The following is a 55633-nucleotide window of genomic DNA, read 5'->3' as shown; positions in this document are numbered from 1 at the left end:
CCGCAGCGTATTCTTCCTCGTCCAGGTAGGCGTCGGAACCTGCGAACTGGACACCCTGCGCCAGGAAGGCTTCGCGGCCCGCTCCGGATCCGTCCGGGGAGTACTGGATGGTGGCGTCAGGGTTGGCCTCTTCGAAGCCGGCCTTCCAGGCGGTCATCGCAGCCTGCTGCGACGAAGCGCCGGCGCCGGTCAGGGTACCGGAGACGGTGCTCTCGGGAGCGGAGCTGGAGCCGCCCTCGGAGCCCGAGTTGACGGCGTTGTCCGAACCACACGCCGTGAGGGCCAGAGCGGCCACCGAGATTACTGCCGCTGCGCGGCCGAAGCGAAGAGCCTTCACTTGGATATTGCCCCTTCCAGGGTTTGAACGGTCGGTGCTCAGAGGGCACCCGCGTTATATGTACGAGATTGGGTACGCGACTCACCGTAGGCACCGCAGGTAACGAGACTGACCGGGCAAAATGAACGGAAGATGAACGAAAGGAGGAATTTTGGGTCTTTTCGATAGTAAGCACTTGTACTTTCTCCGGAATCAGTTATTTAGGTCACTCCCCTTTCCGCGGATGACGGTTTGTTCGCTCTCCTCGAGAGCATGCGCGGTTTGCAGGGACTTGGCGGCGGTAGGGTCAGGCGTATGAACCGGCGTCCGCGACTCGACCGCGCGCGCACTTTCCTGCGCAACCGATCCCGGGTGGGCTTCCGGCGCAGCCGGACCTCCTTGTTGCCCTCCGTCCAGATCACCGTCGGCGCGGTGGGGGCCTATGCCTTCGCCGAACAGGTGCTGGGCCACGAGGGACCGCTCTTCGCGGCAACCTCTTCCCTCATCGCCCTGGGCTTCTCCCGTGATCCGAGACTGCGCCGAGTACTCGAGGTGGGCATCGGATGCACGCTGGGCATCGCCGTCGGGGACCTCCTGCTGGCACTGCTCGGAACCGGGCTGTGGCAAGCCACGGTGGTGCTGTTCGTATCGGTGATGTTGGCCCGCTTCCTGGACAGCGGCAACATCTTTACCACTCAATTCGCCCTGCAATCCCTCCTTGTGGTCCTGCTGCCCGCTCCCGAAGGAGGACCGTTCACCCGAAGCGTGGACGCCGTCGTCGGCGGTGCGTTCGCGCTCCTGGTGACGATGGCAATGCCGCGCGATCCGCGGCGGGAGCCCAAGGGCGATGTCCGGAAGCTGCTGGGTGAGTTGTCCGGGGTCCTGCGGGAGAATGCTCTTGCGCTGACCGCAAGCGACTCGACCCAGGCCTGGCACGCCCTTATTCGCGCGCGCAACTGCCAGCCGCTCATGGACAGCCTCAACAACTCCATGCGGGCGGCAGCTGAAGTTGCCAGGCTTTCACCGGCCTACCGGCGGCACCGCAGTGAACTGGGTGAGTTGCGCGGCGCCGCCCAGTATGTCGACCTGGCGATCCGAAACGGCCGGGTGTTCTCCCGCCGACTGACCTCGGTAATCAACCATGCAGCCCTCACCGACGAGGCCGTCGAGTCGCTCGCGCACGTCCTCGAAGACACCGCAGATGCCGTGGATGTCCTGGCCCTGGCCCTGTCAGCTCCCACAACGTCGGAGCGCGACCAGTACCTGCGCCGGGCCCGCGAAGACCTTGCCGCGGTCGCTACGGTGCTGCACCCGGCAGGCCTCAATGTGACCCGGCTCGAGGGTGAAAGCCTCGTGATCCTGTATCGACCCCTGGTTGTGGACCTCCTCGAAGCCACTGGACTCTCCCACGAGGAAGCGGCGGGTTACCTCCCAAAGCTCTGAGCCCCAACACCGACGACGGCGGCTACTTCTGTCAGAGGCGGCCGGTACCTTTGTTCCATGCCTACCAAGACCTCCCGCGCACGCGCCCAGACACCTGCCTACCGTTGCGGTGAGTGCGGCTGGACCACGGCAAAATGGGTCGGACGCTGCGGCGAGTGCCAGGCGTGGGGCACGGTTGAGGAGACAGCTGCCGCCGGCGTCGCCCGCACCACAGCGGCTGCCACGGTTGCCCGCCCGGCCCTGCGCATCGCCGAGGTGGACGCTACAACTGCGTCATACCAACCCACCGGGGTAGGTGAACTGGACCGGGTGCTGGGCGGCGGGCTGGTGCCGGGCGCAGTCATCCTGGTGGCAGGTGAACCCGGCGTCGGCAAGTCCACCCTGTTGCTGGACGTCGCCGCCAGGGTGGCCAGGAATGGCCGCGCCGTCCTGTACGTCACGGGTGAGGAGTCCTCCGCCCAGGTAAAGCTGAGGGCGGAGCGCATCGGCGCGCTGGCCGACGCTCTGTACCTCACGGCTGAGTCGGACCTCAGCCAGGCCCTCGGGCAGGTGGAGAAGGTGGACCCTGCGCTCCTCATCGTCGACTCGGTCCAGACGCTCAGCAGCCCGGCTGTGGACGGCAGCGCAGGCGGAGTCACGCAGGTCCGTGAGGTTGCGGCATCCTTGATCAATGCGGCGAAGACCCGCGGAATGACCACGCTGCTGGTGGGCCACGTGACCAAGGACGGCTCAATCGCCGGCCCTCGCCTTCTGGAGCATCTGGTGGACGTGGTCTGCCAGTTCGAGGGTGAGCGCCACTCCCGCCTGCGTCTCATGCGCGCGGTGAAGAACCGGTACGGGCCCACTGATGAGGTTGGTTGCTTCGACCTGACGGACACGGGAATCGAAGGGCTGGCCGACCCCAGCGGACTGTTTGTTTCGCGGACCAAGGAGCCGGTTGCGGGGACCTGCATCACGGTCACACTTGAGGGCCGCCGTCCCCTGCTGGCGGAGGTGCAGGCCCTGCTTGCGGAATCAGCGAATGCACAGCCTCGGCGGGCAACAAGCGGCCTGGACGGTCCCCGGGTGTCCATGCTTCTGGCTGTCCTACAGCGCCGTGCGTCCCTGCAGTTGCACAAGGACGACAGCTACGTGGCCACGGTTGGAGGGGTGAAGTTGAGTGAGCCTGCAACTGACCTGTCCGTAGCCCTCGCCATAGCGTCGGCCAAGACCAATCAGGCCCTTCCTCCGCGGATGATCGCATTCGGGGAAGTGGGTCTCGCAGGCGAGGTAAGGCCGGTTCCGGGGATTTCGCGCCGGATCCAGGAGGCGGAACGCCTGGGATTCACACACGCCGTCGTGCCTGAATCCCCCAACGGGCCCGGGCGGGTTCCACCGGGGTTCACTGTCAAGCAGGTGAGCACGCTCACCGAAGCACTACAGCTGCTTTTCTGACCGCAAACCCGCATCCGGGCCCGGAAAGTTACCGATTTGAGCAGAAAGTCGGACTCTGCCCAATACCTGCTCCTCTAGGATTAGGTACTGCTGGGCTGTGCATTCGCCTGCCCGGCGGGAAGAGGGAGTGAGATGGTACGCAGTCCGGAGGACGCGCTGAAGGCAACCCTTGCGCGTGTAGCGCCGGGTACCCAATTGCGCGACGGCCTTGAACGGATCCTGCGCGGACGGACCGGCGCCCTGATCGTCCTCGGATTTGACCGCACGGTGGATTCGATCTGCTCAGGCGGTTTCGATATCGGCATCGATTTCTCGCCCACCCGCCTGCGCGAGCTTGCCAAGATGGATGGGGCTATAGTCTGCGACCGGGACGCCAGCAACATCCTGCGGGCAGGTGTGCAGCTGGTACCGGACCACCGCATCGAAACCCAGGAATCGGGCACCAGGCACCGGACGGCAGAGCGTGTAGCGATCCAGACGGGCTTTCCGGTCATCTCGGTCAGCCAGTCCATGCAGATCATCGCGCTGTATGTCGATGGACTACGCCATGTGCTGGAGGGCTCCGAACCCGTACTCGCCCGCGCCAACCAGGCGCTGGCCACCCTTGAGCGGTACCGGGCAAGGCTCGATCAGGTAACGGGGTCGCTTTCCGCGCTGGAGATCGAAGCGATGGTGACCGTGCGCGACGTCGCCGTAACCCTGCAGCGGCAGGAGATGGTGCGTCGGATCTCGGAGGAGATCTCCCAGTACGTTCTTGAACTCGGTATCGACGGCCGGTTGCTCTCCCTCCAGGTGGAGGAGCTCACCACCGGGCTTGGACCCGGTAGCGAGATGGTCCTCCGTGACTACTCCGGCCTGAACGGAAGCGTACCTCCCGCCGACGAGCAGCTTGCCCGGCTGCAAGGCTTCAGCTCCACCGACCTCATTGACCTTGGAACCATTGCCAGCGTGCTCGGCTTCAATCCCTCCACCGACTCGCTGGACGCCGTGGTCCAGCCGAAGGGCTACCGCCTGCTGTCCGGGATCAAGGCCGTACCGCCCACCGTGGCCAACCGGCTGGTTGAACACTTCGACGGCCTGCAGAACCTGATGGCCGCCAACATCGATGACCTCATGGCAGTGGACGGCATTGGTGAGCAGCGTGCGCGCACCGTCCGGGAAGGGCTTTCAAGGATTGCGGAGACCAGCCTCCTCGACCGCTTCATGTAAGCGTTCGGCCGTCTGAACCGCTAGTAGCGTCCTCACTCGAGGGTGAACGGAACCTCATCGCTGATGCGCTCGCCGAGCCTGGTCTGGAAGACATACTGACCCGGCCCGGGAACGCCCTCGACTGCGGTGCATCCCGGTGCGCTGCGGACCCGTCCCCAGCTGAAGCGCGCATCCTCCGATTCCCCGGGCTTGATGGTGACCTCCAGGTCCTCCGCGTCCTTCTGGCAGTCCCGGGATGAGAAGACCCGGTCCTCGCCGCTGGTCACGAGGAAGTCCATCTCGGAGGTGCCCACGTTCACCGGGCAGGGGATGTCTCCGGTGTTGGTCACGGTGAGGATCAGGACGGGTGTTGCTTCCGGTGCGTAGGATTCGGCGTCCGTGGAACCCGAGACCTTGATATCCGCCGGGTTGCAGACCGGTTCCGTGGGACTGGGCGTTGGTGTGGGCGATGCCGACGGTGACGCCTCTGAAGCTGCCCCGCTTGCCTCCGGTGCGGCTGTGGTGGCTTCGGCGGCAGCGGGTGCGGGATCAGCGCGGAAGAGCCCGGCGACCGCAATGCCTGCCCAGATCAGGCCGCCCAGCACCAGCAGCAGGAGAACCGCGGCAACCTGCCGGCGTCGCCGGTACACCCGGGGGCTCGGTTTCCTTTGGGACCTGACCACGCGACTGCTTCCTGTCCCTGCCGAGCTCATGCGTTAAAGGCTACGGAGCGGCTGCCCGGTCCCCCGTACACCACGCCGGAGCGCGGCCATATGACGATGCTTGGGTAGTCTGGTTCCTGCCCATTTCCGTGACAACCAGGAGATCTGCGTGGACGCAGCTGTGCTGCACAGCCGACTCAGTGATTGGTTCGACGACGCCGCGCGCGACCTGCCCTGGCGGCGTCCGTCCCGGACGCCCTGGGGCGTCCTGGTGAGCGAGTTTATGCTTCAGCAGACTCCGGTGTCCCGTGTTCTGCCGGTCTGGACGGAGTGGATGGAGCGCTGGCCGTCGCCCGCCGACCTGGCGGCAGCGCCTTCAGGAGACGCACTCCGGTACTGGGGGCGCCTCGGCTACCCTCGTCGCGCGCTGCGGCTGCATGCGGCGGCAACCGCCGTCGTCGTCGAGCATGGCGGTGTTGTCCCTTCCTCCTACGACGAACTTCTCGCCCTTCCGGGTGTCGGTACGTACACAGCAGCCGCCGTGGCGGCCTTCGCTTTCGGGAGGCGCGAGACGGTGGTGGACACCAACATCCGCCGGGTGCATGCGCGGCTGGTGGGCGGTGCGGCTCTGCCTGCTCCCACGCTGACGGCGGCAGAGACCAGGCGCGCTGCCGCGCTGCTGCCCGATGACGATGCTGATTCCGTGCGCTGGAACGTGTCGGTTATGGAACTCGGTGCCCTCGTCTGCACCGCTCGCACACCGGACTGCGAGCGCTGTCCGGTCCTCGACCGATGCGCATGGGTGGCGGCCGGGAAGCCGGCGCCCACCTACGTACCGAAGGGCCAGGCGTGGGCCGGTACTGACCGGCAGGTGCGAGGTGCGATCATGCATATCCTGCGGCACACTGAGCATCCGGTACCGCGGCAGCTCATCCACCATCGCCCGGTCGACCTGCACCTGGGCGGCCCAGCACACGGCGCCTCCGTCGGATTCGAAAAACTGCATGCGTTGAATGCCCCGCCCGAGCAACTCGAGCGCGCCCTCAACGGACTCCTCACCGACGGGCTCGCCGAAGAGACAGCGCATGGAATACGCCTGCCGGTCTGAGTGAATCTAACGCCTGCTAGAGTTCGCCGAAGCCTGCACCAACCTCCCGGCCGATGTATTCGATGGCCTCCTGCGCCTGCGGCCCGGTGGCTTCTGCGCGTAGTTCAGCACCCTGGCCGAGCGCGAGGCTCATCAGGAGCATCACCGACTTTCCGTCGACGCCGTTGACACTGACTTCGGCGTCGAGGTCCGCGAGCGCGCGGGCGATGACGGCGGCCGGACGGGCGTGCAGACCCATCTTGTTCGGGAGCTTCCAGGAACCTGTCACCGGCGGCAGATCCTCCTCGACCGGTGTGTGCACTGCGCCGGGCACTGCCGCCCCATGGGACACGAAAGGCTCGAGGGCTTCCGGGTCGATGGAGACGACGGCGCTCTCCGCGGCGGAGGCCACGTCGTCGACCGTGCCGCCGCCGGCCGCCTGCACCGCGGCAGCGACCGCGCCCTCCACCAGGGCGGCCCGCGGCAGCCTGATCCGGGAGCGCAATTCGGGGGCGAGGAACTCGAGGGTCATCTCTGCCGTCATCACGGCCGAGCCGAGATCGGTCAGAACCACGACGCCGTCGCCCTGGTCTGCTTCCTCAAGGCCGGCCTGCACCTTCTCAAGGCTGGTGCCAATCCTCGGCGGGGAGTCGGTGGTTCCCCCGGCAGGGACGATGCGGATGTCCGGCGCCATCTGCTCCGCCAGCTCCACCACTCCCTCGGCGATCTTGCTGCTATGCGAGACGATGACGAGCCCTACTGTCACTGCTCTCGTCCCGCCGTCGTTGCTGCCGCCCGCAGGATGAGGGCTGTGGATTCGGCTCCCGGATCCCGGTGTCCGACGCTGCGCTCTCCGAGGTAGCTTGCCCTGCCCTTGCGCGCCACGAGCGGTTCCGTAGCCGCCGCACCGGCCTGCGCAGCGTTGGCCGCGGCCTCAAGCACCTCACGGGCGGATGCCCCGGCAGCCTGTGCTGTTTCGGCAGCCTCCACCGCCGGAGTCCAGGCGTCGATCATGGTCTTGTCTCCCTGTTCGGCTTTGCCCCGTGCCACCACCCCATCCCGCGCAGCACGGAGCAGTTCGACGACGGCGGCGGGATCAACCTCGGCAGCGTCGCCCAGCGCCGTGGCGGCACGAAGGAAGGCAGTTCCGTACAGCGGGCCGGCAGCGCCGCCCACTGTGGACATCAGGGTCATGGCCGTCAGCTTGAGGGCGGCAGCAGGGTTCTCCTGGGTGCCGCCGTCGAGCTTTGAAACCACCGCCGTGAAACCGCGGTGCATATTTTCGCCGTGGTCAGCGTCCCCGATCGCGCGGTCGAGCTCGATCAAGGCCGATCGGTGTTCGGTGAGGACAAGCGAGCATTCGCGGAGCCACGCCTGAACCCACTGCACAGTCAAGGCCATCTACACTCCCCACCGAAGGGCCGGCGTCCATACCGGCGAGTCCCATAGGCCAACCATGTCATCATCGAGCCGCAGTACCGAAATTGACGCACCTTCCATCTCCAGCGCGGTGATGTAGTTGCCCACCAGGGATCGTTCAACGGCGATACCCCGCTCGGCAAGCACTTGGCGTGCCCGGCGATAGACGATGTACAGCTCGCTTGCGGGGGTGCCACCCATGCCATTCACGAAGAGGAGCACCCGGTCGCCGTCGCTGGCAGACAGATCGGCGAGGATCGGCTCGAGAAGGCGGTCGGTGATGCCGTCGGCGTTCTCCATGGCAATCCGGTGGCGACCCGGTTCGCCGTGGATTCCGATTCCGATCTCAATTTCTTCCTCGGTCAACTCGAAGCTGGGTACGCCGGCATGGGGTACGGTGCATGCGGACAGCGCCACCCCCATGGAACGCACGTTGTCATTGACCCGCTGGGCGATCTCGGCCACCGCGTCGAGGGAATCACCGCGTTCAGCGGCTGCGCCGGCGATCCGTTCCACCAGCACCGTCCCGCCCACTCCACGGCGTCCCGCAGTGTACAGGGAGTCCTCCACCGCGACGTCATCGTTGACGATGACCGACCGGACGTCGATGCCCTCCGCCTGTGCCATTTCTGCAGCCGTCTCGAAGTTCAGAACGTCGCCGGTGTAGTTCTTGACGATATGGAGCACCCCTGCTCCACCGTCGACCGCCAGGGTGGCAGGAATGATCTGGTCCGGCGTGGGAGATGTGAAGACAGCTCCGGGAACCGCGGCGTCGAGCATTCCCCTACCGACGAAGCCGGCATGAAGTGGCTCATGCCCGCTCCCACCCCCTGAGACCAGGCCAACCTTGCCCTGGACCGGCGCGTCTTTGCGCGTGATGAACAGCGGGTCGGAATGAACTTCGACGAGGTCTGCATGAGCCGCCCCAAACCCCTCAACGGATTCGGACACTACAGACTGCGGATCGTTGATTAGCTTCTTCATGCGATGCTCCTGACGGTGATCGACGGATGAAACCGGTTCTGCATTGTTACGACCAGCTGAAGCAAACACGACGGCGGGCCGCAAGGCTATCTGAACAGTACTAGCTGGCCGCAACCGTTGCCCAGAGACAAACGTGGGAAGGACGCCGTCCGGCATCCTTCCCACGTACAGGGCGGGCAGCCTGCCCGCAAATCTCGACTAACGGCGGTCGTCGCCCTTGAAGATGTCCTTCACGTTCTCACCGGCGTCCTTCAGGTTGGCCTTGGCCTGGTCCTTCTGGCCCTCTGATTCCATGCGCTCGTTGCCGGTTACCTTGCCAAGACCTTCCTTGATCTTGCCGCCGAACTTGTCAGCCTTGTTCTCTGCCTTCTCGTCTGCACCCATGGCGTTCCGCCTTTCGTCGACGTTCCGTCCCCCGGATCGGAGGGACTCACCCGGTATACCAATACCAAGCACGCTTAGTTTATCGATGTGCGCCCCGCCTGGCTAGAAGCTCCAGCCGGCACCTGTGACTGCTGCTCACAGGTCCCGGATCATCCTGGTGTTGCCCAGGGTGTTCGGCTTTACCCGGGCGAGGTCCAGAAATTCAGCAACGCCCTCGTCGTGGGAGCGGAGCAGTTCCGAATACACCACCGGGTCCACGGCCGACTGGTCCTCCATCACCCGGAACCCGTGACGCCGGAAGAATGCTTCCTCGAAGGTGAGGCAGAACACCCGCCCAACTCCGAGCAGGAGGGCTTCCTCCAAAAGCGCCTCCACGAGCGCGCTGCCCACTCCCCTGCCCCTGGCCTCCTCGGCCGTTGCTAGCGTGCGGATTTCAGCCAAGTCCTCCCACATGACGTGCAGCGCCCCGCAACCCAGCATGGCGCCGTCGTCGCCCTCTGCGATCTTGAATTCCTGCAGGCCCTCGTAGTAGGCGACGGTTTCCTTCGCGATAAGGATGCGCTGCTCCGCAAGGGGAGCCACGAGCTGCTTGATGAGGGGAACATCCGCCGTGGTGGCCCGGCGGATCCGAAACGATTGCGTCATCGGTTCAGTCTAGGGAATTCGGAGCCCGACGGAATTTGGGCCGGACGCCTTGCACCACGGCGCCGAGCGATCCCCGGATCAGGTACCAGGTCAGGCATTAAACGGAACATCCCGCACGGACTGATCCGTACGGGATGTTCCAGGCCTATGCCACCTACCGAAGTCAGGTTATTCGGGAACCGTTGCCTCGATAGCGGCCGCGGCGTCCTCGATAGCCTTGGGCGCTCCGTGTCCCACGAAGGTGAAGCGAGCGTCGTCGCCCTCGCCCTCGACGTCCACCGAGACGGTCTCCCCGGCCTTGAGGTCGCCGAACAGGATCTTCTCGGACAGCTGGTCCTCGATCTCACGCTGGATGGTCCGGCGGAGCGGGCGAGCACCCATTGCGGGATCGTAGCCCCGAGTTGCCAGAAGCACCTTGGCGGCGGGGGTGAGCTCGATGCTCATCCCCTTGTCGGCCATGCGCTTGCTGAGCCGGTCGAGGAACAGATCCACGATCTGCACGATCTCGTCCTGCGTGAGCTGCGGGAACACCACGGTGTCATCAACACGGTTGAGGAATTCAGGACGGAAGTGCTGCTTGAGCTCTTCGGTGACCTTTGCCTTGATCCTGGTGTAGCTGGTGGTGGTGTCGGTGCCCGACTGGAAGCCGGTCATGACGCCCTTCGAGATATCCCGGGTACCGAGGTTGGTGGTCATGATGATCACGGTGTTCTTGAAGTCCACCACGCGGCCCTGGCTGTCGGTCAGGCGACCGTCTTCCAGGATCTGCAGGAGGGAGTTGAAGAGGTCAGCGTGTGCCTTCTCCACCTCGTCGAACAGCACCACCGAGAACGGACGACGGCGGACCTTCTCGGTCAGCTGGCCGCCTTCCTCGTATCCCACGTATCCGGGAGGTGCACCGAACAGGCGTGACACCGTGTGCTTCTCCGAGTACTCAGACATGTCGAGCGTAATCAGCGAGTCCTCGTCACCGAACAGGAACTCCGCCAGTGCCTTGGCCAGCTCGGTCTTTCCGACACCGGTGGGGCCGGCGAAGATGAACGAACCACCGGGGCGCTTGGGATCCTTCAGGCCTGCACGGGTGCGGCGGATCGCCTGCGAGATTGCCTTGATCGCGTCGTCCTGGCCGATGACCCGCTTGTGGAGTTCCTCTTCCATCTTGAGCAGCCTGGAAGACTCTTCCTCGGTCAGCTTGAAGACCGGGATACCGGTGGAGTTGGCCAGAACCTCGGCGATGAGTTCCTCATCCACCTCGGCGATGTCGTCAAGGCCACCGGACTTCCAGCGGCGCTCCTTGTCCAGGCGCTCATCATGCAGCTTCTGCTCGCGATCGCGAAGGCGGGCAGCACCCTCGAAGTCCTGGGCGTCGATAGCGGATTCCTTCTCCCGCTTGACTGCTGCAATGCGCTCGTCGATCTCCTTGAGCTCCGGCGGCGCGGTCATGCGGCGGATGCGCAACCGGGCACCGGCTTCGTCGATGAGGTCGATCGCCTTGTCAGGCAGGAAGCGGTCTGAGATGTACCGCTCGGCCAGGTTGGCAGCCGATGCGAGGGCCGCGTCCGTGATGGACACCCGGTGGTGTGCTTCGTAGCGGTCGCGCAGACCCTTCAGGATTTCAATGGCATGAGCGACCGACGGCTCCTGCACCTGGATGGGCTGGAAACGGCGCTCGAGCGCAGCGTCCTTCTCAATGTGCTTGCGGTATTCATCCAGCGTGGTTGCACCGATGGTCTGGAGTTCGCCGCGGGCAAGCATGGGCTTCAGGATGGAAGCCGCATCGATGGCACCTTCGGCAGCACCGGCACCGACCAGGGTGTGGATCTCGTCGATGAACAGGATGATGTCGCCGCGCGTGCGGATCTCCTTGAGGACCTTCTTGAGCCGTTCCTCGAAGTCGCCGCGGTACCGGGATCCTGCAACAAGCGATCCAAGGTCCAGAGTGTAAAGCTGCTTGTCACGGATGGTCTCGGGGACATCACCGCGAACGATTGCCTGGGCGAGGCCCTCGACGACGGCCGTCTTGCCGACGCCCGGTTCACCGATCAGGACAGGATTGTTCTTGGTGCGGCGCGACAGCACCTGCATGACGCGCTCCATCTCAAGCTCGCGCCCGATGACGGGGTCGAGCTTTCCTTCGCGCGCAGCCTGGGTAAGGTTCCGGCCGAACTGGTCAAGCACCACGGAACCGGCCGGGGTGCCTTCCTGCTGCTGCCCTCCGGACGCTACGGGTTCCTTGCCCTGGTAGCCGGACAGGAGCTGGATGACCTGCTGTCGGACGCGGTTGAGGTCCGCTCCCAGCTTGACGAGCACCTGAGCAGCTACGCCCTCACCCTCCCGGATGAGGCCGAGGAGGATGTGCTCGGTGCCGATGTAGTTGTGGCCGAGCTGCAGCGCCTCGCGCAACGACAGCTCAAGTACCTTCTTGGCGCGCGGCGTGAAGGGAATGTGACCGGATGGAGCCTGCTGCCCCTGTCCGATGATCTCCTGCACCTGCTCACGCACGGCACCGAGCGAAATGCTGAGAGATTCAAGCGCCTTTGCGGCGACACCCTCGCCCTCGTGGATAAGCCCAAGCAGAATGTGCTCGGTGCCGATGTAATTGTGGTTGAGCATGCGGGCCTCTTCCTGGGCCAGCACTACAACTCGACGGGCACGATCCGTAAATCTCTCAAACATGAGACACACTCCTAGCTAACGCGTAATTCGATGCTACGTGCCTGCCGATGGCTTGTGGAGCGTGTTCGCCACAGGCGAGATAGACCGGAGTCCACCCGCCTGCGGCTTGGCGGTCAGCGCTGGGCGGCGCGGTACGCCTCGATGACTTCCGAGTTCACTCGGCCCCGCGAGGATACGTTGTAACCGTTGGCTTTGGCCCACTCACGGATTTGGGCGGCCTCCTGGTTCCGGGGCGGAGCGGCCTGCCTGCCGGGCTTGGGCTGGTTCTCCCGCCGGCCGGCGGAAACGTAAGGCGCCAGCGCATCACGCAAATCCTGGGCGTGGGCGGAGGAAAGATCGATTTCGTACTGGGTTCCGTCGAGGCCGAACTTCACGGTCTCATCAGCTTCGCCGTTGTCGAGATCGTCAATCAAAATGATTTTGACTTTTTGCGCCACAATAATCTCCTCAATCCCCCGTCTCCACTATTTCCACGACAATTATCGTCCCTGGAAAAGCTACGGGTCAAAAGGGCAATGCGTGGCTAATCCGCGGCTTGCTGTTCGTCCCCGTTCACGTTCCGTGGTGGCTGGGAAGGATTCTCGCCGACATTCTCCCGGGTGCTCCGCTCCCGAGATTCTGCTTCACGCTCCGCCCGGTCCGCGTTGAAGATAGCCTTCATCACGAAGTAAAAGATCAAACCGACGGCGACCGACGGCAGAAGGACGGCCAAATACTCCACGGACTAACCCAATTCCGGCTTCAGGAGCGGGAAAAGGATGGTTTCCCGGATTCCGGCTGCGGTGAACAGCATGACGAGGCGGTCGATGCCCAAACCGATTCCTCCCATGGGAGGGGCGCCGTATTCGAGGGCGCGCAGGAAGTCCTCGTCCAGCTGCATCGCCTCCTCGTCCCCCGCTGCAGCCCTGCGTGACTGCTCCGTCAGCCGCTCACGCTGGATGACCGGGTCAATCAGTTCGGAGAACGCGGTGCCACGCTCCATGCCGCCGATGATCAGGTCCCAGGCTTCGATCAGCCGCGGATTCTCACGGTGCGGCCGCGCCAGGGGTTGCGCCGAGGGCGGGTAATCATAAACGAAGGTCGGCTGCAGAAGTGTCGGCTCGACTATTTCGCTGAACAGTTCCAGAACGAGCTTTTCCTCGCTCCACGACCTGTCTACGGAGATCTGCCGCTCATCGGCGATCTCCAGCAGCGTTTCCCTGTCCGTTTCAGGGGTGATTTCCCTGCCGACAGCTTCGGACAGGCCCGGATAAACACCGAGCCACCGCCATTCACCGTCCAGATCGATAGTGCCGGCAGCGGTTTCAATCTGGCGCGATCCAAGCAGATCGGCGCAATTGAGAATGATTTCCTTCATGCGGTCAGCCATCACAAACTGGTCCGCATATGCCTCGTAGCACTCCAGCATGGTGAATTCCGGGCTGTGGGTGGAATCCACGCCCTCATTCCGGAAAATTCGGCCGATTTCATAAACGCGATCGATTCCGCCCACAACTGCCCGCTTCAGGTACAACTCAAGGGCGATGCGAAGGGTCATTTTCTGGTCGAAAGCGTTGACGTGCGTTTCGAACGGGCGCGCGGCTGCCCCACCGTGCACTAACTGCAGGATCGGCGTCTCCACTTCGATGTACTCGTGCGAGTGAAGCGTTTCGCGGATGCTGCGCGTGATCGCAGCACGCTTCCGCACCATCTCCCGTGCTTCATCGCGGACAAGAAGGTCCACGTAGCGCTGACGCACCCGGGTCTCCTCGTTGACGCCTGCGTGCAGCGTCGGCAGGGGCCGCAGCGCCTTGGAGGCCATCTTCCAGCCGCTTGCCATCACTGAGAGCTCGCCCCGGCGGGAACTGATGACTTCTCCGGCCACCTGCACGTGGTCCCCGAGATCCACAGTCGCCTTCCAGTCAGCCAGCGACTCCTCACCGACCGCTGCAAGGCTGAGCATCGCCTGAAGCCGGGTGCCGTCGCCCTCCTGGAGAGTGGCGAAGCAGAGCTTGCCGGTGTTCCGCAGGAAGACCACGCGGCCAACCACGCTCACGTTTTCCCCGGTGGACTCGCCTGCTTCGAGATCGGCGAACCGTGTACGGATCTCGCCGAGGGACGCCGTCCGTTCCGGCTTGACCGGGTAGGGCTCATCCCCGCGTTCGATCAAACGCGCCCGCTTGTCCATGCGGATGCGCATCTGCTCATTGAATTCTTCGGTGGTGAGGCTTTGTTCCGTGGTCACGGTATCTAAGGTTACCGGCTCAGTTATGCAGGCCGGCCTCGAGCGGCTGGTTATCGATCAGCCGCACGCTTCCCACCCTCGCCGCGACGAGAGCCAGCGCCTCGCCCGTGAAGGGAGTCTCACGGCAATTGAACGCGAGCGGCTCAAGCGTGGCGGGATCGACCACCTCGAAGTACTCAAGGTTCACCAGCGGCTGGCTCCGGACAAGCGCGACGGCGGAGTCAACGTCGAGCGGCTCACGCCGTTCCGCCCGCTCCTGAAGAAGCCGCAGGGAGCGGGACAGGACGAGTGCCGCCTCGGCCTCTTCAGGGCTGAGGAAACGGTTCCGGCTGGAGAGCGCGAGTCCCTCAGCCGAGCGCACCGTGGGCACCGCACGTATGTCGACCGCGAAGTTGAGGTCTTGGACCATCCTGCGGATCAGGGCGAGCTGCTGTGCGTCCTTCTGGCCGAAGTACGCCCGGTAGCGCGCGTCGGCCGCCGGCCAGCCAAGGTGCAGGAGTTTCGCTACGACGGTAAGCATCCCGTCGAAATGGCCGGGCCGGAACTCACCCTCGTATTTCTCGCCGAGCCGTCCTGCCGAAAGCCGTACCAGCGGGTCACCGGCGGGGTAAATCTCCTCCCGCGAGGGCGCGAAGACCAGGTCGACGCCGTGTCGGCCCAACAGTTCGACGTCGTCATCCAGCGTCCGCGGGTAACGATCAAGATCGCTTGGGTCGCCGAACTGCAGCGGGTTCACAAAAATTGTGGCAACGACGACGTCGTTCTCTTCCCGGGCAGTGCGGGCCAACGCTGCGTGGCCGGCATGGAGCGCACCCATTGTGGGAACCAGCCCAAGGCTTGTTTCCCCCGGACCGGCTGCTGCCAGCAGATTGACGATCGCAGCACGAAGCTCCGTGGCGGTTGTGACGACGCGCGGACTCACTCGTTCTCCTCCCCGGGCACGGCAAGTGCCTCAATGATGGCCTGGCCCTGCGACGGGCTTAGCAGGCCACGCTGAACGGCGCGCCGGGCGGTGACCGCCGCGAGCCGGATGTAAGCCTCACGGACGTCTTCCGGCGCCGACGAGAGCGCAACGGAGTGCGAAGCCACCGTTCCGGCGTCCCCGCGCGCTACCGGGCCGGTCAGTGCTCCCTCGCCACCGGCGAGGGCATTTTCAAGCGAAGCCCGCATCAGCGGTCCGAGCAGCCGGTCGGGACGCTCGACGCCGATCCCCGAGAGCAACTGCGTGGACTGGGCAGCGAGGGTAACCAGATGATTCGAGGCGTGAGCCAGCGCCGCGTGATAAATCACGCGGTCCTGCTCGTCGATGACCACGGGTTCGGCGCCCATCTCGACGACCAGTGCCTGGGCAACGGGCAGCACGGCCGCCGGCGCCGTCACTCCAAATGTGCAGTCGGGCAGTCGGGTGAGGTCCAGGCTCAGTCCGGTGAAGGTCATGGCCGGATGCAATGCCAACGGAATCGCACCCTGCTTCCGGGCAGGGTCGAGTACCGCGGTACCGAACCGACCGGAGGTGTGAGCCACCAGTTGCCCCGGCTGCCACGCGCCGACGGCGGCGAGTCCGGCGACCAGGTCCGGCAGGGCGTCGTCGGGCACGGCAATCAGCACCAGCTCCGAGCGCTCGACGATCTGTGGGATCTCCAGCACCGGCACACCCGGCAGCAGGTTCTCGGCACGCTCGCGGCTGGCTTCGGAAACAGCGGAAACGCCGACGACGGCGTGTTCAGCCGCGCGCAGGGCTGCACCAAGGACTGCCCCCACCCTGCCGGCGCCGATTACGCCTACCCCGAGCCTTCCGGGCTTGCGGCGGGTGCCGCCGGGGCGGGGCGCCTGTTCAAAGCTCATGGCGTGCCTGTCCTTCCGTGTAGGAGGGCGGGTCCGGCATGACGGCCGTATCTAGCGGACCGCCCGTCTGTTCGTCACGATCATCGGCGGGCACCGGTCGCATCCACTGCTCCGGACCGCTCCGCCGCCGGGCTTCAGCCGCCCGTATGGACTGCTCATCGAAGAGCCGCCATGCCTCGTCCTCCGCTATCTGGTGCACCCGGGGAGAGACAGGCCCCGGGGTGGTGTGGAGAATGAGGTCGGCCACGCGGAACCTTCGGGCGAGGGGGCCCTGATGCAGCGCCAGGGACTGGGTGCGCTCATGCGGAACAACCGAGAGTTCGCGCCACCAGGCGCCGGTCCGGGCCAGCAGCGCCGTTCGCGTCACGGCGAATCCATTCCGCCGCCATGCGAAAGGGGCGATTATCCGCGCCCTTCGGGGCGTGGTGATGAAGCCGGCGTCGGAATCCCGTCCTGCCAGGCCGGCCGTGAACACCTCCACCGGCCGGTCCGTCCCCGGATCGGGCAGTACAAGCGCAATGACCTGGAGTACCTCCTCCAGCGTTCCCACTGGAAGGAGGGTTGCGCGCGCCTGCGCTTCGCCGCTGGGAGAGGCGCCGTACCCGGCAACATTGACCGTCACCTTGTACCAGCCCTTCAACCGCCACAGGGGGCTCTGGATCACGCCCACCGCCTGTACACGGCCGGGAGGCACCGTCTGTGTGCGGGTGTCGAGGAGGCCGTACCGGATCCGGATCCCGTCCGGCGAAATCGCCGCCCGGAAGTTGAAGCCCGTGCTCAACGTGCTCCAGTACCCGCCGGCCACAGCGATGAGAATGGGGACAAACGCGGCGAACAGGGCGCCGGTTTCCAGCACGACGGCGAACACGCCAATGCCGATGAGGGCCAGGACCGCGCCGATTGAGTTGCCTGACAGAACGGCGGCTCCGATCACCCGTGCCGGCGTGAGGGCAAGGACCTCCCGCTCGGGGGCTTCGGGTATCTCCTGCTCCCGACCGGGACCCAGGGATACGCCGGCGGCCCGGGCGAGGATGGTCGCGCGCAGCTTTTGCGCGTCGTCAAGCTTGAGGAAAGCGAGGCGCACGGCTGATTCGCCGGCGTCGGCGACGTCGAACTTCAGCTCGGCGAGACCGAAGACCCGCGCCAGGAACGGCTGCACCACGTCGATTGCCTGGACCCGGTCGAGGCGCGCCTGCCTGTGCTGCCGGAAGAGGACGCCGGAATTGACGCGTACGTGCTCCTCCGTCACCTGGAAGCGGGTGAACCACCAGGACAGGAAGAAGACCCCGGCTACTACCACCACGACCCCGACCACTATCGCGATCGCCAGCGGCAGGTTGCCTACCGGCCCTTCCCGGAACCGTTCGCCACCGCCGATCAGGAAGCTCTCGAACCAGTCCCGGCCGCCGAAAAAAATGACCGCCAGCAACGCGATCCAGCCGCGTACCAGGGGCGAGATGATGTGGACACGTTTCCACTCGTCCGCAGATCCGGACAGCATTGCCGGATCGGGTTCGGTACCGCTCACAGTCCGGCCAGCTTCGCCTCACCGCGGGCCGAGAGCTGCTCACGCAGGCGTGCTCCCTCACTGGAGGGAAGCCCGGGGATTTCAGCGTTGGTGCCCGGCGACGCAGTGTGCAGCTTCAGTGTGCACAGACCGAGGGCACGCTCGATCGGCCCCACTGCCACGTCGACATACTGCATCCGCCCGTAGGGAACCACCATGGTGCGCTGGAAGAAGATCCCCCGCCGGATCAGCAGGTCCTCATTGCGTTCCGCATAACCGATCGAACGCACCTGCCGCGGAAGCAGTATGCCCCGCCACCCCGCAAACAGGACGACGACGGCGGGCAGCAGCCAGGCGAGCACGACCGGAAACCGCGGCAGCACACCCGTCAGCAGCAGGACGAGCGGGACCGAGGATACGATCAGGAAGACCAGGCTCCCGATCGCCCATCCGGCCAGCCGGACTTTCAGGTACTTCGGCGAGACGCGGGTCCATTCGATTCCCACGGGGTCGATCGGTTCCCTACGCATACTCACCCTCACCGCTTTCACGGGACTGGCCCGCTCCGGCGTCGTCATCCGGCGGCAGCTTGCAGAAGCTTTCCACGATCAGTCCCGTCACAACCATGACTATGCCACCCACGATCAGGGCCAGGGATCCCCAGACCGGCCCCAGATTGCTGCGCACACCGACGAGGGTGAGCTGGTCGGCGAGGATGCCGACATGCCAACCGGTGGTCAGCGCGCCTGCATAGGCGGTGGCTTGAGCGAGTACAACTGTGCGCGCCGCAAGAATCGGGTCCAGCGCCTTCGTGCGCTTTTCGGACCGCCAGCGTCGCACCCGCAGCCCGAAGACGAGCGTGACGGCGATGACCACCGCCATGGTGAGCAGTGAACTGAGCGGGAGCGACGGCGTCGGGTAGCCGTTGCGGGTGGCCCACCAATTCAGCAGCCAGCCCGCCGCACCAAAAAGTACAGCGATCAGGGCCAGCCAGCCGAGCCTGATTGAACCCACGGGCGCTAGACCCCCTCGAACGGTGCGAGCCCGGACAGGTCCTCTGCCTCTGCGGCCAATTCCACCACCGGCCGGCCAGAGAGCGTTGCGGATGCATCCATCCAGGCCCAGGGCTGGAGTACGAAGGCGCGCTCGGCCGCTCGTGGATGCGGGAGCGTGAGCTTCTCGTCATCGGAAACCAGGTCCCCGTAGGTGATGATGTCCACGTCGAGGGTCCGCGGTCCCCACCGGACGGTGCGCACCCGCTGATGCTTGTTCTCGACCGCCTGGCAGTGCTCAAGCAACTCGTACGGGCCGAGGTCCGTCTCGATCTCAATGACCATGTTCAGGTAGTCGGGTTGTTCCGGGCCGCCGACGGGCTTGGTGCGGGCGATGGGCGAGATTCCCCGCAGGCGCACCCGGGGGGAGTTAACGAGGTCAGCGACCGCGAGGGACAGCGTGTCGCGGCTTTCGCCCAGGTTGCTGCCAAGGGCGAGGATGCAGCGCACGGTGCCGGTCACGCACGTTCCCGGAAGATCGAGACGGCGACGTCGCCGAAGGGAACTTCAATAGGTGCCTGCGGTTTGTGCACGGTTACCTCAACAGCGTCCACCGGGAAAGCGGAGAGCACCTGGCCGGCGATGCGTTCAGCCAGCGCTTCGATGAGGCTCAGCGGCTCCCCGGCAATGAGGTCCCGTACCTGCTCGGCGAGCTCTCCGTAGTCTGCGGTCCGGGTGAGGTCATCGGTGGTGCCGGCCGGCCGCAGGTCGAGGTGAAGCACCACATCCACCACGAAAGGCTGGCCGTCCCTTCGCTCGTGCTCAAAGACACCGTGATGCCCGACGGCGGTTATCCCGCTCAGCGAGATCCTGTCACGCGGCGGAGTGAGACTGTTGGTCATCGGGCCGCTACCCGGCCCACGCAGCGGCAACCTTGACCGCGTCCAGGTTGGGGCCGACGTCGTGCACGCGGACGCACCACGCGCCGTGGGCTGCGGCAAGGGTGGATACCGCGAGGCTTGCATCGGCACGCTCCTGCGGCGGCGCAGCCTTACCCGCAGTGGTCAAAAGGGTTCCGAGGAACCTCTTGCGGGAGGCGCCGACGAGCACCCGGTGTCCCAGGTCCGCGAAGCGCCCAAGTGACCGAAGAAGCTCCCAGTTGTGCTCTTCCTTCTTGGCGAAACCGATCCCGGGGTCGATGATGATCTGCTCGGGGGCTACACCGGAGGCAAGGAACTTGTCCCGGACACCGGTGAGTTCAGCGAGGACTTCCTCCACCACGTCGCCATACTCAGCCAGCGAGTCCATGGTCTGCGGATTGCCGCGCTGATGCATGAGGATGTAGTGGACTTTGTGCTGGGCAACGAGGTCCGGCATGGCAGGGTCGAAATCCAGCCCGGAAACATCATTGATGATCGCCGCCCCGGCCTCTATAGCCTTCGCCGCGGTGGTGGCGTGCATCGTGTCAACGCTCACCAGCGCCCCGGCTTTGACCAGGCCCTCAACAACGGGCAGGATGCGCCGCTGTTCCTCCTCCTCGGAGATCACATCCGCGTGCGGACGGGTGGACTCGCCGCCCACGTCGATTATGTCGGCCCCGGCATAGTGCATGCGGAGGCCTTCAGCGATGGCGTCATCAGCTGTGGCGAACCTGCCGCCGTCGCTGAACGAGTCCGGCGTGACGTTCAGGATGCCCATCACCAGCGTGCGGTTCTTGGGCAGGTCCGCGAAGGACTTCCGCGCACGGGCCGGGCGCAGGACGGGAATGGGTGAGGTTGCCGGACCGGTTCCTGGAGCTGCCGCTAGTGAATCCATTAACTGCTTGTCCTATCTTCCGAGTATCAGGCTCATCGCTTCTGCGCGCGTTGCGGCATCGCGCACCTGGCCGCGTACGGCCGAAGTGACCGTCTTGGCTCCGGGCTTGCGGATGCCGCGCATGGACATGCACATGTGCTCACACTCAATGACCACAATCGCACCCTTCGGCTGCAGGTGATCCATGAGCGCGTCGACGATCTGGGTTGTGAGCCGCTCCTGGACCTGGGGCCGGCGCGCGTACACTTCGACCAGCCTCGCCAGTTTGCTCAATCCGGTGATCTTTCCCTCTTCAGAAGGGATGTACCCGATGTGGGCGGTGCCATGGAACGGCACCAGATGGTGCTCGCACGTGGAGTAGAACGGAATGTCCTTTACGAGGACCAGTTCTTCGTGGTCGAGATCGAAGGTGGTAGAGAGAATGTCTCCCGGATCCTGGTGCAGGCCGGCGAAGAACTCCGCGTAGGCCCGGGCCACCCGCTTGGGTGTCTCCTGGAGACCGTTGCGGTCCGGGTCCTCGCCGATTGCGGCGAGGATCTCCCGGACGGCCCGTTCGATTCTGGGCTGATCCACCGGTGAGCCGCTCGCTGCAAGCGCAGCGTCGATCATCTCATCATCAAAATCGGTCACGCCAAGAATCCTATCCCGGCCTGGCCGGCCGTCCCCCACCTGCGTTCCGGACCCCGGCCTGCTCAGGTACTGCCGTTTGCTCCGGTCATTCCAGTAGTTCCGCCCTTGTTGTCGGACTCGGTCTCCGGCTCGGGAAGAGCGTCGCCCTTCACGTCGAAGTCGGCAGGCAGGTTTGCGTCTGCGATCTGGTCCTGCGGTGCAACGCTGTCCGGATCCGGCTCGCCGGATGCTTCGGCCTCGGCGCGCTCCTTCGGAGTGACAACCGGCGGAAGCGAATGAACCGGACGGCTGTCCTTGGAGAGCCAGATGCTGCGGGCATCGCGCTTGCGGATGTCAGCGAATACCTCTTCGATCTCCGCCTGGTTCAGGGTTTCGCGCTCAAGCAGTTCCAGCGCCAGCCGGTCGAGGACATCGCGGTTCTCGGTGAGGATCGCGTACGCCTCGTCATGCGCGTTGTCGATGAGGCGGCGAACCTCTTCGTCGACAATGTAGGCGATGTGATCGGAGTAGTTGCGTTCGTGGCTCATATCGCGTCCAAGGAAAGGCTCGCCGCCACCCTGGCCGAGCTTCACGGCACCGATACGCTCGCTCATGCCGTACTGGGTGACCATTTTCCGCGCCGTGGACGTGGCCTTCTCAATGTCGTTGGACGCGCCCGTGGAGGGATCGTGGAAGACGATTTCTTCCGCGACACGGCCGCCCATGGCGTAGGCAAGCTGATCAAGTAGTTCGTTGCGCGTGACGGAGTACTTGTCGTCTGCCGGCAGCACCATCGTGTAGCCGAGCGCGCGTCCCCTTGGGAGAATTGTGACCTTGGTGACGGGATCGGTGTTGCGCAGGGCTGCCGCCACCAGGGCGTGGCCGCCCTCGTGGTAGGCGGTGATCTTGCGCTCCAGCTCCTTCATGACGCGGCTGCGCTTCTGGGGACCGGCGATTACCCGGTCAATAGCCTCATCGAGTGCACGATCGTCAATGAGCTGCGCGTTGGAGCGCGCGGTCAGCAGCGCCGCCTCGTTCAGCACGTTGGCGAGATCAGCACCGGTGAAACCCGGGGTCTTCTTCGCCACTGACTGCAGGTCTACACCGTGGGCCATGGGCTTGCCCTTGGCGTGCACCTGCAGGATGCGGTGCCGGCCGCCCATGTCCGGAGCTTCCACGCCGATCTGGCGGTCGAAGCGGCCGGGGCGCAGCAGCGCGGGATCGAGCACATCCGGACGGTTGGTTGCCGCGATCAGGATGACGTTGGTGGTTGCGTCGAAACCGTCCATTTCGACGAGCAACTGGTTGAGCGTCTGCTCCCGCTCGTCATTGCCGCCGCCGACGCCGGCACCACGGTGGCGCCCGACGGCGTCGATCTCGTCCACGAAGATGATCGCGGGTGCATTGGACTTGGCCTGCTCGAAGAGGTCGCGGACGCGGGATGCGCCCACGCCGACGAACATCTCGACGAAGTCCGAGCCGGAAATTGAGTAGAACGGAACCCCTGCCTCACCGGCGACCGCACGTGCGAGCAGGGTCTTTCCGGTTCCGGGAGGGCCGTACAGCAGTACACCCTTGGGAATCTTGGCGCCGAGAGCCTGGAACTTGGAGGGTTCCTGCAGGAATTCCTTGATCTCGTGCAGTTCCTCAACGGCTTCGTCGGCTCCGGCGACGTCGTTGAAGGTCACTTGGGGCATGTCCTTGTTGATGAGCTTGGCGCGTGACTTGCCGAACTGCATGACCTTTGACCCGCCGCCCTGCATGCGACTGAGCAGGAACCAGAAGATGGCGCCTAGGATCAGGATCGGGAGGATGAGCCCGAGGATGCTGGTGAACCAGTTGTTCTCGATTGGCTGGTCGGTGAAGCCCTCTACGTTGGACGTATTGACGGCGTCGACCACGTCTTCCGCGCGCGCGGCGCTGAAGAAGAAGGAAACGCTGCGGCCGAGGTCCTCATAGTCCTCGCGCAGGGTGAGGTCCACGCGCTGCTCGCCGTCGTAGATCTTGGCCTGCTCCACCTGGTTGTCGGCGAGGAGGTCAAGACCCACGTTGGTGTCCACACGGGCACCGCTGCTGTTGAAGACGGAGGGAAGGATCACCAGCAGTGCGGCCACGGCCAGCAAGATCCAGAAAATGGGTCCCTTGAAAAAGTTCTTGAATTTCATTCAACTCAGGGCCGGGTGCCCTGTCCCTCCTGCTTTATCAGCCAATTAGCGGCGGCTTGCCCAGTTGCGGTGCGACCAAGCGGAACACCAGCATGACATCGTCTGCACAATCCACGCACACGCGTGGCGGAAAGTTCCCTCTGGGCGTACAGGAGGGCGGAAGCTACTCGTAGATGTGGGGAGCGAGGGTTCCGATGAAGTCCAGGTTGCGGTACTTCTCAGCGAAGTCCAGGCCATAGCCCACCACGAACTCGTTGGGGATGTCGTAGCCCACGTACTTGACGTCGATGGCAACCTTGGCAGCATCGGGCTTGCGCAGGAGGGTGCAGATCTCCACGGAAGCCGGTCCACGGGAAAGCAGGTTGGCCTTGAGCCAGGACAGCGTGAGGCCCGAGTCGATGATGTCCTCGACGATCAGCACGTGCTTGCCCATCAGGTCCGTCTCGAGGTCCTTGAGGATGCGGACGACGCCGGAAGACTGGGTCCCGGAACCGTAGGAGGACACTGCCATCCAGTCCATGGTCACGTGCGAGTGCATTGCGCGCGCCAGATCCGCCATGACCATTACGGCACCCTTGAGCACGCCGACAATCAGCACGTCACGGTCTGCGTAGTCACGATCGATGTCGGCGGCCAGTTCCTGAACCCGCTGCTGGATCTGTTCCTTGGTGTAAAGAACGTGCTTGAGGTCAGCCTGGACGTCGTTTGAATCCACCTATTACTCCCGGATTGAGGTGTTTGCCGCGATCACTTCGATGCGGACTTTCGTGGGTTTTTCCTAAGCACAAGATTGCCATAGCTTGGGTCGCCGTGTGGAACGCGCGCACCCCGGACTTGGCGGTACACACTGACGTTGCCGCCCACCTGCACCGGACCGGCCGAACCCGTGCGGCGCAGCAGGTTCTCGGCTGCAAGGAGCCGCTCGAAACTCGGCTGTGCTCCGCCGAGTTCAACGACGGCGAGGGCGAGCACCCGCTGCCGGAGTGCGGGCGGCAGGGCACGCAGCCCATCCTCGGACAGGAGGAGGGCGCCGTCGTCGGCTGCTGCACCTTCAGCAGTGCTGCGCAGCCGCTCATATTCGGCGGCCGCAAGCTCGTCCAGGTAGGCGGCGTCCTGCGCCAGGATGCGGGAAGTGCGGTACAGAGCTTCGGCGATGCCGGGACCCAGTGTGTCCTCGAGGTATGGCAGCACCTGCGCACGAACCCGCGAGCGGGTCAACGCGGGGTCAGCGTTGGTGGGATCGTGCCATGGGTCCAGGCCGCTGAAGCGGCAGATTTCCTCAGTCTCCGTCCGGCGCAGCGGGAGGAAAGGTCGTAGGTAGATGCCCCGCCGGGCGGGCATGCCGCTGAGGGAACGCGTCCCCGATCCGCGGCTCAAACCAAGCAGCACCTGCTCGGCCTGGTCGTCCAGCGTGTGGCCCAGCAGTACCGCGGCGGCACCGGTTTCCGCCGCGGCAGCATCGAGCGCCCCATAGCGGGCGGAGCGCGCCGCAGCTTCCGGCCCCGTACGCGTCGACGGGACTTCCACTGTGCGCACGTCCACCGGATCCAATCCCAGCGAAACCAGCTGGCGGCGGGCGGCTTCGGCCACCTCGGCGCTGCCTGCCTGCAGACCGTGATCGACGACGACGGCACCCGCCCGGAATTCGCCGCTCACGTTGAAGTGCGCGGCGGTGGCCGCGAGCGCGAGCGAATCGGCACCCCCGCTGCAGGCGACCAGCACCAATGACCCGGACGCAACCTGCGCCTCTTCCAGGGCCGAACGAACGAGATTGCGGGCAGTACCAACGGTTGGGTGGAGCCGGGGTTTGCGGGTCACAGCCCCATCCGGGTAATCCACTGCTGCGGTGCGTGGATTTCCTTCTCGGTAGGCAGGTTTTCAGCCCGCTCCCACACCCGGTTGAAGCCTTCCATGCCCACCGAATCGACGACGGCGCGGACAAACTTCGAGCCGTCGCTGTACTGGCGCATCTTGGCATCAAGGCCCAGCAGCCTGCGGATGAATTTCTCAACCGGCCCGCGGGTCTTGCCGCGCGCGTTGAACCGGCGGCGGATGGTCTTCACGGTGGGCACGATGCTCGCATCGACCGCGTCCATCACCACGTTGGCGTGCCCCTCGAGAAGGCTCATGACGGCGGTGAGGTGGGACAACCGCTCCTTGTCCTCCGGAGACTGCAGCAGCGAGAGGATGCCTCCGTCGCCGGCCGGCACGCCGTCGTCGTCACTGGTAGCGGCAGAACCGCTCTGGCCGCCCGGCTGCGCATTGCCCTTGGGAAGCGATTTCAGGGCGTTGGTGAGGCGCTCTGCCAGGCTTTCCGCCTTGTCAGCCAGGCCGACGGTCAGCTCGGAGATGTGCTCGAGCATGTGGTCCTTCAACCACGGTGCCGCGGCGAACTGAACCCGGTGCGTCTGCTCATGCAGGCAAACCCACAACCGGAAGTCTGTCGGCTCGACGTTCAGTTCCTGCTCCACTGAGACGATGTTGGGCGCCACGAGCATGAGCCGCCCTCCCGAGGCCCGGGCGTTGGGGACGAACGGGTCGTACTGGCCGAGGACCTTGCTGGAGAGGAAGGCCAGGATGGCGCCCATCTGCGCCCCGGTAACGCCTCCTCCCAGTGCCGCGTTCGCTGCCTTCAGCTGCTCGGCGCGGGTTTCCATGAGGTGCCCGATGGCCGGCGCCATGAGCTTCCTGAAGCTCTGGGTGTTGGCCTTCGACCAGGACGCCCGGTCCACGATGATCAGGTCGGAGTCCCGCAGGTCCCGCGCCGCTTCAAGTCCCGTGATGCGGTGGACATGCTCAACGGAACGGTCTGCGAGTTCCCGGAGATTCTCCACGATGGCTGAAACCTCCCGCGCGCTCATCCTGGGGCCGGGAGGCGCCAGTTTCGCTGCGGTGCTGGCGGCAAGGTCCCAGTTGACGAGCTGAGGAGGGGTGTTGCTGTCCATGGTGGCCATTCGACCACATTAGTCTGGGAAGGCCCCGTGGGTCAGCGGCAGCCGCACCCCGCCAGGACGGCGGCGGCGGCGTCGACCGCGTTGCGCGCCGGTTCGGTTGTGCCGTCGAGCCCACTGGCAATGAACGAGAACACCAGCAACCGCCCGTCGGCCGTTACAACGTGCCCGCTCAGCGCGGTTACGGCATTCAGGGTTCCGGTCTTGGCGCGAACCAGTCCCGCACCGGCAAAGGCGGGCGCATCGGCGTCGTCGTAGCGCTCAGCCAGCGTTCCCGACAGGCTGGCCACCGGAAGCCCGTGCAGCAGGTGGCGCAGGGCCCGGTTGTCAGTGCGCAGCACTGTCCGCATCACATCCGCCAGTTGGCGCGGGCTCACGCGGTTGCGCGGCGAGAGGCCGGCTGCGTCACCAAGGACCATGCCCTCGGTAGAAACCTCGAGCGACGCGATCACCTCGGCGATCGTCTCCAGCCCGCCCCCGAACGACGCCGGTCTGCCGCTTTCCGCGGCGGCCACCCGGGCCAGCACCTCGGCGAGGTAATTGTCCGAGGTCAGGAGCATGTGCTCGACCTGCTCCTCCACGGTCGCCGATTCCACAGAGGCCACAACCGCCGATCCGTCCGGCACGGCCTGCCGCTCAATACCCTCCGCCACCTCGACGCCCTTCGCGATCAACGCCTCCCGGAAAACCGCTGCGGCAGCCAATCCGGCATCCTGTGCCCGGGCGCCCGACTGCTTCGACTCGTCCAGCCAGGCGGAATTGATGGCGAGCGGATAAATCGGTGCGATCTCCCCCGCCTGCACGTCCCCGAGCTGCCAGCTGGCGTTGAGCACCGGTCCGGCAAAGAGCGTGTCGTCAAGGACAACACGGTAGGCACCCTCGTCGTCGAGCGCCGCCGCAGTCTGTTCAGCCAAAGTTGCCACGCCCGCACGGCCGATCACGGCGTCGGGATTGGACTCACCCGATCCCAACAAGACGTCACCTCCGCCCCGGAGCACCAGCACGTTGTCAGCAGCGGTGCCTCCCGTATGCACCGTAGTCTCGAGCCGCTTCTCCGGGTCAACCTTCGCCAGAACCGCCGCTGCAGTCAGGAGCTTGATGTTCGACGCCGGCAGCTGTACTTCACTGCCTCCCTGGTCAAAGAGCGCCTCTCCCGTGAGCACGTCCAGCACGACCGCCGACACGGGCGTGCCTCCGGGGACCTCCAGGGCACTGGTCAGCAGCGGGGCCAGTTCACCGGCGGCGGGCAGCGGTGCCTCCGGATGCAGCTGTGCGACGAGGGTCGGCACCGATACCTCGTCCGGCCCGCGCAGGATTGCCGGCACTTCCGGCTCGGCTTCCGCCTGGGGTTCCTGGATGAGCTGCGCGATCTGCGGGCCGTAGTGCAGCCCGAGCGGAACAGCCAGCGCAGCGAGTACGACGGCGAGCAGCAGCGCCGTGAACGCTCTGGCACTGCGCGTCATGTGGTCCCCTCGGCTCCCGGAAGCGGCCGCCGGTGTCGTCACGAGTCGGCGTTGCAACCGGCGGCCTATATCTTTAACAGTAGATCGGGGTTCTGGATGAATCAGTCACGTCCTGTTTCAGTTCTATGGCTCAGTTCACCGCCCGTCCACGTTCCTACCCGCTGACAGCAGGAGTTCCACATGAAGCTCGACGTCACCATCGAGATCCCGAAGGGATCACGCGTCAAGTACGAGATCGACCATGAAACCCACCGTCTCCGCCTGGACCGGGTGCTCTTCACCTCGATGCAGTACCCCACGCATTACGGCTACTTCGAGAACACGCTGGGCGAGGACGGCGATCCGCTGGACGCGCTGGTGCTGCTCCAGGACTTCGACCTGATCCCCGGTGTTCTGGTCGAGTCGCGCCCCATCGGCGTCTTCAACATGGTTGACGACGGCGGTGGAGATGCCAAGGTCCTCTGCGTACCGGTCGACCCCCGTTTCGACCACATCAAGGACCTCTCGGATGTCTCGAAGTTCCTGCTGGACGAGATTGAGCACTTCTTCCGCAAGTACAAGGACCTCGAGCCCGGCAAGTGGGTTGAGGCCGCCGACTGGGAAGGCCGTGAGGCAGCCGAGGCCGAAGTTGAGGCATCCCTGAAGCGCTTCGAAGCACTCGGAGAGGCCAGCGAGGAGGACGAGCCTCAGGGCCGTTCCGTTGACACTGAGGCCGAGAACGCCGACGTCCAGCCGCAGGGCCGCTAGTCATTCAATAACTGTCGGGCAGCTCCGGGGGTCGGCTCAGCCGTCAGCCGCAGGAGCTGCCCGAAAGTTTGCGGAGAACGAGGAGGGGGAACCTATGACACAGTCCATCCAGCAAAAGCCGTTGCCGCCGTGGCGAGAGGGAACGTTCAAGAACGGCCGCTCCTTCATTGAGGCCACCAGCGGGCAGCGGGTCGGGAAGTATGCGCTGGATGTGCTCGTAATCCTCGTTCTGTTCGTCATCCTCTTTTTCGTACTTGCGGTAATCACCGCCGCAGCCGGACTGTCCAGGGAAGCCGGAGCCGGCGTTGCCGCCGTCGGAGGTTATGCGCTCAGCGCCCTCGGGTACGGCTTCGTGTCTGGGTTCTCCCGGACGCTGGGTGCCAAGGCCGCGGGGGTGCGCAACCTGCGCTACCGGGATGGGAAGCCCATGGGGCCGCTTCAGAGTTCCTGGCGTACGCTCGCGCTCGCGCTCTTTTGGCCGCTCATCCTGATCGGCGTAGTCGTCAGTCCACTCACCGGCTCGCCCGGAATCAATGCGAACAAGACCCGCTTCCGCAGTTACGTCGTGGCGGACGTACGCGGCCGCTGATTCGGCCGCCCATGGGGAGCGCTGCCCATGGCAGCCCCCTGAGGAGGGCGGGTAGGTTCGGGTGTGAAAACACCAGTCTCAGCTAAGGGCCAACATGTCGGAAACACTCGGCGCAAATGTCGAACAACTCGCCTCCCTTGCCGAGCGCTTCTCACAGTCCGCGGAGACGCTGCGCGGCATCCGCTCCACCCTCACCGTCGGCGTGATCAACAACACCGGATGGCTTGGTCCCGACGCTGACGCGCTGCGCGCATCCTGGGACGGTCACCAGATGGCGATCATGCTTGCGGCCAACACCCTTGACCGTGGGTCACGTGACCTGCTTGAGCAGGCGCGTCAGCAGGAAGCAACAAGCGACGCCGGCTCCGGCGCAATCGGCGGTTCTCCGGGAGGCACTCTCCCGGGTGCACCAGCCGCTTCCACCGAGGATGACTTCAGCATCTGGGAGGCCCTCGGACAGGTAGTCGGGTTCGGACTAGACGTCACCAAGGCTTTCAAGCTCGCGGATCTCCAGAAGTTCCTGGCTAACACCCGGATCCTTGACGTGACCGACCTGCGGAACATCTCGCTCGCTACCGAATTCCTCGAAGAGACGTCCAAGTTCACCAAGTTCTCCCGTTTCGCCGGCCCGCTATTGGCCCCGCTGGGAATCTACGGCGGCATCCACGACATGATCAGTCCCGAGCACGAGGGCTGGCGCGGTGCCGGTGACCGCGTAGCCGGCGGCCTTGGTGTTGTTGCCTCCGGAGGCACCCTCCTGCTTGCCGCCGGACTGCTCGGTCCGGTAGGTGCCGGCGTCGTCATCGGTGCGGGCTTGGTCGCGGGAGCGTGGGCATTGGGCAACTACGTCTACGACAACTGGGACAACATCACGGAGTGGACGTCTAACGCCTGGAACTCCACAACGGAATTCGTGGGTGACGCCTGGGACGGTGCCACGGATGTCGCAGGCGACGTTTGGGAGGGCGCCGGCAACCTTGCCGATAGTGTGACTGAGGGTGTCGGAGATTTTGTTGAGGATCCGATCGGATCAATTGGAGGGCTATTCTCGTGACCGCACAGCCGATCGAATGGACCAAGCGGGACCTTGAAAGTGCGCGGAAGGTCCTCGCGATGTCCTTTGAGGAGAGCGAGGAGCTGCCCACGCTCACGGATGAGGAGATCGTTGCCCTCGACGGCATTGAGCGCGACCAGTTGGTTGCGCTCCCCTTCCTCGAGAAGCACGAGGAGCAGAAGTACCTCGCGGCCACGGTCGCGCTCCGCAGCCTGATGTCCAAGGGAATTGCGTTTCCGGTGGTGGAGAAGGGGTATAACGAGCCCACCCGCCTCAACGCCACCGAACGTGTTACGGGGATCATGACGCTCCGGAGGACGGCGAGCCGCATCATCACCGGCCAGCGGACGTCGCAGGTGGGCAGGCACTGGCTATTCGCCTACGTTCACGATGACATCGTTCTGGAGGAGGAAGTGAACGACGGCGGCATCCACGGCTTTGTGGTCTACCCCGCCTCGCGTCTGGCTGAGCGGCTTGCCATCCTCGCCGATCCTGAGCAGGTGGCTGCCGAAGATAGTGATTCGGTCGAGCTGGCACAAAACGAGTTCGAGGAGAACGGGGCTCCGCTGCTCGGGGACAGCCGCGCGGTCACCGTCTACACCGGTGCCTCCGGTGGCCCGGAAACCTTCACCAACCTGACCGTCTACGCCGCGCCGTCGAGCGTGAAGACGCTCCGGGCAGCCGAAGAGGGTGGGGCGGTCCGCTTCACGATTACCCCGGTCTCGGCGAACTCGCTGCGCTCTGCATTGCAGAGTGTGATCGACGACCCGGCGGAATCAACGCAAATCGGTTGATTCGGAGGGCTGCTCAGTCATACTGAGGGCATGCTGTTCGTGGTCACCATAAACCAGCGAGATTCACGTGAGGTGGGGGATCTCGTGCCTGAACTGCTGCGGGAGTTCCGGTTCCTGGACACGGTGATCCCGTTTCAGCGTTCGGTCGGTGACGAACTGCAGGGTGTCGTGGACAGCGCGCAGCTCGCCGTCGACGTGGCGCTGAAGGCCATCCGATACCGCCGCTGGCATGTGGGCATCGGAGTTGGCGAGGTGCTGCCCCCCATTCCCGACGGGATCACTGACGCTGAAGGGTTCGGCCTCGTGTATTCGCGCCGTGCCGTGAACCGCGCACAGAAGACGGGCGAGCGGATCCCCCTGGCGGTCGAGGGCCCGGACTCGGAGGTAGCCGCGGAGGCAGAGGCAGTACTGCGGCTGCTGGGGCAGATTGTGTACACCCGGACCGAAGCGGAGTGGAACGTGCTTGATCTGATGACGCCCGGCGCCCGCGGGCAGCAAAAGCTGATCGCCCAGGAGTTGAGGATCACCACGCAGGCGGTGAGCAAGGCCGTGATCCGTTCACACTGGGTGGAAGAGTGGGCTACACGCCCCGCCGCGGCCAGGCTGCTCAGTCTGGTCTACGGCCCTGCATCCTTGCCGCCAGCAGCGCTGGCCTACTGAATGGCCGCCGGGAACTAGCGTTCCTCGAGGGCCTTCCCGGTGAGGGAGCGCAGGATCTTGGCCGCGCCGTCGTCGTACACCGAAGCCGTGACCTCCGACGCCACCGCAAGCACCTCTTCAGGCGCCTGACCCATTGCCACTCCCCGTGCGGCCCACGAGAGCATCTCCATGTCATTGCGGCCATCGCCGATGGCCACGGTGTCCGATGGATCGATACCAAGCCGCCGCCGGACGAGCTCAAGTGCGCTTGCCTTGGTAACGCCCGACGCCGCGATGTCCAGCCAGGCAGTCCATCCCACCGAGTAGGTGACGCCGTGCAGGCCGATAGCTTCAACCGCCTCGCCGAACTCCTCAGCGGTACTGTCCGTACTGAAGACCACCACGCGCACAGCCTTGGCTTCGAGCATCCGCTCGAAGTCGACGCTCTGCGCCTCGGCTCCGAAGCTTGCGTCCTGGAACCGCTCGGTGGACAGGAAGCGGCCTTGGTCGTCTTCGAGTGCGAACTTGGCCGTGGGCAGGCTCTTGCGCAGCGCTACCAGTGCCGGCTTCGGGTCGAATACAACCCGGTTGATGACCTCATAGCCGTCTTCGAGATTGTCCACGTCGATGCGAAGGGTGACACCGCCATTGGAGCAGACCGCGTGGCCGCGGGTCAGGCCGATCTTTTCGATGATGGGCAGCGTTGCTCCCAGTGATCGGCCGGTGGCGATAATTACCTCGTGGCCGGCGTCGACGACGGCGCCTGCCGCTGCGCGCACTTCATCCGACATCTGTCCCTCGTGATCCACGAGGGTTCCGTCAACGTCGAGCGCAATCAATTTCCGTGTTGTCTGCTGCTGGTCATCGATGCCAGCGGGAAACGTAGTTGTCATCACTCAAGTGAACCAGAAAGCGCAGGCCTACAGGTAGGTTTTGGGTCACAGCTTGGCCAACGCGGGGTTACGCGTTGGGGCGAAATAGTCAGTTCCAGCTCTGCCTCAACGACGCGGGCGGGTCGAAAACAACGAGTACAGGAGCGGTAAGACGTGGACGCGCTGCGGACTTACGCCCCAAATACAACAGGAGCATATGTCCGCAACGCATGACTGAGACAGCCTAGAGAACAGGCAGAACCTCGAGTCCGCCCAGGTAGGGCTGCAGCGCCGCTGGCACATTCACGGAGCCGTCCGGGTTCTGGTGGTGCTCCAGAATCGCCACGAGCCAGCGTGTGGTGGCCAGCGTGCCGTTCAGAGTGGCCACCGCCCGTGTGGACTTGCCGCCGGGCACACGCTCTCGGATGTTCAGTCGCCGTGCCTGGAAGCTGGTGCAGTTGGAGGTCGAGGTGAGTTCACGGTAAGCGTTCTGGGTTGGAACCCACGCCTCGCAGTCGAACTTCCGGGCGGCGGACATGCCGAGGTCACCGGCAGCGGTATCGATCACCCGGTAGGGAAGCTCCACCTTGGCGAGCATCTCCTCTTCCCAGGCGAGCATGCGTTCGTGCTCTGCGTAGGATTCCTCCACGGTGGTGTAGGAGAACATCTCGATCTTGTTGAACTGGTGTACGCGGATGATCCCGCGGGTGTCCTTGCCGTGGGACCCGGCCTCCCGCCGATAGCAGGAGGACCAGCCGGCGTAGCGCAACGGGCCGGCCGAAAGGTCCAGGATCTCGTCCGAGTGGTATCCGGCAAGGGCAACCTCGGAGGTTCCGGTCAGGTACAGGTCGTCTTCGGCGACACGGTAGATCTCAGCGTCGTGGGCCACATCGAATCCGGTGCCCTGCATGGTCTCCGGACGCACCAGCGTGGGCGTGATCATGGGGGTGAAGCCCGCCGTGACGGCCTGGTCCATGGCCATGTTCAAAAGCGCGAGTTCCAGGCGCGCGCCAACGCCCTTCAGGAAGTAGAAACGCGAGCCGGAGACCTTGGCACCGCGCTCCATGTCGATGGCACCGATCAGCTCGCCGATCTCGAGGTGGTCTCGGGGTTCGAAATCGAAGCTGCGCGGTTCACCGACCGTCTTCACAACCACGAAGTCGTCTTCCCCGCCCGCCGGCACTTCATCCAGCACCAGATTGGGGATCCGCCGCAGCAGCGACTCTGCCTCCGCCTTCGCGGCCTCTGCTTCGGCCGCCGCCGCCTTGACCGACCCTGCCAGCACCTTCACTTCCGAGAGGAGCTCCTGCTTCTCCTCCCCCTGCGCCTTGGCCACGCGCTTGCTGAAGGAGTTCTGCTCGGCACGGAGTGACTCGGCACTGGTGACAGCCTCACGACGCCGGGAGTCGGCGGCAATGATCGCATCGATCAGGGAGTCATCCGCCCCCCGCGAGCGCTGCGAAAGGCGGAACTTTTCAGGACTGTCGCGGAGTTCGTTTACGTCGATCACCCCCCAAGCCTACCGAATTGCCCCCTCGCCCCAGCACGGGCGGCGCCGCACGATACTCTGGGAAATCATGCCCCTTGAGTGGATCATCGCCGCCCTTGCAATTGTTGCCGCCGCCGCGTCAGCCCTCAGCTGGTGGGGGGTCCGGACCCTGCGCCGGGAGCGGACGGCACAGCTGCAGTTTCCACAGCCCGCAGCCCGGGCGAGTACCCAGCGGCAGCAGGTGGCCCTGGTTGTGAATCCCGTGAAGATCGGCGCTTCGCTGGCCCGGGAGCAGGTGGAGCAGGCCTGTTCAGATGCCGGATGGGATCCCCCGCTGATAATGGAGACCACTGTGGCCGAGCCGGGCGGCAGCCAGGCGCAGCGGGCCGTGAAGGCAGGGTACGACGTCGTTATCGCCGCTGGCGGCGACGGGACCATTCGCGCAGTGGCCGACGCGCTGGTGCATACCAGCGCCGCGCTTGGGCTGCTTCCGCTCGGGACCGGCAATCTGCTGGCCCGGAACCTTGGGATTGCGGTGAACGACGTCCCCCGCGGCATCCAGCAAGCGTTGCACGGCGCCACCCGGCGCATCGACATGGGACAGGTGGAACTGCGCAACGATCACACCGGCGTCACTGGAAACCACACGTTCCTTGTGATGGGCGGAGTGGGACTCGACGCCGTCGTGGTTGCAGCGACCAAGGACACGCTGAAGAGGAAGTTCGGTTGGCTCGCCTACAGCGAAGCCGGTGTCCGGAGCCTACCGGGCAAGCTGCAGCGGATGTCCATCAGTATCGACGGCGGCCCCTGGCAGACGCGCCGCGTGCATAGTGTGCTCTTCGCAAACTGTGGAAAACTGCCCGGAGGGATCACTTTCATTCCGGATGCGACCATCGACGACGGCTACCTCGACGTCGTCATCACCAGTCCCCGAAGCATCTTCGGCTGGCTGTGGGTTGCAGGGAAGATTCTCTTTCGACATCCCGGACCGATTCCGGTCATCACCTACCACCGTGTGCGTCGGGTTGACGTCCGTGTTTCCGAGGCGACAGGAACACAGCTCGACGGCGACACCTCCGGCGAGGTGACATCGCTCAGTGTCGACGTGGTCCCGAACGCACTGATGGTCCGGGTCCCGGGACGGGCAACCGGACCATCAGCAGGTCTCTTTGACCATTCGGTGGAGGGCTAGCGCCGATCCGTATCCTCGGCATCCGGCGCGCCCTCCTGCAGGGAAGGAACCGAGTTGACGTCGGTGTACTCGCCTTCGACGTCCGAAGCGGCATCCGTGAGGCCGTCGGCGTCCGTGTACTCGCCCTCGTCCAGAGGGTTCTGTGCGCCGGTGTAGCCCTCGCTCGGCTCGGAGCGCTGCGCTCCGGTGTACCCGCCGGTTGCACCCTCGGTGCCGGCACCGGTGGCGTCAGCGTTCTGTGCCTGGCTGTTGATGAGCTGCTGCTCCTCGGCGAAGCGCAGGTCGTTGCCCTGGTCGCCGGCGTCGCCGTGCCAGTTCGGATCGGACGTCGATCCGTCGCCCTCGTTGGGGTTCACTGCTGCGGGGTCCTGTGACTGCTCGCTCATGGTGCCTGCCTTTCCTCAGGGGGTTCGCCCTTGCGGACGCCTACCATCAGCCTACTTAGCAACTGCAGCGCGGGGAAGGAATCTCAGTCTTTAAGCAACTCGCGAACAGCCTTTTCTGACGCGGAGTACCCAGCGATAGGAATGACTTCACCGGACATGAAGCGGTCGACTACGCGTGGATCGACGTACGAGCTCCGGGCGACCGCTGGAGTGTTTCCCAGGTGCTCCGCCACGGAGCGCATGGTTTCGGCAACGGCTTTCTGGCGCGCGGTACGGCTGGTCGCTTTCAGATCCTTCCGCGCCAGTTCCATGGACGCCACCACGGTGGCCTGCCAGGTGCGGAAGTCCTTTGCGGTGAAGCCGCCGCCGGTGACCTGACGTAGGAATTCGTTGAGCTGCGAAGCCTCCACATGGTGCCAGGATCCGTCAGCAAGTTGATACGCGAGCATGGTGTCTGCATTTTCACGGTGCACCATGGGCTCAAGCGCTGCGGCGAGGTCAGCGTCCTCGAGGGTGGTGTCCCACTGCTGTCCGCTCTTGCCGGGAAACTGAAGGGTGATCACCGGCCCACTGATGGTCACGTGCTCGACCCGCAGTGTGGTTACACCGAAAGAACCGTTTTCCGCGGCGTATTGCGCCGAGCCGATCCTCAGCGCGCCCGAATCCACGATGCGCAGAGCAGCAGCAAACGCACGCTCGCGCTCAAACCCTGTGGACCTGAGGTGTTGGGTGATCACCCGCCGAGCATGGGGCAACCGCTCACCGAAATCGAGGGCGCGGTCGAACTTCTCGCGGTCCTTCTTTTCCCGCCAGGCGGTGTGGTAAATGTACTGGCGCCTGCCGGCGTCGTCGGTTCCAACAGCCTGAATATGCCCGCTCGGGTATGGAGAGATCCAGACATCTTTCCAGGCGGGCGGGATGACAAGGTCCTTGACGCGCTGCAGTTCGTCCGGTGGCAGCGGTTGTCCCTGCTGGTCGCGGTAGCTGAAGCCCTTCCCGTGCTTGCGGCGCGTGTAACCGGGCTTGTTGCTGTCGCTGCGTCGAAGTCGTGGCACCGCGGCCTCCTAGGGTAGCTGCAGGAAACCTAGCCTACGTCGCCCGGGTCGGCCGCGGGCGAGCGCAAGAGCGAATCCACCCATTCCTGTGCCGCCTGGAACGCCTCATCCGATGTATGCCGGGCGACCTCATACTCACGGCGATCGGCCCGCGGGTAGGATCCCAGGAAGCGCAGGCCGGGACTGATCCTGTGCAGGCCCTGCAGCGCGTCGGCTACCCGGGCATCCGCCGCGTGGCCGTCTGCGTCGATGCTGAAGAAGTAGTCGCCGAGAAAGAGGCCCGTGGGTCGGGATTCGATCCGGCTGAGATTCACGCCGCGCGACGCGAACTGGTCGAGAATCTCCATGAGCGCGCCCGGATGGTCCTCAGGCAGCGGAACCACAAGGGTGGTCTTGTCCGCGCCGGTCCGCTCGGGGAGGACGTCGGGCTTGCTGACCAGGATGAAGCGTGTCACCGCGTCTGCGACGTCACCGATGTGCTCGGCAAGTACCTGGAGCCCCAACCTGCCGGCCACCAGCGGAGAACAGATTGCGGCGTCGTGGCCCACCCCGTCCTCAAGCAGCGCATGCGCTGCTGCCGCGGTGGAGGAAGTAGGGACGTATTCTGCATTTGGAATGTTTTTTTCCGTCCAACCACGGCACTGTGCCCACGCGTGCCCGTGCGTTCCGACGAAACGGATCTCTCCGAGCTCCATGGCGCGGCCCGCGACCAGCACAAAGGACACTGGAACCAGGACCTCCCGGATAATCCGCAGCGGTTCTCCCCCAGCGATGGCGTCGAGGGTTGCGGACACTCCGCCCTCCACCGAGTTTTCGATGGGAACCATCGCTGCCTTGACCCGACCGGTGCGCACCAGGTCCAGGGCGGCGTTCACGGTGGCGGCGGGAACCCGCTCGGCGTGCTCGGCGCCCGGGACCTGGAGCAGTGCGGCCTCGGTGAAGGTTCCTTCCGGGCCAAGGTAGGCGTAGGAGGTCATAGGACGCGGGGCTCCGTGCCGTTCTCCGAAACCATGGGCCGTGAAGCTTCCACCCAGGCGTCCATCCCGCCACGGACGTTGACCGCTGAGTACCCGTTGGCCACCAGCCACTCCGTCACCCGGAAGGATCGGCCCCCGGTTCGGCAGATGACATGGAGGTCCTGATCGGGGTCCAGTTCCTCCAGGCGTCCCGGAATCTGGTCCATCGGGATGTGCAGGGCGCCCTCGATGTGCCCGGCTTCCCACTCGTAGTCCTCGCGGACGTCGAGCACTGCAGCACCCTCGCCGATTGCGTCGATTGACACGCTTTCACTTCCAGACATTGCCCGCCCGCTCATTTCTCTGCTCGGTTTCGCGATTGGATCCAAGCCTATAGTGGGGACCGAATCCAACCCACCCGAACGGGAGGCCCACATGACCGCCGACCAGCCGATACTTGAAGCCGAGCCACGCGCCGGTATGGGATTTCCGGCGTGAGCGACCTCCATGAATTGACCGCACTCGAGCAGCGGGACGGATTGCGCCGGCGCGAGTTCAGTTCGCGTGAACTGACCGAGCACTACCTCCGACGGATCGAAGAGCAGAACGGGTCGCTGGGCGCCTTCATCACCGTGACGGCCGAGTCCGCCATGGCCGAAGCCCGAGCGGCAGACGAGCGGACTCTCCGCGAGGAGAACCTGCCGGCCCTGCACGGACTGCCGCTTGCGCATAAGGACCTCACAGACGTCGTCGGGGTTGTCACCACTCACGGCAGTGCCGCCCTGCAGCACGCGGTCGCCGCCGCGGACTCGCCGCTTGCCGCGGTCCTGCGCCGCGCCGGGGCAATCAGCCTGGGCAAGACGCAGGTGCCCGAGTTCGGCCTGAGCTGTTACAGCGAGAACCTGATTGCACCGCCGTCGCGGAATCCGTTGGACCCGGCGCTCAGCTCGGGCGGTTCATCCGGGGGAAGCGCAGCTGCCGTAGCTGCAGGCTTGGTTCCTTTCGCTCCCGGAACCGACGGCGGCGGCTCGGTGCGGATTCCCGCCGCGGCCACCGGCCTCATCGGCCTAAAGCCCAACAGAGGCAGGGTCCCCTCTGGCTCGGGGCAGACCGACCTCGGCCAGTTTGTGGTCGCGGGCCCGTTGGCGAGAACGACGGCGGACGCCGCCCTACTGCTCGACGCCATGGTGGATGAACCCAATTACCACGCCACCAGCGCGGCCGCTCATGGGCCGTTCCTCGACGCTGCGCAGCGGGCTGAGGGGCGCTTCAGGATCGGCGCAAGCACCCTCTCGCCTTTCGCCCCCGCTTTCCCAATCGAGCTCGACGACGATGCCCGCGCCGCGTTCGACGCCGGCCTCAAAGCGCTGTCCGCTATTGGGCACGACGTAGTCGACGCGAACCTCCGCTACGACGAGCGGTACCACGAGACCTTCCAGACGGTATGGACGGCGGGGCTCGCGGTTGCGCGGATACCAGCGGCGCGGGAGCCGGATCTCACGGAACTGGCGCGCACCCTGCGACGGCGAGCGCAGCAGCGGTCAGCAACGGACCTTGCATCCTCCATCGACATCCTGCGGCAGTTCGAGCAGGACACGATCCAGCAGTACTCCGGGTTCGACATGATCGCCACCCCCGCGCTGGGAATGATCCCGCGGCCGATCGGCTGGTACACCGATTCGGACGCGGACACCGACTACATGCGCCAGTGCCAGTACTCGCCTTTCACGTCCATGGTCAATGTTTGCGGCCTCCCAGCCATCTCGGTGCCGGTCTTGCGGACGCGGGGCGGCCTGTCCATGAGCATTCAACTCATCGGCCGGCCAAGCGCCGAAGCGGAATTGCTGGCCTTGTCTGCACAGCTTGAGAAGCACTTCCGCCCGAAGGCCTAGCCTGCGCTCGGAGGCAGCACAACCGCTCAGCATAACCTGCTGCCGGGGTTTTGGATATGACAGCCCGTAATGTGACTGGCACTATGGAGTAAATGAGCACAACTCAATACAGAACCGCCCCGACGGCGGACAAAACGTTTCTGGGTCATCCCCGGATGCTCGCAAACCTTTTCAGCGTAGAACTCTGGGAGCGCTTCTCCTTCTACGGCATGCAGGGAATCCTGCTCTACTACATGTACTACTCGGTGGCTGAAGGCGGCCTCGGTATCGATGAGGGAGTAGCTACAGGCCTGGTCGGCGCCTATGGCGGCGGCGTCTATCTCTCCACCATCCTCGGCGCCTGGCTGGCTGATCGCGTCCTCGGCTCGGAGCGGGTTCTCTTCTACTCCGCCATCATGATCATGTGCGGCCACATTGCGCTTGCGCTGCTCCCCGGGGGTCTCGGGCTCACTGTCGGCCTGATCCTGGTGGGACTCGGTTCCGGCGGCCTGAAGGCAAACGCCACCTCGCTGGTGGGAACGCTCTACGCCGAAGGTGACGAGCGGCGCGACGCCGGCTTCTCCATTTTCTACATGGGCATCAACATCGGCGGTCTCATCGGTCCGCTGCTGACCGGTCTTGCCTGGAGCGAGTTCGGCTTCCACTACGGCTTCGGACTGGCCGCGGTCGGGATGGCTATCGGCCTGGTGCAGTACGCACTGACCCGCAAGAACCTTCCAGCGGCGGCACACGCGGTAGCCAACCCGCTGCCTGCCGGCCGCTTCGGCAAGCTGGGGCTGGTAGCTGCTGCCCCCGTCGTCGTTATTGTCCTTGCCTTTACCACCGGACTGGTGACGCCCGAGAACCTTGCCCAGACCATGGCCTATCTGGCCATTGCCGCCTCGGTCGCCTACTTCGTGGTTATCCTTCGCAGCAAGCGGGTGACCGCCGTTGAGCGCAAGCGCGTGTACTCGTTCATTCCCCTGTTCATCGCAAGCGCGGCGTTCTGGGCCCTGTTCCAGCAGCAGTTCACCGTCGTTGCGATCTACGCCGACCGCAGCCTCGACCGGAACCTGTTCGGGTGGGAAATGCCCCCGAGCTTCGTGCAGTCGATCAACCCGATCTTCATCATCATCTTCGCGGCAGTGTTCGCCGCCCTGTGGACGAAGCTCGGAAACCGTCAGCCGTCGTCGCCCCTGAAGTTCGCTCTGGGGCTTGTCTTCATGGGCGTGGCGTTCCTGCTGTTCATCCCGTTCTCCGGCGGCGGCCCGAACTCCACACCGCTGATCGCACTTGCGGTGATCCTGCTGTTCTTCACCTGGGCTGAACTGTTCCTTTCGCCGATCGGACTCTCGGTCGCGACGAAACTGGCGCCGGGAGTGTTCCGCACCCAGATGGTTGCCCTGTTCTTCCTGTCGATCTCGCTGGGAACCACCCTTGCGGGAATCCTCGCCGGTTACTACACGGAGGAAAGCGAAGTTTCGTACTTCTCCTTCAGCGGCATCACCGCCATTGTGCTTGGCGTAGCCCTTGCACTGGCCACGCCCGCCATCCGGAAGCTTATGAGCGGCGTCCGGTAAACAGCGCAAGAACGTAACAAAGAACGACGACGGCGCCCTCCCCTACGCGGGAGGGCGCCGTCGTTCTTTGCTTGGAAAGGCTCAGGTGCCGTCGTCGTCGCCGGTCTCGTTTTCCGGACCGGGGCCGCCGTAGCCGCCCTCGTCGAGAGAGCTCGACGTGCCTGCGGCACGCTCGGCGTCCTTCTCCAGGATTTGGTCGTCTGTCTCGTCGATGTCGTCGCTGGTGGGGTTCTCGCTCATCACACAACCTTTCGTTGACGGTTTCCCCAACGTACCGCTCACCGGGCCCGGTCGCTAGGGGCGGGTGCCAGACTGTACTCATGGGGAAGATCGTTGTCGGCACCGTTGCTGTTGTGTCCGCGCTGCTGCTGACGGGCTGTTCAGGACCCGGAGGGCCGAACGGCATCGCGTGCCCTGCGATCGCCTGGTTCAACAAGCTCACGGTGGAGCTTGAGGGCGATACCTCCCCCGTGGCGGTGGTGCAGGGTTGTGTGGACGGCGAGTGCTCCCACTATGTCCAGTTACAGCTTGAAACGGACACTCCCGTGCACACACTGGAGCCTGAAGCCACGCTTCCGACGCTTCCGACTAAAGCGCCTGAATCGTCCGAAGCTGAGACTCGCGAGGCTTCACCGCACTTCTCGTCCCGCGTGGATAGCGACACGTGGGCCATCCAGTTCAGTATGTCGAGCCCTGATGACGTAACGGTCCGCGCCCTCGATGAACGCGACAGGGTCCTGGCCGAAGAAGCCTTCACCTTGACCTGGACCCGGGTGGGCGGAACTGAAGAGTGCGGCGGACCGGCCGAGGCGGGTCCGGTGACGCTGAGCATCCCCTGAATTCCTCTTCCGGTGCTGAGGGCTAGCGCCAGGCGAGCTCCGCGCTGCCGTACTTCTGCGGCGGTTCGGGGTAGTCAACGGCACGGTCATCGATCACCAGCGGCGGCGGCGCGTACACCAGCTCGCCATACGCGCTGTCAGTGCGTAGCAGACGGGACTCCAGCTTCACCGCGGGCAGATCCGGCCGCCCACGCATGCCAAGAAGCTCGTGCGCCGTCCGCGCCAGGGACAGGTGCGCGGCACCGCTGATGCCCTGCTTCCGGCCCAGCACGAGTACGACGGCGGCAGCCGCCACCCCGAGCCCCGTCGCGTAATCGAGCGCCTGGACCGGAAGGGCGCCCGGCTTGAAGTCAGGTCCGGATCCCGTGCCATAGATGTGTGCGATCCCGGTTGCAGCTTGCACAATGCTGTCGAAGCCGCGGCGCTCGGCCCACGGGCCCCGGTCTCCCCAGGCGTCGAGGGTCACCACGGCAAGGCCGGGATAGTTCGCCCGCAGGGAGCCGGCGTCGAGCCCGTAGCGTGCGAGTGCCGCCCCGCGGTAGCCGCTCAGGATCACGTCCGCGTCCGCCAGAAGCTCCCTCACCCTCGCAAAGACTTCAGGGTTCCGCAGATCGGCCTCGGCGCTGCGCTTGGCGAACCCTGTTTCCACATGCTGGTGTTCCAACTCGGGAAGGGCGGGCGGGTCGATCCGCAGAACGTCGGCCCCCAGCGCACCTAGGAGCCTACTGGCCGACGGTCCGGCGATCACCCGCGTCAGGTCGAGCACCCGAACGCCTTCCAGCGGCACCTCCACCTGGCTGACGGATCGCCGGACGGACGGGGAGTCCTCCAGCGTGAACCGCACCCACGGCTGATCGGCGACCGCGCGCCCGGCCTCAGAGCCTGCCCATTCGTTCGGCGTCCTCACCGCAACGGCCAGCCCACCAGTCGCCGTCACAAGCTCCTCGATAGCCAACGCGGGCATCTCCCGCAGCGCCGCGACGACGTCGTCCGCGCTGGTGGCACCCACGGCGTCCAAAAGCGCCCGCGCATGATGCGGATAGTTCCCGTGAATACGGACCCAGCCGTCGGCGGCGCGGCGGAAGCCGGAAAGGGCTCCGAACGCCTGGATCGGCGATCCTGCAATCCGCAGGTGGGAGTAGGAGTCGAACCAGGCGGCCACGCCCTGAGAATCGAACGTCACCCGCCGTTGCGACAGGGCGGCCACAGCCGTCGCAGCAGCCTGCATGGATCCGAGCGCGAGGCCCTCAACATCGAGAGGTCCCGCCCACCACCAGCGGGGCCCAGCCCACGGCGCCGGCTCAGTTCCTTCCCGTAGAAGTGAGCCGAAGTGTTGCCACAGGTCGGGCACGGCGTCGGGGTCCGGGGCGGCAGCGGCGGGAAGCATGACTGCATTATGGTTCGGCGCGTGGTCGGCCGCTACGGTCCCAACAACTGCCAATTGAAATGAATGACGCACTACTGCTGCAGCAGGCGACATGATGGCATGCTTGGTCCCATGGCTAATCGAGCAGGCACCGTTGCCCAACCCAGCGACCTTGTTGACGTCAGCGCCCTCCTGGACGCGTATTTCGATTCCAAACCAGATCTTTCGGATCCGGGTCAGCGGGTTGCGTTCGGCACCTCGGGCCACCGTGGTTCCTCCCTGAAGTCGTCGTTCAATGAGGGGCACATCGCAGCCATCACCCAGGCGATTGTCGAGTACCGCGCAGGTCAGGGCATCACCGGTCCGTTGTTCATGGGCAAGGACACGCACGCCCTCTCGGAACCGGCACAGAACACAGCTCTCGAGGTGCTCGCCGCCAACAACGTCGCTGTGCGCGTCGATGCGCGCGGCGCCTACACACCGACGCCGGCGCTCTCACACGCCATCCTCGCCTACAACGGCTCACGGACAGACCGGGCGGACGGCATTGTCATCACTCCGTCCCACAACCCACCCGCAGACGGCGGCTTCAAGTACAACCCGCCGCACGGTGGGCCGGCCAATTCCGACGCCACCAACTGGATCGCCGCCCGAGCCAACGAGCTGCTGGAGAACGGACTGCGCGACGTCAAGCGCCTGCCCATCGCCCAGGCGCGGCAGGCCGAATCCGTCAGCACCTACGACTTCCTGCAGCACTACGTCGAGGACCTGCCCAACGTCCTGAACCTGGAAGCCATCCGCAGCGCCGGCGTCCGTATCGGCGCCGATCCGATGGGAGGTGCCTCGGTGGACTACTGGGGAGCCATCGGCGAGCGCCATAACCTGGATCTCACGGTGGTCAACCCCGCCGTGGACCCGCAGTGGGCGTTCATGACCCTGGACTGGGACGAGAAGATCCGCATGGACTGCTCCTCCCCGCATGCCATGGCCTCGCTGATTTCACGCGCGAGCGACTATGACATTTCCACCGGTAACGACGCCGATGCCGACCGACACGGCATCGTCACCCCCGACGCGGGACTGATGAACCCCAACCACTATCTCGCCGTCGCGATCGACTACCTGTACCGGAACCGCCCGCAGTGGCGCGGGAACGCGATGGTGGGCAAGACCCTCGTGTCGTCGTCGATCATCGACCGCGTCGCTGCAGACCTTGGACGGGTCCTCGAAGAGGTTCCCGTCGGCTTCAAGTGGTTCGTTCCCGGACTGATGTCGGGTGAGGTGGCGTTCGGCGGCGAAGAATCGGCCGGAGCTTCCTTCCTTCGACACGACGGGTCTGCCTGGAGCACCGACAAGGACGGCATCCTCCTTGCGCTGCTGGCCTCCGAGATCACTGCGGTATCCGGCAGGACCCCGTCACAGCAGTATGAGGGGCTGACGCAGCGGTTCGGGGCACCGGTGTACGCGCGGATTGACGCCGCTGCCACCCGGGAGCAGAAGTCCGCACTCAGCAAGCTCTCGCCGTCGGATGTGAAAGCAACTACGCTGGCAGGCGAGGACATCACCGCCCGCCTTACCGAGGCACCCGGCAACGGTGCGCCGATCGGCGGCCTGAAGGTCACCACGGAGAACGCGTGGTTCGCTGCACGTCCTTCGGGTACCGAAGACGTCTACAAAATCTACGCCGAGTCCTTCCTGGGCGAGGACCACCTCAAGCTCGTTCAGCAGGAAGCGAAGGCGCTGGTGGACGGAGTGATCGCCTGACCCGGCGGAGGTAGCGCGGTAGGATTTCCGGAGATCCCCCACATCCCCGGAAGGCACCGCCATGACTAAATTCGGACCGCGCTGGACTTTGCATGGCGATGGGCGGAACGTCCGGCCCGGGCGATTCGTGGCGCCCGATGAAAGGCTGAGCTGGCCACGGACCGTCGGCATCGGTGCCCAGCATGTTGTTGCAATGTTCGGCGCTACCTTCCTGGTTCCGCTGCTGACTGGATTCCCGCCGTCGACCACGCTGCTGTTCTCGGGACTGGGCACGCTGCTCTTCCTGATCATCACTGCCGGCCGCGTCCCCAGCTACCTTGGATCGAGCTTCGCCTTCATCGCACCGATTGCTGCGGCCCAAAGCCAGCACGGCCCGGCCGGCGCGCTCGGCGGCGTGGTCATGGCGAGCGCCGTTCTTGCCCTCATCGGGTTCGTTGTGCACCTGGCCGGTGCCCGCTGGATCCAGGTTCTGATGCCGCCCATCGTCACGGGCGCAATTGTGGCTCTCATCGGCTTGAACCTGGCGCCGACCGCGAAGGCCAGCTTCGAGCAGGCACCCCTGACCGCACTGGTCACTGTCGTTGCAATCCTGCTGGTGACGGTTCTCTTCAAGGGCATCCTGGGCAGGCTGTCCATTCTGATCGGGGTCCTCGTGGGCTACCTGGTGGCGGTACTGCGCGGTGAAGTGGACTTCACCAGCATCAACGACGCCGCGTGGTTCGGACTGCCGCCCTTCCAGACACCTGAATTCCACCTCTCCGTGGTGGGACTGTTCGTCCCCGTGGTCCTGGTGCTGGTGGCCGAGAACATCGGTCATGTGAAGTCGGTGGCCGCAATGACGGGCCGAGACCTCGATCCCGTGACCGGGCGGGCACTCATGGCAGACGGTCTTGCCACGGTCCTCGCCGGCTCCGGTGGTGGATCAGGCACGACGACGTATGCCGAGAACATTGGTGTGATGGCGGCGTCGCGGGTTTATTCAACGGCGGCGTATTGGGTGGCGGGGCTGATCGCTGTGCTGCTGAGCCTGTTCCCGAAGTTCGGTGCACTGATCGCAACGGTGCCCGCCGGTGTCCTCGGAGGTGCCGGCGTCGTGCTTTACGGAATGATCGGCATCCTCGGTGTGAGGATCTGGGTGCAGAACCGCGTGGACTTCTCCAACCCGATCAATCTGTCGACGGCGGGCGTTGCCCTGGTGGTCGGCATTGCAAACTTCACCTGGACCGTCGGTGACCTGACCTTCGAGGGAATCGCCCTTGGGACCGCAGCCACGCTGCTCATCTTCCACGGGATGAGCGGGATCGCCCGGGTTCGGGGTAGCGAGCATGTCGCCGGTCCGGATGAGATCGAGTCCGAGGACCACGGAAGTCGTCCCTCGAAACTAGGCTGAGGCGCTTCAAGAGCGTGCCGATCTGCTCAGCTTTTGCCGCCGTTCGCTGCCGTCCCCTAACAGTTCGCGGGCTAGACCTGACACAAAAACAGCGACAAAAGCGCAGAAGCTGGGCAATCCGGGACGGGTGCCGCATCGGGTGACACAATAATCCGGTGACCAGCCCCGCCTTGCACCCTCTCGAGCTGTGGCAAACCCCTGCCTGGCGCTCCAACGTGCAGACGTGGATATCCCAGGTGTTGGCCACGTACCGGATCGAGCAGGTCGGCCCCCTCAGCGACGCCCGAATCCGCTTTTGGTCCGTGCAGCTGACCGTTCCCACCAACTACGGGAAGCTGTGGTTCAAGGAGAACAATCCGGGCCAGTTCCAGGAGGCGTCCATCGTGGCTGCGTTGGCCGAGATTGCCCCCACCCACGTGGTCGCACCACTGGCGGTTGAACCGACCAAGGGCTGGATGATTTCGGCCGACCACGGCGCAACCCTGGCCACCCTCCCGACCACGGACTACGCGCTCTGGGCGCGGGTGGTTTCGGATTTCGCAGAGCTGCAGCAGCAGGCCGCGCCCCACGAGAATTCGCTCCGAACGGCCGGGCTGCAGTCGATGGAACCGGGCATCGCTGCCAACTTCGTCAGCAATCAGCTCCTCCTCCACACGGGTCTGCCATCCGAACATCCACTGCACTTGAACGCCGAACAGGCTGACCGGGTGTACGCGAGCGTGCCCGGAATCGAAGACGCCGCCGCGCAACTGAACGCCTTGGGTGTCCCGCTTTCCCTGGAGCACAACGACCTGCACCCCAACAACGCCTTCATCCCCGGCGCAAGCACCGATCCGCTGAAATTCGTGGACTTCGGCGATTCATTATGGGCGCATCCGTTCACGTCCCTCTTTGTCCCCGTGAGCACCATGACGGAGACCTGGCAGGTTGGGCCCGAAGATTCCCGAATCCAAAGGGTAATCGCCGCCTATCTTGAGCGCTGGACGGCCTACGCTCCCCTCCCCCAGTTGCGGGCAGCGCTGGAACCGGCGCTGAAGCTGGGCCGGGTGAACCGCTACGCTTCGTGGCTCCGGCTGCTGATACACGCCGATGACGATTCGATGCGCACCTACGCTCCACATGCTCTGAAGTACCTGCAGTCCGCCACTGAGCCAGTACTCTAGCGGCGTCTAACGCTTAGGCACCGCCTGCTGCAGCTATAACCTCGCGCATGACCGCGTTGAGGTTCTCCGCCTGCTCGCGGGTCAATCCGAGTTTCTTCATCATGGTCCCGGGCACGGACAGCGCCTGCTCGCGAAGTTCGCGCCCCTGAGCCGTCAGCCCGACGGCGAGAGCGCGCTCATTGCCTGCAACCCGCTCACGCGTCACAAGGCCGTTTGCCTCCAGCCGCTTCAGCATCGGCGAGAGGGTGGCAGGTTCCATGGCCAGGGCTTCACTGATTTCCCGAACCGAGCGCGGATTCTTCTCCCACAGGGCAAGCATCACGAGGTATTGCGGATGGGTGAGGTTCAGTTCTTCAAGCACCGGCCTGTATGCCCCGATGACACTGCGCGAGGCAACCGAAAGGGCGAAGCAGAGCTGCCGCTCCAGCAACAAATCCTCATCCTGAGAGGCGTCCTGAGAGCCACTGAGCGGCGCATCCTGGGAGAGCTGCTGTGACGCTGTCGCCGTCACTACTTCTCGCCTTCGGGCTCGCGCGAGACAAGATAGGTGGATCCGTCGGCGTTCCGCACCACGTCCCACTGCTGCAGCTCTTGCTGACGACGGCGGTGGGCCGCGTCGTCCGTGTACTTGACCGGACCGCCCAGCCCGCCCTGATCGGCGGGGCCGAAAAACATCCGCAATTTGCCGGTTGCGTTCATGAATCGGGCTGACAGCGTCTTCTTTTCCGCCATAAGAGCGGCCTTCCTGCGCGACGACTTCCTACCTCATCCATTTTAGGGTACTAACTGTTAGGGTACTAATCGGTGCTGGGGCCACTCCCCGCGGGATGCCATCACCTGCGCCAGCAGGTCAGCACGGTCAGACACCAGCCCTCCTACACCCAGAGCCAGAAGCTCCTCCATCTCCGGTGCCTCATTGATGGTCCACACATGCACCGGAAGATCGGCCGCCGCGCATCGCCGCACGAAGGGCTCCGCCACCACCGGAATACCCCGGTAGCGACGGGGAACCTGGAGGCAATCCACACGCGCGCGTCGGGCTATCCACCCCGCCAATCCAAGGGGCGCGAGAATCCGGATCATTGCACTGACCGCCATGCCCGCTGACGACGCCGCCGGCCGGCTCAGTGCCCTCAGCACCCGCAGCCGGCGCCGGTCGGAGAAGGAGGCTACAAGCACGCGGTCGTGGGCAGCGGCTGCCTCAATCACGTCGACGAAGGGCTGCACCGACCCATCATCCTTCACGTCGATGTTCAACTTCACGTCAGGCCACCGCGCAAGTACCTCCGCCAGCGTCGGGATCGGCTCGCGGCCCCGAACCCGCACCTTTGCAAGCTCCGAAGCAGTAAGGTCAGCTACCCGGCCGGTCCCGTCCGTCACCCGCTCCAAGCGCTCGTCGTGAAAGACCATTACGACGCCGTCACGCGTGGTGCGCACGTCGATCTCCAGATAGGCGAAGCCCATTTTGATCGCCGCCTCCATCGCGGCGAGTGTGTTTTCCTGCCCGTCCAGCGCGAACCCCCGGTGCGACAGTGCTAGCGCAACCCCGCCCCCACCGCCCGCAGGGACATCGAAGTAGGGCTTACCCATCGCCGGGCCAGGGCGTCAGGCTGACCGGAGCGCGGCGAGCTGCTGTTCCAGCACCTGCGCCACGCCGTCGTCGTCGAAAGCCGGCGCTCGGAGGTTCGCTGCAGCAAGCGCATCGGGGTGGCCCGATGACATGGCGTACCCGTGCCCCGCCCAATCCAGCATCTGGATGTCATTGGGCATGTCCCCGAAGGCGAACACATCCTCACGGTCGATACCCAGTCCGGCTGCGTATTTGGCTAGCGTGACCGATTTGTTGATGCCGGGCACACTCATCTCGAGGAGCGGCACGCGGGGTGCAGAGTGCGTCGTGGCGACCAAATGCCCGACGGCGGGAGCCACCCCATGCAGGAAAGCGTCGGGCGAGATGTCCTGCTCCCGCGCGAGGAACTTGATGACTCCGGTCCCGTCCAGCGATTCACGAAGCGGACGGGGTTCCGCAGCCCCGAGCAGCTCAACCGAGGCCGGATCCGCAAATCCGGGTTCAATCAGGAAGCTGTCCACCGTTTCCGCAGCGAAGGTAACCGCCGGGTACAGCCCCCGAATAATCTCCTGCGCCTGGAAGATGCTCTCGCCGTCCAGCAGGTGTGAGTCGAGGACTTCCTCGCGACCGAGGTCATAGGTGAGCGCACCATTGGAGCAGATCACGGTTCCCGTGAAGCCAAGGTCGCGCAGCGGCTGCAGCCAGCGGGGGGGCCGTCCGGTCACGAACACAACCTCAATGCCTGCCTCGAGGCAGGACTCAAAGGCCCGGATTGTCCGTTTCGACATCTTCCCGTCGTGACCGACGACCGTGCCGTCCATATCGCTGGCGACCAAACGCATCCCAAACTCCTCACCCGGGTAGGTATCCAGCCTACCCAAGCGAACCGGTACAGTGCCTCCCGGGATCAGGCCAATGCGTTCTTCTCGCTCTTCGATAGCTCGGCGGTGATGCCGCACCAGGCGCAGGTTCGCGAGTAGCGCCGGCGTGTGGTGAAGAGCGGTATGAAGAAGACGGTGAAGCGGGTTGACCGCTCATCGACACGCTGCGAGGCGTGCTGACCGCAGTTGGAACACACTGCCTGACGACGGAACAGTTCCTTGACCCGGGTGTTGAATCCGAACAGAATCAGCATGATTAACGTCCTTCCAGGCTACTGCTCGTAGGTGCCGATGATGCGCGCCCGGCCAATGGAGTGGGAGAAGAGATTGAACCCGAGGTAGGCGTTGGAGGCGTCTTCCGGGATGTCCAGCTTCTCCACATCAACCGCGTGGACCACCACGTGGTAGTGGTGCGGGCCGTGACCGGGTGGCGGTGCCGCTCCAACAAAGCCGAGGAAGCCGGCGTCGTTCCTAAGCTGCACTGCACCGTCCGGAAGCGCGGAACCGTCTTCCGCACCGGCACCGGACGGCAGGGAGGTGGTCCCGGCCGGGATGTTGAAAACGGCCCAGTGCCAGAAGCCGCTGGCGGTGGGAGCGTCAGGATCGTAGACGGTGACGGCGAAACTCTTTGTCTCCTCGGGGAAGCCGGTCCAGCTAAGTTGCGGCGAGAGGTCCTCGCCGCCTGCTCCCATTCGGCCTGACGCATGCCGGATATCGAGCGGCTGGTTATTGCTGATGTCGGTGCTGGTGACGTTGAAGGAAGGAACTTCAGGAAGATCTGCGTAGGGATCGCGGGTCATGCGTACACTCCTCTTGCTCTCAGTTCATCTCTGGTGGGCGGGTTGGCACCCGCCCGGGACACGGTCACGGCAGCTGCTGCTGCAGCGAACGCCAACACAGCCTGCACTTGCTCAACAGACAACCCGTGAAGCTCACTGCGCCGCTGCCCTCCGTCCAGCTCGCGGTCCACCAGCGCACCCAGCAGGGCGGCCATGAAGGAGTCACCGGCGCCGACTGTATCGACGACGGACGCAGCAGCTGCCGGAGCCTCACATTCACCGCGTTCGACGACGGCCCATGAACCGCGCGAACCCCGCGTCACAACTACGACGGCGGGACCCATCGACAGCCAGCGGCGCGCGCTCTCGCGGTGGTCCTGACCCGGGTAGAGCCACTCGAGGTCCTCGTCCGATGCCTTCACCACATCCGCCAGAGCCACGAACTTCTCGGCTTGCTCCCGCGCGTAGTCGACGTCCTTGATGATCGTCGGACGGCAGTTCGGGTCGTAGCTGATGGTCGCGAACGGCCTGGCCTGCCTGACCAGGGCGAGCACTTCTGCGGCGCCAGGGGCGAGCATCGACGCAATGGAGCCGGTGTGCACCAGGCTGGTGCCGTTGAGCAGACTGTCGCGGGAGGCCAGTTCGGGAAGTTCCCAACGGAGCTGGAAGGTGTACTGTGCTCCGCCCACCGGGTCGAGCCTGGCCGACGCCACACTGGTGGGGCCGGCGTCGGGCGGCAGCGGCGAAAGGACGGCGTTGTCAGCGAGGTGCTGGTGGATGCGGCGGCCGTATTCATCGTCCCCGAACCGACCGAGGAACTGGGTCGGGTGCCCAAGCCTTGCCAGACCGACTGCTACATTCAGCGGACTTCCACCCACGTGTGCGCGTAGCGGTGCCGTGTCGCTGATGACCTCGTCGATGAGGGCTTCCCCAATTATCGTGAGCACCGTCTCAACCTAGCATCGAACAGTACCCGCGCGGCCCTACCGGAAGCGCCGGATGCTGTAGACAAGCAGGGTCAACGCGATGATCGAGGACAGCACCAGGCTCAGCCCCGTGCCCCATCCTCCGGGCAGCCACCACTCGTCACCCAGGGGCCACCACCCTGGGACGGGCGGCTGCACCATCCAGAAAATGCCGACTGCCATGAAGCACAGTGCGCCCAGGGCGCTCACCGCGATGCGGAGCCAGGTCTTCACTCCGATGCGGGCTGCACGATAGGCCTGCTTTTTGATCGGGTGCAGCCGCTTCTCGGCCCAGGTGTACTGCTGGGACAACACCGCCAGTCCCCCGACCAGCATCAACAGTCCGGGTCCGGGGAGAACTAGCGCAGCGATGCCAAGCACAACAAGGGTCCAACCGAGTATTTCAAGGCCGGTACGGTGGGCAGCCCGATGTAACCGGGAACGCGCGCTCATTGGAGCAGGATCCCACACTTGGCTGAACACTCCGTTAATCGCTTCATGCAAGACGTACCACTGCGTCAACCACCAGCTGCCAGGCGGACGTGCCGGGAGTAATCATCGCGAAGTGATCCCCCGGAATGATCACCAGCTCCGCAGTCGCGCCGGCTGTCAAGGCAGCGTTCACATAGGACTTCGATTGGCTGAGCGGCACTGTGTCGTCTTCAGCGCCGTGCAGCGCGAGGACGGGTACGGGAAGCGGTATCGCGGTCATCGGGTCGGCGAGCCGGTAGTTGTCTTCGCGGGGCTCCCCCAGGAAGTCCGCCACTGCTCCGTCGCCCAGGCGCTCCTCGCGCGCCCGGCGCAGATTGAGTACTCCTGACTGGCTTACGACGCCGGTGAGCGGCACCGCGACGGAACCGGCACCCGGCGCGCTTCCCGGTAGGGACGTCCGCCCCGCTGCCCACACGGCCAGGTGGCCGCCGGCAGAGTGGCCGAGCGCCGTCGTCGTCGTCAGATTCAGGCTGTGTTCGCCGGCCGCGACGGAAAGAAGGTCGATCCCGGCGGCGATGTCTTCGAATGTCTCCGGCCAACCACCGCCGTTTCCCACCCGGCGGTATTCGAGGTTCCAGCAGGTGAAGCCGCGGGCAGCAAGATCCTCGGCGAGCGGAACGCCAAGCTCGCAGGTGTATCGGCTCCGCCAGAACCCGCCATGGATGGTGATTACTGCGCCGGCGCGACGGTCTCCTTCCGGCAGGTAGAGATCGGCGAACTGGCTGGGATCCTCGCCGTAGGTGTATCGCTGAGATGCCATGGAGTCCTTGTTCTGGTGCGGATTTCTGACAGCGTAGCCGGTGTGGGTGGCTGGTGTTTAGATAAGACCGTGAGTGCATGGGATGAGTTGGATGACCGCCTGAGACCGTCTGTCGAGGCAAGCGTCCAGGAGTATGAGCGGGTGCGCCCTGCCCTGGAAGCCGTTACCGAGGATGCCCGCCAGAGAATCCAGGACATTTTTGACGGAACGGAACTGCGGCCGCTGTTTGTCACGGCGCGCACCAAGTCGGTCCAGTCATTCCGGGACAAAGCCTCGCGCATGCTGGTGGAAGGAGATACACCGCCCAGCCTGGTTTTCCCCGACCCCCTGCGCAACCTCACGGACCTTGTCGGCGTCCGGGTGATCACAACCCTCCCACACGAAGTGGATATCGCAGCCAACCTGATCAAGCGGCAGCGGCAGGAGTTCGACTGTCGCGGCGACCGTGAAAAGGACATCGGCTCGATCGAATCGGGCACCTACGGCTACTCCAGCCGTCACCTGATTCTGCGGACCATCCAGAACGACGCCGTGCGCAACTACCAGCAGCTGCTCGGCTCGGATTCGGGCAGCTACCTCTTCGAAACCCAGGTACGGACTGTGCTCGCCCACGCATGGTCGGAGATCGAGCACGACATCCGCTTCAAGTCGTTCAACCCGAAAGCCTGGAGCCCCTACTTCGACCGGCAGTTCACTGCCACGGCCGCGATGCTTGAAAGCGTGGAGTCCACCTTCGCTGACCTGCATACCCGGTACCAGAAAGTCACGGGGTTCTGGGACCCGGCCGGAGAGGGTGCGGTGGAACTCTCACCCGACCGGATCCGCGAGGTGTGGCAAACACTTCTGCCGCACGTGGACCGTAAGTCCGACGACGACTGGCGCTGGGCAGCCGAACTCCTCGCCGCACACGGATTAACCACCACAACCGAACTGGTCTCCCTGCTGCAGGCCGACACCATTACCTCAGTGCGGCGCGCGCTGGTCCACCGGTACTCGCCCGGTCCCGACCGGCTGCTGGACGATGTGCTGCTGTGGAACTTCGGCGAACGTCACATCGAGTTGACGGCTGACCCGGCGTCGGAGGCAGGTGCCTCCCGCCGGGACAGCCTGCTGCGAAGGTTCCGTCAAATCCGGACGTACAGGTCGCGGGCCCAGTCGTGACCTGAGCAGCGGTCTACACTTCAGCCGCTGCGGTCCCGTTGCCGGTGTCAGCCTTGGCGGCGGTTCCGTTGCCGCCCTTGTCTGTTGAGCCCCAGTTACGCAGCATGGCCACCGCGTCCAGGCCGGTGGTGTCCTTGAGCAGCTGGAAGGTCTGCTGCAGTCCGCCGGTGACGTTCCGGCTCAGCTGGCTAGCTCCGTCGGAGGAAATCACGGTCATGTTGTCGATGGCGGACATGGGCGCTGCGACTTCGCGCGCTACGAGCGGGAGCATCTCCATCACCTTGTTCAGGACGGCTGCGTCGTTGAACTGCTCGTAGGCACGTGCCTGGGCCTCGATGCCCTGCGCCTCGGCAATACCCTTCTGGCGCACGACGTCGGCCTCCGCCTCACCCCGGACCTTGATGACCTCGGCATCGGCGGCACCGTTGGCGCGAGTGACCGCCGCCGCCGCGTTACCGCGTGCGGTGCTCGCTGCTGCTTCAGCTTCAGCAGCTACCCGATCACCTTCAGCCGTCAGCTTTCGCTTTGAGAGAGCCACTTCCGCTTCGACCTGGTCAGCCTCGGACTGGCGCTTGCGCTGCTCCAGCAGTGCGGCCGCTTCCTGCTCCACCCGGTACTTGTCCGCGTCGGCGGGCTTGCGGATTTCGATGTCCAGTTCCCGCTCGCGCAGTTCGGCACGGCGTGCGGTGACTTCCTGTTCCTTGAGGAGGATGGCCTGCTGCTGCTCGGCTGCTGCGAGCGGGCCGGCGGCGTCGGCCTGCGCCTGGCGGGCGTCGGCGACTTCCTTCAATTCAGCGCGGCGGATGGCCAGGCGCTGTTCGGCGAGAGCCACCTGCTCATCGGCGAGCGCAGCCGCTTCGGCAGCTTCCTGGGCGGCATTGGCTTCGGCGATCTTCGCAAGCTTCTCGGCAAGTGCGGCTTCAGGACGCCCAAGGTTGTGCAGGTAGCTGGAGTCATCGTTCACGGACTGGATCTGGAAGGTGTCGATCACCAGGCCCTGGTTGTGCATCGAGTGCTCGGCCTCTTCCTTCACGCTCTTGGCGAAGGATGCCCGGTCCTTGATGATCGAGTCCACGGTCAGCGTTCCCACGATCGAGCGCAGCGAGCCGGACAGGGTTTCCTGTGTGTAGTGGTCGATCTGGTCCTGCTGATTCAGGAATCGCTGGGCTGCCCGGCGGACCGCCTCTTCATCACCGCCGACCTTGATCTGCGCAACGCCCGTCAGGTGCAGCTTGATGCCGTTCTTGGAGATGCCCTCGATCTGCAGCGTGACCTGCCTGGACGCCAGGGAGATCGAGAACGCGCGCTGGCTGATCGGATTGATGAACGTGCGCCCGAAGACTACGCGCTGGCTTTCCTGATTGCTCTTTCCCGTGATGATGAGCGCTTCGGACGGGCTGGCGATGCGCAGTGCCATCCTCGCCGCTATCGCTGCGACCAGAGCCAGAATTACGACGACGCCGGCGACCA

At 64.9% G+C, this 55633-nt stretch carries 60 protein-coding genes (2 of these 60 cut by a window edge); 17 read left to right on the top strand and 43 right to left on the bottom strand.

Annotation, left to right across the window (positions count from 1 at the left end; genetic code table 11):
* Positions 1 to 337, bottom strand: the 5' portion of a protein-coding gene (pstS, locus tag GC088_RS00580) for a phosphate ABC transporter substrate-binding protein PstS (protein ID WP_323959986.1). 779 nt of this gene lie to the left of the window's left edge; the window shows 337 of its 1116 coding nt (coding positions 1–337); the start codon lies at positions 335 to 337; its stop codon lies beyond the left edge, outside the window.
* A gap of 294 nt (positions 338 to 631) precedes the next feature.
* Between pstS and GC088_RS00575 the strand changes: the two genes are divergently transcribed.
* The 3 genes from GC088_RS00575 to disA all read left to right on the top strand — a co-directional run bounded on the left by GC088_RS00575 (position 632) and on the right by disA (position 4402).
* Positions 632 to 1759, top strand: coding sequence for an FUSC family protein (locus tag GC088_RS00575; protein ID WP_323959985.1), 1128 nt, complete (start codon positions 632 to 634; stop codon positions 1757 to 1759).
* Between the two features lie 57 nt (positions 1760 to 1816).
* Positions 1817 to 3193 (top strand): DNA repair protein RadA, encoded by a 1377-nt coding sequence (gene radA / locus GC088_RS00570; protein WP_323959984.1) that lies wholly within the window; start codon positions 1817 to 1819, stop codon positions 3191 to 3193.
* 132 nt (positions 3194 to 3325) lie between these two features.
* On the top strand, positions 3326 to 4402 hold the full coding sequence (gene disA, locus GC088_RS00565; protein WP_323959983.1) for a DNA integrity scanning diadenylate cyclase DisA: 1077 nt from the start codon (positions 3326 to 3328) through the stop codon (positions 4400 to 4402).
* A 32-nt stretch (positions 4403 to 4434) separates the two neighbouring features.
* Here the strand turns inward: disA and GC088_RS00560 are convergent, their stop codons facing one another.
* Positions 4435 to 5031: a DUF4232 domain-containing protein gene (locus GC088_RS00560; protein ID WP_323959982.1), complete on the bottom strand. Its 597-nt coding sequence runs from the start codon at positions 5029 to 5031 to the stop codon at positions 4435 to 4437.
* 181 nt (positions 5032 to 5212) lie between these two features.
* On the opposite strand from GC088_RS00560, the gene GC088_RS00555 reads away from it, so the two are divergent.
* Positions 5213 to 6151: an iron-sulfur binding domain-containing protein gene (locus GC088_RS00555; protein ID WP_323959981.1), complete on the top strand. Its 939-nt coding sequence runs from the start codon at positions 5213 to 5215 to the stop codon at positions 6149 to 6151.
* 16 nt (positions 6152 to 6167) lie between these two features.
* On the opposite strand, the gene dhaM is transcribed toward GC088_RS00555, so the two are convergent.
* The 23 genes from dhaM to dacB form a co-directional block, all read right to left on the bottom strand.
* The gene (dhaM, locus tag GC088_RS00550) at positions 6168 to 6896 is read right to left on the bottom strand and encodes a dihydroxyacetone kinase phosphoryl donor subunit DhaM (RefSeq protein WP_323959980.1); all 729 of its coding nucleotides are present in this window, start codon (positions 6894 to 6896) and stop codon (positions 6168 to 6170) included.
* Positions 6893 to 7531: a dihydroxyacetone kinase subunit DhaL gene (dhaL, locus tag GC088_RS00545; RefSeq protein ID WP_323959979.1), complete on the bottom strand. Its 639-nt coding sequence runs from the start codon at positions 7529 to 7531 to the stop codon at positions 6893 to 6895. Before dhaL ends, dhaM begins: the two co-directional genes overlap by 4 nt.
* Positions 7532 to 8533 (bottom strand): dihydroxyacetone kinase subunit DhaK, encoded by a 1002-nt coding sequence (dhaK, locus tag GC088_RS00540; protein WP_323959978.1) that lies wholly within the window; start codon positions 8531 to 8533, stop codon positions 7532 to 7534. It lies immediately after the preceding gene.
* A gap of 198 nt (positions 8534 to 8731) precedes the next feature.
* Positions 8732 to 8917: a CsbD family protein gene (locus GC088_RS00535; protein ID WP_323959977.1), complete on the bottom strand. Its 186-nt coding sequence runs from the start codon at positions 8915 to 8917 to the stop codon at positions 8732 to 8734.
* A gap of 135 nt (positions 8918 to 9052) precedes the next feature.
* Positions 9053 to 9562, bottom strand: a complete 510-nt coding sequence (locus GC088_RS00530; protein WP_323959976.1) for an amino-acid N-acetyltransferase — start codon at positions 9560 to 9562, stop codon at positions 9053 to 9055.
* Between the two features lie 168 nt (positions 9563 to 9730).
* Positions 9731 to 12238 (bottom strand): ATP-dependent Clp protease ATP-binding subunit, encoded by a 2508-nt coding sequence (locus tag GC088_RS00525; RefSeq protein WP_323959975.1) that lies wholly within the window; start codon positions 12236 to 12238, stop codon positions 9731 to 9733.
* Positions 12239 to 12351: 113 nt separating this feature from the next.
* On the bottom strand, positions 12352 to 12675 hold the full coding sequence (locus GC088_RS00520) for a histone-like nucleoid-structuring protein Lsr2 (RefSeq protein WP_323959974.1): 324 nt from the start codon (positions 12673 to 12675) through the stop codon (positions 12352 to 12354).
* Between the two features lie 86 nt (positions 12676 to 12761).
* Positions 12762 to 12959 (bottom strand): hypothetical protein, encoded by a 198-nt coding sequence (locus GC088_RS00515; RefSeq protein ID WP_323959973.1) that lies wholly within the window; start codon positions 12957 to 12959, stop codon positions 12762 to 12764.
* A gap of 3 nt (positions 12960 to 12962) precedes the next feature.
* Positions 12963 to 14417, bottom strand: coding sequence for a lysine--tRNA ligase (lysS, locus tag GC088_RS00510; RefSeq protein WP_323962122.1), 1455 nt, complete (start codon positions 14415 to 14417; stop codon positions 12963 to 12965).
* A 64-nt stretch (positions 14418 to 14481) separates the two neighbouring features.
* Complete coding sequence (gene panC / locus GC088_RS00505; RefSeq protein WP_323959972.1) at positions 14482 to 15384, bottom strand: pantoate--beta-alanine ligase; 903 nt, start codon at positions 15382 to 15384, stop codon at positions 14482 to 14484.
* Positions 15381 to 16307 carry a Rossmann-like and DUF2520 domain-containing protein gene (locus GC088_RS00500; protein ID WP_323959971.1) on the bottom strand — a complete coding sequence of 309 codons (927 nt, stop codon included), beginning with the start codon at positions 16305 to 16307 and terminating at the stop codon, positions 15381 to 15383. The genes panC and GC088_RS00500 overlap by 4 nt, the downstream gene beginning before the upstream one ends.
* Positions 16297 to 17808, bottom strand: coding sequence for a PH domain-containing protein (locus GC088_RS00495; RefSeq protein ID WP_416377548.1), 1512 nt, complete (start codon positions 17806 to 17808; stop codon positions 16297 to 16299). The genes GC088_RS00500 and GC088_RS00495 overlap by 11 nt, the downstream gene beginning before the upstream one ends.
* A 23-nt stretch (positions 17809 to 17831) precedes the next feature.
* Positions 17832 to 18344, bottom strand: a complete 513-nt coding sequence (locus GC088_RS00490; RefSeq protein ID WP_323959969.1) for a PH domain-containing protein — start codon at positions 18342 to 18344, stop codon at positions 17832 to 17834.
* Positions 18337 to 18828: a DUF3180 domain-containing protein gene (locus tag GC088_RS00485; RefSeq protein ID WP_323959968.1), complete on the bottom strand. Its 492-nt coding sequence runs from the start codon at positions 18826 to 18828 to the stop codon at positions 18337 to 18339. Before GC088_RS00485 ends, GC088_RS00490 begins: the two co-directional genes overlap by 8 nt.
* Positions 18829 to 18833: 5 nt before the next feature.
* Positions 18834 to 19328 (bottom strand): 2-amino-4-hydroxy-6-hydroxymethyldihydropteridine diphosphokinase, encoded by a 495-nt coding sequence (folK, locus tag GC088_RS00480; protein WP_323959967.1) that lies wholly within the window; start codon positions 19326 to 19328, stop codon positions 18834 to 18836.
* The gene (gene folB / locus GC088_RS00475; RefSeq protein WP_323959966.1) at positions 19325 to 19708 is read right to left on the bottom strand and encodes a dihydroneopterin aldolase; all 384 of its coding nucleotides are present in this window, start codon (positions 19706 to 19708) and stop codon (positions 19325 to 19327) included. The genes folK and folB overlap by 4 nt, the downstream gene beginning before the upstream one ends.
* Before the next feature lie 7 nt (positions 19709 to 19715).
* On the bottom strand, positions 19716 to 20621 hold the full coding sequence (gene folP / locus GC088_RS00470) for a dihydropteroate synthase (RefSeq protein ID WP_323959965.1): 906 nt from the start codon (positions 20619 to 20621) through the stop codon (positions 19716 to 19718).
* A gap of 12 nt (positions 20622 to 20633) precedes the next feature.
* Positions 20634 to 21251: a GTP cyclohydrolase I FolE gene (folE, locus tag GC088_RS00465; RefSeq protein WP_323959964.1), complete on the bottom strand. Its 618-nt coding sequence runs from the start codon at positions 21249 to 21251 to the stop codon at positions 20634 to 20636.
* 62 nt (positions 21252 to 21313) lie between these two features.
* Complete coding sequence (gene ftsH, locus GC088_RS00460; protein WP_323959963.1) at positions 21314 to 23395, bottom strand: ATP-dependent zinc metalloprotease FtsH; 2082 nt, start codon at positions 23393 to 23395, stop codon at positions 21314 to 21316.
* A 163-nt stretch (positions 23396 to 23558) separates the two neighbouring features.
* Entirely contained in the window at positions 23559 to 24110 is a 552-nt protein-coding gene (gene hpt, locus GC088_RS00455; protein ID WP_323959962.1) for a hypoxanthine phosphoribosyltransferase, read from the bottom strand.
* A 32-nt stretch (positions 24111 to 24142) separates the two neighbouring features.
* Positions 24143 to 25213, bottom strand: coding sequence for a tRNA lysidine(34) synthetase TilS (tilS, locus tag GC088_RS00450; RefSeq protein WP_323959961.1), 1071 nt, complete (start codon positions 25211 to 25213; stop codon positions 24143 to 24145).
* Positions 25210 to 26340, bottom strand: coding sequence for an Rv3626c family coenzyme F420 biosynthesis-associated protein (locus GC088_RS00445; protein ID WP_323959960.1), 1131 nt, complete (start codon positions 26338 to 26340; stop codon positions 25210 to 25212). The genes tilS and GC088_RS00445 overlap by 4 nt, the downstream gene beginning before the upstream one ends.
* 41 nt (positions 26341 to 26381) lie before the next feature.
* A complete protein-coding gene (gene dacB, locus GC088_RS00440) occupies positions 26382 to 27809 on the bottom strand; it encodes a D-alanyl-D-alanine carboxypeptidase/D-alanyl-D-alanine endopeptidase (RefSeq protein WP_323959959.1) in 1428 nt (475 codons plus the stop codon).
* Positions 27810 to 27989: 180 nt separating this feature from the next.
* Here dacB and GC088_RS00435 point away from each other — a divergent pair, with 180 nt between their 5' ends.
* The 5 genes from GC088_RS00435 to GC088_RS00415 all read left to right on the top strand — a co-directional run bounded on the left by GC088_RS00435 (position 27990) and on the right by GC088_RS00415 (position 31653).
* Positions 27990 to 28556 (top strand): inorganic diphosphatase, encoded by a 567-nt coding sequence (locus GC088_RS00435; RefSeq protein WP_323959958.1) that lies wholly within the window; start codon positions 27990 to 27992, stop codon positions 28554 to 28556.
* Positions 28557 to 28650: 94 nt separating this feature from the next.
* Positions 28651 to 29145 (top strand): RDD family protein, encoded by a 495-nt coding sequence (locus tag GC088_RS00430; RefSeq protein WP_323959957.1) that lies wholly within the window; start codon positions 28651 to 28653, stop codon positions 29143 to 29145.
* 94 nt (positions 29146 to 29239) lie between these two features.
* The gene (locus tag GC088_RS00425; protein ID WP_323959956.1) at positions 29240 to 30199 is read left to right on the top strand and encodes a WXG100 family type VII secretion target; all 960 of its coding nucleotides are present in this window, start codon (positions 29240 to 29242) and stop codon (positions 30197 to 30199) included.
* Entirely contained in the window at positions 30196 to 30993 is a 798-nt protein-coding gene (locus GC088_RS00420) for a hypothetical protein (protein ID WP_323959955.1), read from the top strand. The genes GC088_RS00425 and GC088_RS00420 overlap by 4 nt, the downstream gene beginning before the upstream one ends.
* Before the next feature lie 33 nt (positions 30994 to 31026).
* Positions 31027 to 31653, top strand: a complete 627-nt coding sequence (locus GC088_RS00415; RefSeq protein ID WP_323962120.1) for a hypothetical protein — start codon at positions 31027 to 31029, stop codon at positions 31651 to 31653.
* Between the two features lie 14 nt (positions 31654 to 31667).
* On the opposite strand, the gene GC088_RS00410 is transcribed toward GC088_RS00415, so the two are convergent.
* Entirely contained in the window at positions 31668 to 32525 is an 858-nt protein-coding gene (locus GC088_RS00410) for an HAD family hydrolase (RefSeq protein WP_323959954.1), read from the bottom strand.
* 223 nt (positions 32526 to 32748) lie between these two features.
* Entirely contained in the window at positions 32749 to 34014 is a 1266-nt protein-coding gene (serS, locus tag GC088_RS00405; protein ID WP_323959953.1) for a serine--tRNA ligase, read from the bottom strand.
* Between the two features lie 67 nt (positions 34015 to 34081).
* Here serS and GC088_RS00400 point away from each other — a divergent pair, with 67 nt between their 5' ends.
* Complete coding sequence (locus tag GC088_RS00400; protein WP_323959952.1) at positions 34082 to 35185, top strand: diacylglycerol/lipid kinase family protein; 1104 nt, start codon at positions 34082 to 34084, stop codon at positions 35183 to 35185.
* On the opposite strand, the gene GC088_RS00395 is transcribed toward GC088_RS00400, so the two are convergent.
* From GC088_RS00395 to GC088_RS00380, 4 genes are all read right to left on the bottom strand, one after another.
* Positions 35182 to 35571 carry a hypothetical protein gene (locus GC088_RS00395; RefSeq protein WP_323959951.1) on the bottom strand — a complete coding sequence of 130 codons (390 nt, stop codon included), beginning with the start codon at positions 35569 to 35571 and terminating at the stop codon, positions 35182 to 35184. The two genes, GC088_RS00400 and GC088_RS00395, sit on opposite strands and share 4 nt — an antisense overlap.
* Before the next feature lie 83 nt (positions 35572 to 35654).
* Positions 35655 to 36626: a DNA topoisomerase IB gene (locus tag GC088_RS00390; RefSeq protein WP_323959950.1), complete on the bottom strand. Its 972-nt coding sequence runs from the start codon at positions 36624 to 36626 to the stop codon at positions 35655 to 35657.
* A gap of 29 nt (positions 36627 to 36655) precedes the next feature.
* Positions 36656 to 37603, bottom strand: a complete 948-nt coding sequence (gene pheA / locus GC088_RS00385) for a prephenate dehydratase (protein WP_323959949.1) — start codon at positions 37601 to 37603, stop codon at positions 36656 to 36658.
* Positions 37600 to 37926, bottom strand: a complete 327-nt coding sequence (locus GC088_RS00380; RefSeq protein ID WP_323959948.1) for a rhodanese-like domain-containing protein — start codon at positions 37924 to 37926, stop codon at positions 37600 to 37602. The genes pheA and GC088_RS00380 overlap by 4 nt, the downstream gene beginning before the upstream one ends.
* 150 nt (positions 37927 to 38076) lie before the next feature.
* Between GC088_RS00380 and GC088_RS00375 the strand changes: the two genes are divergently transcribed.
* Complete coding sequence (locus GC088_RS00375) at positions 38077 to 39474, top strand: amidase (protein WP_323959947.1); 1398 nt, start codon at positions 38077 to 38079, stop codon at positions 39472 to 39474.
* Positions 39475 to 39566: 92 nt separating this feature from the next.
* The gene (locus tag GC088_RS00370; protein WP_323959946.1) at positions 39567 to 41033 is read left to right on the top strand and encodes a peptide MFS transporter; all 1467 of its coding nucleotides are present in this window, start codon (positions 39567 to 39569) and stop codon (positions 41031 to 41033) included.
* 81 nt (positions 41034 to 41114) lie between these two features.
* Here GC088_RS00370 and GC088_RS00365 read toward each other — a convergent pair whose 3' ends face one another.
* Entirely contained in the window at positions 41115 to 41273 is a 159-nt protein-coding gene (locus tag GC088_RS00365) for a hypothetical protein (protein WP_323959945.1), read from the bottom strand.
* A gap of 80 nt (positions 41274 to 41353) precedes the next feature.
* Here GC088_RS00365 and GC088_RS00360 point away from each other — a divergent pair, with 80 nt between their 5' ends.
* A complete protein-coding gene (locus tag GC088_RS00360) occupies positions 41354 to 41872 on the top strand; it encodes a hypothetical protein (protein ID WP_323959944.1) in 519 nt (172 codons plus the stop codon).
* Positions 41873 to 41894: 22 nt separating this feature from the next.
* Here GC088_RS00360 and GC088_RS00355 read toward each other — a convergent pair whose 3' ends face one another.
* Entirely contained in the window at positions 41895 to 43259 is a 1365-nt protein-coding gene (locus GC088_RS00355) for a CoA transferase (RefSeq protein ID WP_323959943.1), read from the bottom strand.
* 111 nt (positions 43260 to 43370) lie between these two features.
* Between GC088_RS00355 and pgm the strand changes: the two genes are divergently transcribed.
* From pgm to GC088_RS00340, 3 genes are all read left to right on the top strand, one after another.
* A complete protein-coding gene (gene pgm / locus GC088_RS00350; protein ID WP_323959942.1) occupies positions 43371 to 45002 on the top strand; it encodes a phosphoglucomutase (alpha-D-glucose-1,6-bisphosphate-dependent) in 1632 nt (543 codons plus the stop codon).
* Positions 45003 to 45063: 61 nt separating this feature from the next.
* Positions 45064 to 46392, top strand: coding sequence for a uracil-xanthine permease family protein (locus GC088_RS00345; protein ID WP_323959941.1), 1329 nt, complete (start codon positions 45064 to 45066; stop codon positions 46390 to 46392).
* 155 nt (positions 46393 to 46547) lie between these two features.
* Entirely contained in the window at positions 46548 to 47555 is a 1008-nt protein-coding gene (locus tag GC088_RS00340) for a phosphotransferase family protein (protein WP_323959940.1), read from the top strand.
* A gap of 13 nt (positions 47556 to 47568) precedes the next feature.
* On the opposite strand, the gene GC088_RS00335 is transcribed toward GC088_RS00340, so the two are convergent.
* The 9 genes from GC088_RS00335 to GC088_RS00295 form a co-directional block, all read right to left on the bottom strand.
* Complete coding sequence (locus GC088_RS00335; protein WP_416377479.1) at positions 47569 to 48066, bottom strand: MarR family winged helix-turn-helix transcriptional regulator; 498 nt, start codon at positions 48064 to 48066, stop codon at positions 47569 to 47571.
* A complete protein-coding gene (locus tag GC088_RS00330; protein ID WP_323959939.1) occupies positions 48066 to 48287 on the bottom strand; it encodes a hypothetical protein in 222 nt (73 codons plus the stop codon). Before GC088_RS00330 ends, GC088_RS00335 begins: the two co-directional genes overlap by 1 nt.
* A 57-nt stretch (positions 48288 to 48344) precedes the next feature.
* Positions 48345 to 49145 carry a glycerophosphodiester phosphodiesterase family protein gene (locus tag GC088_RS00325; RefSeq protein WP_323959938.1) on the bottom strand — a complete coding sequence of 267 codons (801 nt, stop codon included), beginning with the start codon at positions 49143 to 49145 and terminating at the stop codon, positions 48345 to 48347.
* Positions 49146 to 49160: 15 nt separating this feature from the next.
* Positions 49161 to 49967: an HAD family hydrolase gene (locus GC088_RS00320; protein WP_323959937.1), complete on the bottom strand. Its 807-nt coding sequence runs from the start codon at positions 49965 to 49967 to the stop codon at positions 49161 to 49163.
* Positions 49968 to 50032: 65 nt separating this feature from the next.
* Positions 50033 to 50260, bottom strand: a complete 228-nt coding sequence (locus GC088_RS00315) for a zinc-ribbon domain-containing protein (protein ID WP_323959936.1) — start codon at positions 50258 to 50260, stop codon at positions 50033 to 50035.
* A gap of 18 nt (positions 50261 to 50278) precedes the next feature.
* Positions 50279 to 50806, bottom strand: a complete 528-nt coding sequence (locus GC088_RS00310) for a YbhB/YbcL family Raf kinase inhibitor-like protein (RefSeq protein WP_323959935.1) — start codon at positions 50804 to 50806, stop codon at positions 50279 to 50281.
* Complete coding sequence (locus GC088_RS00305; RefSeq protein WP_323959934.1) at positions 50803 to 51732, bottom strand: carbohydrate kinase family protein; 930 nt, start codon at positions 51730 to 51732, stop codon at positions 50803 to 50805. The genes GC088_RS00310 and GC088_RS00305 overlap by 4 nt, the downstream gene beginning before the upstream one ends.
* A gap of 36 nt (positions 51733 to 51768) precedes the next feature.
* Positions 51769 to 52203: a PGPGW domain-containing protein gene (locus GC088_RS00300; RefSeq protein ID WP_323959933.1), complete on the bottom strand. Its 435-nt coding sequence runs from the start codon at positions 52201 to 52203 to the stop codon at positions 51769 to 51771.
* 43 nt (positions 52204 to 52246) lie between these two features.
* Positions 52247 to 53002 (bottom strand): alpha/beta hydrolase family protein, encoded by a 756-nt coding sequence (locus GC088_RS00295; protein ID WP_323959932.1) that lies wholly within the window; start codon positions 53000 to 53002, stop codon positions 52247 to 52249.
* Between the two features lie 69 nt (positions 53003 to 53071).
* On the opposite strand from GC088_RS00295, the gene GC088_RS00290 reads away from it, so the two are divergent.
* Positions 53072 to 54163 (top strand): GTP pyrophosphokinase, encoded by a 1092-nt coding sequence (locus GC088_RS00290; protein ID WP_323959931.1) that lies wholly within the window; start codon positions 53072 to 53074, stop codon positions 54161 to 54163.
* Positions 54164 to 54176: 13 nt separating this feature from the next.
* Here GC088_RS00290 and GC088_RS00285 read toward each other — a convergent pair whose 3' ends face one another.
* Positions 54177 to 55633, bottom strand: the 3' portion of a protein-coding gene (locus tag GC088_RS00285) for a flotillin family protein (RefSeq protein ID WP_323959930.1). 31 nt of this gene lie beyond the right edge of the window; only the last 1457 of its 1488 coding nucleotides appear in the window; its start codon lies beyond the right edge, outside the window; the stop codon is at positions 54177 to 54179.

Source organism: Arthrobacter sp. JZ12, from assembly GCF_035189165.1.
In the GTDB taxonomy this organism is placed as follows: Bacteria; Actinomycetota; Actinomycetes; order Actinomycetales; family Micrococcaceae; genus Arthrobacter_D.
This window is presented reverse-complemented; position numbering and strand designations above follow the sequence as displayed.

What these genes read in the sequence shown, in the direction of transcription:
- dacB (WP_323959959.1), bottom strand. Translation starts at nt 27,809, where the DNA reads ATGACGCGCAGTGCCAGAGCGTTCACGGCGCTGCTGCTCGCCGTCGTA.
- GC088_RS00395 (WP_323959951.1), bottom strand. Translation starts at nt 35,571, where the DNA reads ATGAGCGAGCAGTCACAGGACCCCGCAGCAGTGAACCCCAACGAGGGC.
- GC088_RS00400 (WP_323959952.1), top strand. Translation starts at nt 34,082, where the DNA reads ATGCCCCTTGAGTGGATCATCGCCGCCCTTGCAATTGTTGCCGCCGCC.
- dhaK (WP_323959978.1), bottom strand. Translation starts at nt 8,533, where the DNA reads ATGAAGAAGCTAATCAACGATCCGCAGTCTGTAGTGTCCGAATCCGTT.
- GC088_RS00430 (WP_323959957.1), top strand. Translation starts at nt 28,651, where the DNA reads ATGACACAGTCCATCCAGCAAAAGCCGTTGCCGCCGTGGCGAGAGGGA.
- GC088_RS00365 (WP_323959945.1), bottom strand. Translation starts at nt 41,273, where the DNA reads ATGAGCGAGAACCCCACCAGCGACGACATCGACGAGACAGACGACCAA.
- GC088_RS00575 (WP_323959985.1), top strand. Translation starts at nt 632, where the DNA reads ATGAACCGGCGTCCGCGACTCGACCGCGCGCGCACTTTCCTGCGCAAC.
- GC088_RS00425 (WP_323959956.1), top strand. Translation starts at nt 29,240, where the DNA reads ATGTCGGAAACACTCGGCGCAAATGTCGAACAACTCGCCTCCCTTGCC.
- GC088_RS00310 (WP_323959935.1), bottom strand. Translation starts at nt 50,806, where the DNA reads ATGACCCGCGATCCCTACGCAGATCTTCCTGAAGTTCCTTCCTTCAAC.
- pheA (WP_323959949.1), bottom strand. Translation starts at nt 37,603, where the DNA reads ATGACCTCCTACGCCTACCTTGGCCCGGAAGGAACCTTCACCGAGGCC.
- GC088_RS00360 (WP_323959944.1), top strand. Translation starts at nt 41,354, where the DNA reads ATGGGGAAGATCGTTGTCGGCACCGTTGCTGTTGTGTCCGCGCTGCTG.
- GC088_RS00435 (WP_323959958.1), top strand. Translation starts at nt 27,990, where the DNA reads ATGAAGCTCGACGTCACCATCGAGATCCCGAAGGGATCACGCGTCAAG.
- folP (WP_323959965.1), bottom strand. Translation starts at nt 20,621, where the DNA reads ATGGATTCACTAGCGGCAGCTCCAGGAACCGGTCCGGCAACCTCACCC.
- GC088_RS00330 (WP_323959939.1), bottom strand. Translation starts at nt 48,287, where the DNA reads ATGGCGGAAAAGAAGACGCTGTCAGCCCGATTCATGAACGCAACCGGC.
- GC088_RS00380 (WP_323959948.1), bottom strand. Translation starts at nt 37,926, where the DNA reads ATGTCTGGAAGTGAAAGCGTGTCAATCGACGCAATCGGCGAGGGTGCT.
- GC088_RS00535 (WP_323959977.1), bottom strand. Translation starts at nt 8,917, where the DNA reads ATGGGTGCAGACGAGAAGGCAGAGAACAAGGCTGACAAGTTCGGCGGC.
- GC088_RS00315 (WP_323959936.1), bottom strand. Translation starts at nt 50,260, where the DNA reads ATGCTGATTCTGTTCGGATTCAACACCCGGGTCAAGGAACTGTTCCGT.
- GC088_RS00370 (WP_323959946.1), top strand. Translation starts at nt 39,567, where the DNA reads ATGAGCACAACTCAATACAGAACCGCCCCGACGGCGGACAAAACGTTT.
- pgm (WP_323959942.1), top strand. Translation starts at nt 43,371, where the DNA reads ATGGCTAATCGAGCAGGCACCGTTGCCCAACCCAGCGACCTTGTTGAC.
- GC088_RS00355 (WP_323959943.1), bottom strand. Translation starts at nt 43,259, where the DNA reads ATGCTTCCCGCCGCTGCCGCCCCGGACCCCGACGCCGTGCCCGACCTG.
- GC088_RS00410 (WP_323959954.1), bottom strand. Translation starts at nt 32,525, where the DNA reads ATGACAACTACGTTTCCCGCTGGCATCGATGACCAGCAGCAGACAACA.
- ftsH (WP_323959963.1), bottom strand. Translation starts at nt 23,395, where the DNA reads ATGAAATTCAAGAACTTTTTCAAGGGACCCATTTTCTGGATCTTGCTG.
- GC088_RS00300 (WP_323959933.1), bottom strand. Translation starts at nt 52,203, where the DNA reads ATGAGCGCGCGTTCCCGGTTACATCGGGCTGCCCACCGTACCGGCCTT.
- GC088_RS00325 (WP_323959938.1), bottom strand. Translation starts at nt 49,145, where the DNA reads ATGGGTAAGCCCTACTTCGATGTCCCTGCGGGCGGTGGGGGCGGGGTT.
- radA (WP_323959984.1), top strand. Translation starts at nt 1,817, where the DNA reads ATGCCTACCAAGACCTCCCGCGCACGCGCCCAGACACCTGCCTACCGT.
- GC088_RS00530 (WP_323959976.1), bottom strand. Translation starts at nt 9,562, where the DNA reads ATGACGCAATCGTTTCGGATCCGCCGGGCCACCACGGCGGATGTTCCC.
- GC088_RS00345 (WP_323959941.1), top strand. Translation starts at nt 45,064, where the DNA reads ATGACTAAATTCGGACCGCGCTGGACTTTGCATGGCGATGGGCGGAAC.
- GC088_RS00295 (WP_323959932.1), bottom strand. Translation starts at nt 53,002, where the DNA reads ATGGCATCTCAGCGATACACCTACGGCGAGGATCCCAGCCAGTTCGCC.
- dhaL (WP_323959979.1), bottom strand. Translation starts at nt 7,531, where the DNA reads ATGGCCTTGACTGTGCAGTGGGTTCAGGCGTGGCTCCGCGAATGCTCG.
- GC088_RS00490 (WP_323959969.1), bottom strand. Translation starts at nt 18,344, where the DNA reads ATGCGTAGGGAACCGATCGACCCCGTGGGAATCGAATGGACCCGCGTC.
- folB (WP_323959966.1), bottom strand. Translation starts at nt 19,708, where the DNA reads ATGACCAACAGTCTCACTCCGCCGCGTGACAGGATCTCGCTGAGCGGG.
- GC088_RS00445 (WP_323959960.1), bottom strand. Translation starts at nt 26,340, where the DNA reads ATGGACAGCAACACCCCTCCTCAGCTCGTCAACTGGGACCTTGCCGCC.
- GC088_RS00495 (WP_416377548.1), bottom strand. Translation starts at nt 17,808, where the DNA reads ATGCTGTCCGGATCTGCGGACGAGTGGAAACGTGTCCACATCATCTCG.
- GC088_RS00320 (WP_323959937.1), bottom strand. Translation starts at nt 49,967, where the DNA reads ATGCGTTTGGTCGCCAGCGATATGGACGGCACGGTCGTCGGTCACGAC.
- lysS (WP_323962122.1), bottom strand. Translation starts at nt 14,417, where the DNA reads ATGCGCATCCGCATGGACAAGCGGGCGCGTTTGATCGAACGCGGGGAT.
- GC088_RS00500 (WP_323959971.1), bottom strand. Translation starts at nt 16,307, where the DNA reads ATGAGCTTTGAACAGGCGCCCCGCCCCGGCGGCACCCGCCGCAAGCCC.
- GC088_RS00525 (WP_323959975.1), bottom strand. Translation starts at nt 12,238, where the DNA reads ATGTTTGAGAGATTTACGGATCGTGCCCGTCGAGTTGTAGTGCTGGCC.
- disA (WP_323959983.1), top strand. Translation starts at nt 3,326, where the DNA reads ATGGTACGCAGTCCGGAGGACGCGCTGAAGGCAACCCTTGCGCGTGTA.